The following is a 52,428-nucleotide window of genomic DNA, read 5'->3' on the forward strand; positions in this document are numbered from 1 at the left end:
GAATATCTGCAAATCAAACAAAAAATGACAAGTGATGAAGGTTGCGAAGGCTGTCCATTCATTGATGAATGCTGTAAAAACAAGAAACATCAGAAAATCCTGACAAGAGATGCAGTGCTGGATGAATTCTATGCAGTTGTAGATGAAAATCTATCAACGAAACTTGGAAAAGAATTAAAGAAACAGAGAAGCGTACAGGTTGAAGGAGCATTTGGAGTCATCAAGCAGGACATGAAATTTACAAGATTCACAAGAAGAGGACTAAAAAATGCGAAAATGGAATTTCTCATTGTATGTCTAGGCTATAATTTAAGGAAATATCATAAATATCGCCTGAGAAGTGAGAAAGAAAAAAGGAAAAAATTGCTTCTCAATTAAAAAGATATGCACATGAAAAAAACGAATTTTGAGCGATATAGGGATATTGCGCCCAAAAATAGGAAAAATAGAAGAAAAATTAACAAAAATAATACATCTTGAAATCAGAAGAAGAGAAAAGATGTTTTTTTATTGCCTAAAAACAGAAAAAGAAAAGAGTTGAAACAAAATCAACTCTTTAAAAAGTTATTTCGTTACAGCCCCGACTGTGCATCATTATATTCTCTTCTAAAAGCAATCATAAATGTTGGCACTGTAAAATGAACTGTAAGCAGACAGGCTCCACCTTTAGTGCCTTCAACCGTATCAATCTGGACAACAGGCATGTCAGGATTTTCTTCTATAAAATTCTTGAAGTCCTCGTACCTTCTTCCATCCATGCATTTTGAATCAATTTTGTATCTTGAAGGTTTCTTTCTTTTTTTATAGGTTACCTGTCGAGGAAGATCGATGTTTCTCACTTTCAATATGCCAGCATCAATAATCTTATAGAGAGTCTTTTCGCTAAACATGATCTCGTTCTTATGATGAATGTAGACATGATGAATGGATTGACCCTGCTGGGCAATCAGTGGATAGAGCAGCTCATTAAGATGATTGATTTCATCCTGAGTAATAATGATGCCTCTGCGTGATTCAGAAAGCCTTTCTTCATATTTTTTGTTGGCCTCAAGTGCATAATAGATATGCTTTGTCAAAGTACATTTTTTCATGTCAGGACATCCGTTGCAGACATATGGAGGCTTAGAAAGCCTAGGGCATATTTCTTCCACATAGCTGCCGCATTCGTAGATGCAGCGCGTACAGGATCTGCAGAGCTGAGATTTCATAACTGGACAGTTGTCACAGGCAGAATTACGTTCCTTGCATGTATATCTGTAAAGACAGTTATTGAAGGAACGACCAAATGCACCAGTTTTACGAACAGAAAGATTCTTTTTGACCTCTTTAGAAATGGTAGTACAATCCTTATCGAGTTTCTTGGCAATGGCCTTGAAAGAATCGTTATTTTTTAGACCATTTTCAATTGTGATTCTATCAAGAGCAGTTAAATGTTTCTGATTAGCCATGATGAGCACCTCCAGTAGAAGGAATACCCACTATTATTATAAAAGTTTGCAGAATTAAATTCTATCATTGGATTTGTAAAATTAAATTCCATATAAATTGATTTAGGGATGGAATTTAGTTTTTCAATTTACGTTATTTTCTTGAGAATTATGTGCTTTATACTTTTATTTTGTCGATGAATAAGCTATAATAGATTCATACAAGTTTATAGAAAACAGATACATAAATCAAAAAGTATTGATATAATCAATGCTTTTTGATTTTGTTTGTGGAGAATTAAAAAAATCTTGAGTGATGGTGTATATTCCTTTTATTCAAAAGATGAATATGATAAACTAACAATTACAATAACAAGGAGGAAGGGTTTTTATGAAAATTATTAAACGTAATGGATCTGAAGTCTTATTTGATCAAACGAAAATTACTGCAGCGATTGAAAAAGCCAATAATGAAGTTGTAGAAACAGATAGATTATCAGACGAAGATATTGATAATATTACAAATAATGTGAAGTATCAATGTGAAAAAATGAAAAGAGCGCTAAATGTTGAGGAAATTCAAAATCTTGTTGAAAATGAAATTATGAAATTGAATGCTTTTGCAGTAGCGAGAAAATATATTACATATCGTTATATGAGAGCATTAGTGCGTAAATCAAATACAACAGATGAACAGATTTTAAGCTTGATTGAATGTGCTAATGAAGAAGTTAAACAAGAAAATTCTAATAAGAATCCAACTGTTAATAGTGTTCAAAGAGATTACATGGCAGGAGAAGTCAGCAAAGATATTACAAAACGTCTATTATTACCAGGACATATTGTGAAAGCTCATGAAGAAGGAATCATTCACTTTCATGATTCAGACTATTTTGCTCAACATATGCATAACTGCTGTTTAGTTAATCTTGAAGATATGTTACAAAATGGAACTGTCATCAGTGAAACAATGATTGAAAGACCTAAGAGCTTTTCTACAGCCTGCAATATTGCAACACAGATTATTGCACAGGTTGCAAGTTCACAATACGGGGGACAAAGTATCAGTTTATCTCACTTAGCTCCTTTTGTTGATGTCAGTCGTCAAAAATTCAGAAAAGAAGTAAGAGAAGAATTTGAACAGGAAAATATTCCTGTCAGTGAAGAACAAATTAATGAATTGGCTGAATATCGTGTGCGTAAAGAAATTAATCGTGGTGTTCAAATGATTCAATATCAGGTTATTACGTTAATGACAACAAATGGTCAAGCACCATTTGTAACTGTCTTTATGTATTTAAATGAAGTCCCTGATGGACAAATCAAAGATGATTTAGCTTTAATTATTGAAGAAACATTAAACCAAAGAATTTTAGGTGTTAAAAATGAAAAAGGTGTTTATGTAACACCAGCCTTTCCTAAATTAATCTATGTTTTAGAAGAAAATAATATTAGTGAAGACAGCAAATATTGGTATTTAACTGAATTGGCAGCAAAATGTACAGCGAAACGTATGGTTCCAGATTATATTTCTGAAAAGAAAATGTTGGAATTAAAAGTTGATAAAAATGATGAAGGACATTGTTATACATGTATGGGATGTCGTAGTTTCTTAACACCATATGTTGATCCTGAAACAAATAAACCTAAATATTATGGACGTTTCAATCAAGGTGTTGTGACAATCAATCTTGTGGATGTTGCCTGCTCTTCTAAAGGTGATATGAAAGAGTTCTGGCGTATTATGGATGAAAGATTGGATTTATGTAAAGAAGCGTTAATGTGTCGTCATAATCGTTTAAAAGGAACTGTCAGTGATGTGGCACCTATTTTATGGCAATATGGTGCTCTAGCAAGACTTAAAAAAGGTGAAACAATTGATAAATTATTATATGGTGGATATTCAACAATATCATTAGGTTATGCGGGTCTTTGTGAATGTGTCAAATATATGACAGGAAAATCACATACCGATCCAGATGCAACACCATTTGCATTAGAAGTAATGCAACATTTAAATGACGCCTGTGCAAAATGGAAAGAAGAAGAAAATATTGATTTTAGTTTATATGGAACACCTATTGAATCAACAACATATAAGTTTGCAAAATGTTTACAAAAACGTTTTGGAAAAATTCCAGGTGTGACTGATAAAAACTATATTACAAATAGTTATCATGTTAATGTTACTGAAGAAATTGATGCTTTTACAAAATTAACATTTGAATCACAATTCCAGAAATTATCACCAGGAGGAGCTATCAGCTATGTTGAAGTTCCAAATATGCAAGATAATATTGAAGCCGTTTTAGCTGTGATGAAACATATTTATGAACATATTATGTATGCAGAATTAAATACAAAGAGCGATTACTGCATGGAATGTGGTTATGATGGAGAGATTCAAATCAAAGAAGATAAAGATGGAAAATTGATTTGGGTATGTCCAAACTGTGGTAATACAAATCAAGATAAAATGAGTGTTGCTAGACGTACATGTGGATATATTGGAACACAATTCTGGAATCAAGGGCGAACACAAGAAATTAAAGAACGTGTTCTTCACTTATAAACATGAAGTATGCAACAATTAAAACAGTAGATATAGCCAATGGAACAGGAGTGAGAGTTTCACTCTTTGTTTCTGGCTGTACTCATCGTTGCCCTGAATGTTTCAATGAGATCGCATGGGATTTTAATTATGGACAGGAGTTTAACCAAGAAACAATTGATTTGATTTTAAAAGCATTAGAACCAAGTCATATTGCGGGATTAACGCTTTTAGGCGGAGAACCTATGGAACTTGTTAATCAGGAGGGATTGTTACCTTTATTACAACAAGTTCGAAAAATGTATCCTGATAAAGATATTTGGTGTTATACAGGCTATCTTTATGAAGATCTGTTACCAGGTGGCAAGGTGCATGGACCTTACAGTGATGAAATATTAAGTTATCTTGATATATTGGTTGATGGACCATTTATATTAGCTCAAAAAAATATTCGTTTAAAGTTTAGAGGATCTGAAAATCAAAGAATTATTGATGTTAAGCGTACAAATCAATCTCGCCAAATTGTTTTGTGGGATGAAAAGTGATTTTAAAAAAATCGCTTTTTTTGTGTGAAAAATAAAAAATGCGAAGATAAAAAATAAAAAAATCCTAAAATAAGTGGATATTTTTATGAAAATTATATATAATGTAAAGGCGATGGAAGGAGGATTCTTAGTGAAAGAAGGCATTAGAAGAGAGTATAAAAAACAATATGATGCTTCAACAAAAAGAATAGATGTTGTAGATGTGCCAGAGTTTAATTTTCTGATGGTTGATGGAATCGGAAATCCAAATGTGGAAGAATTTAAGTTAAAAGCAGAGGCTTTACATATATTATCGAAAGCAATTAAAGATTATTTTAAAGAAGAAATGGATTTATTATATCTCATTTCTCCATTAGAAGGATTATGGGATACATATGATAACAGTCAGTTTGATGTGACACGAAAAAAGATGATTAAATTTACATTAATGATTGCTCAACCTAAAGTTCTTGATGAGCAGACTTTTGAAACAATTAAGGAAAATATAACATTAAAAAAAGATAATCCTTATCTTGTTGATGTTTATTTAAAAAGGTTTAAAGAAGGACGTTGTGTGCAGATGATGCATAAAGGAGCTTATAATACAGAAATTAATACAACCAAACAAATTATGGAATATATTACAATTCAGGGAATGAAATTAAGTGGTTTTCATCATGAAATTTATTTAAATGATCCTGAAAGAAATCCAGTGGATAAACTCAAAACAATTGTAAGATATGCTATTGAAGAAGAGGGGGTATAACCCCTTTTTTATATCAAAGGAGGATATTATGTTATTTGTATCATGGAATGTGAATGGCTTAAGAGCATGCTTGAATAAAGGATTTCAAGATTTTTTCTTATCAGTTGATGCTGATATTTTTGCGATTCAGGAAACAAAACTTCAAAAGCATCAGCTTGATTTACAGTTTGATGGTTATGTCTCTTATTATAATGATGCCCTGAAGAAAGGATACAGTGGGACGGCTATTTATACAAAGAGAGAACCTCTTTCAGTCAGTTATGGTTTAGGTAAGGAAGAACATGATCAGGAAGGTCGTGTGATTACTTTAGAATATGAGAATTTTTATTTTGTTACTGTGTATACGCCTAATTCTAAAAGAGGCTTAGAACGTCTAGATTACCGCCAAGTGTGGGAAGATGCATTTAGAGAATATGTGAATACATTAAAACAGAAAAAATCTGTTGTGATTTGTGGCGATTTGAACGTGGCTCATCAGGAAATTGATTTAAAAAATGATAAAACAAATCATAAAAATGCTGGATTTACAGATGAAGAAAGACAAAAATTTACAGAATTACTAGAGAGTGGATTTATTGATACTTTCAGATATAAATATCCAACTTTAGAAAAATATTCTTGGTGGTCTTATATGTTTAAAGCAAGAGAAAAAAATGCTGGCTGGCGTATTGATTATTTTGTTGTATCAGATAATCTAAAAGAACAGATTCAAGATGCTTATATCTATAATGATGTATTTGGATCAGATCATTGTCCAGTCGGTGTTGAATTGGAGGGATTGCAATGAAATTCATGATTGTTTCAGATATTCATGGCTCATATACAGATTTAAAGAGAGTTATGGAGATTTATGAAGAAGAAAAAATGGATAAATTGGTTTTATTAGGTGATTTATTATATCATGGTCCTAGAAATCCTTTACCAGAAGGCTATCAGCCTCAAGAAGTCATGAAACTCTTGAATGCTTATAAAGAGAATATTATAGCAGTACGAGGAAACTGTGATGCTGAAGTGGATCAGATGGTATTGGAGTTTCCTATGAGAGGGGATTATAGTGAACTTTATTTAGATGGGCATCGTTTCTTTTTTACACATGGACATTTATATGATGAAGAACACTTACCTATGTTAAAGGCGGGAGATGTCTTTATGTATGGTCATATTCATAAACCAGTGTTAAAAAAAGAAAATGATATCACGATATTTAATCCATCCTCTATATCTTTGCCAAAGGCTGGACAGAAAAGCTTTGGTATCTATGAAAACGGTGAATTGAAAATTGTATCTTTTGATAAAAAGGTGCTTCAAAGTATAAAAATATAAAAAAATAGAAAAAAACCGTGAAATTAAATCAAAAGTATGGTATTTTTATATTGATAGGGGTGAGTATATGGCTAAGTACAGAGATATTGCTGATGATATTCGTCAAAAAATAAAAAATCAAGAATATACATTTGGTCAAAAACTTCCCTATGAGTATGTTTTATGTATGAGCTATCATTGTAATAAAGAAACAATGAAAAAGGCCTTAGATATATTGGTCAAAGAAGGACTCATTATCCGTCGTCGTGGTGCGGGGACGTTTGTGAAGGATTATGATCCTGCCATGGATAATCCTGTTAGTAAATTTGGACGTGGTTTGACGGCACAATATGAAGGAATTAAAGAAGTCACAAGTGAAGTTCTGGAATTTGAAGTTGTTCCAGCGGATGAACATTTATCAGAGAAATTACAGATAGATGTTGGTGATTTTGTCTATCATATTATAAGGCTCAGATTTTTAGATAAAATTCCTCATTTAATTGATATTACATATATTCCCATTAGTGTTGTTCCTAATTTAAAGTTACAGCATTTAAAAGGATCTGTATATGGATATATCGAAAAAGTTTTAAAGTTAAAAATCCAAAGCTGTCATTTAACGATTAATGCAGCTTTATCTACATCTTTAGAACAACAATATTTGGGATTAAAAGAAAATGAGCCATATATTCAAGAAGAACAGATTTCTTTTTTAAGCAATGGTTCTATTTTCGAATATACACTCTCAAGACAGCATTTTTCTCATTTTGAATTTCAGACTGTTATAGTACAACAATAGCTATCCTAAGGGATAGTTTTTTACTAGAAAGAGTAGTCGGTATGATTAATGATTAAAAGACAAATATTTATAAAAAATGGCATAGTTATTCATATTTTGAGCAAAAAATACAAAAAAACAACTAAAAAACAGGTAAAATAAAATAAAAAATAAGTAAAAAAACACTGTTAAAACCGTCTTTTATTGGAAAAGTACCATACTTTTGATATAAAAGCATTGACTTTTAATAAAAAAAATTTTATACTTATATTGTCAAAAATATTTTAAGGGAGGAAAAATTTTATGGATGCTTTTGCTGATAAGCTAGGGCGCATTGGAGCATGGGCTGGACAAAACAAATATCTTGGTGCCATCAAAAATGCGTTCCAAAACTTCATGCCAGCAACTATTGCTGGTGCCATTGGTGTTCTTTGGACAAACGTATTAATTACCGATGCTGTTGTCAATGGTGCACCTCAAGGGCTAGGTGGGTTAATTCCTGCTGTTATGGTTTTAGAACCAATTAATGCTGTATTCAACGCAATACAGTTCTGTTCAATTTCATGTATCGCTATTGGAATTGTTATGTTAGTTGCTCAAGAAATTGGGGAAGCTAACGGTGAAACTGGAGCTTTTCCAGCTATTTTAGGATTTATGTGCTGGGCTATGGTTACTCCAACTGCACATGCAGTAACTGGATTAACTGCTTACACTGATGCAGCTGGTACTGCTGTTACAATCGGAACAGTTTTAGAACAAGCTGGTGTTGATTTAGCTGGTGTAGGGACTTTCACTGGTTTTGCTGGAAGCTATATGGGAGCTACTGGTTTATTTACTTCATTGATTATTGGTATTTTAGGGCTTGAAATTTATAACTTCTTCCGTAAAAGAGAAGGATTAAAAATCAAAATGCCTGATCAAGTACCTCCAGGTGTTGCTCGTGCATTCGAAGTTTTAATTCCAACATTCTTAACTTTATTAGTTGTTGGTGTTATCGGATGGGCTGTACAAATGGCTACTGGTGGATTATATTTCAATGATGTTATTTCTACTTATTTACAACAACCATTACAAGATATCATTGGTGCTAATATCGTAGCAGTTATGTTAATGTATGTATTAATCTCATTATTCTGGTTAGTAGGTATTCATGGTAATAACATGTTATCTGCTGTTAAAGAACCAATCTTCCGTCCAATGTTATATGCAAATACAGCTGCATTTACTGCTGGAAAACATGGAGCAGAAATCCCTAATGTATTGAACTTAACAATGTTACAAATGTTCGCTGAATGGGGAGGTTCTGGGGTTACTTTAGGTTTAGTTATTGCAATCTTTATCTTTGGTAAACGTGAAGATAACCGTGCAATTGCTACATTATCTATCGTTCCAGGTCTTTTCAATATCAATGAAACAGTTACATTTGGTATTCCATTGGTATTAAACCCAATCTTAGGTATTCCATTTATTCTTGCTCCAGTAGCATGTATCTTCATCGGATGGTTATTAGTTACTATTGGATTCTGTCCAAAAATCGTTATCGAAGTTCCATGGACAATGCCACCATTATTATTAGGATTCTTAGCAACTGGTGGAAATTTCATGGGTGCTGTTTCACAAGTTATCGTTATTGTAGTATCTACATTAATTTATATTCCATTCGTAATTGTTTACGAAAGATTCCAAAACAAACAAGCTGCTGAAGCTGAATAAGATATTAAACGATTTTGAAAACTTAAAGAGCGGAATTTCCGCTCTTATTTTTTTAAAGTTTAAATTGTTATTTATATGCATATCGTGTATAATATTCAAAGGGAAGTGAGGAGTTTTATGGAAGAAGAAGTTAAAGAGTTTAAAGTGCGAATGAATACTGCAACAATTATTTTTCTTACTGCATTAGCATTCTATACTGTGTTTACAGTTTTCACGCAGGATAAACAGACTGCTTTGGTTATTGTCGTTTTTGCAATTGTTTGTTTTGCATTTTTCTTAGGATGTAGACCAAACAAATATACTATACATAATAGAGAATTAACAATTCATTATTATTTGTGGAAAAATAGTCATGTAGATTTAATGAACTGTGATACAATTTGTGATCCTGTTCCACGTATGGCTGACTTAGTGACAAGACCACATGCAATTGAACTTTATACAAATACAAAGAAAAGATATTGCTTTTTTCCAAAGAAAAGAGTTGAATTTGTACATGCAGTTGTAAAGGCTAATAAAAGAATTCATTGTACAGTTAAAGAATATACAGATGTTTATAGAATCTTAGAAAAGAAAGATCGTAAAGAAAGAAGAAAAGCAGAGAAAAAAGCTGCAAAAGAAGCTGCACAATCAAAGAGTTAATAAAGCGAGTATATAATCATAGAATTGATTATGTACTTTTTTTTCTCCTGAAATATGTCATTTTTTATGTATAATGAATAGAAGGAGGATATAATTATGCAATTAACATTAGAACATTTATCTTTTTATTTGAATCAATGTGAAAATAAACGTTTAAGCTGGCATACCTTAAAGGCTTATCGCATTGATTTAAAACAGTTTTATTCATTTATGATGAATAAGGATATGAATAAGCGTGAAATATCTTACTATATTCATTATCTGAATCATCATTTTAAGCCTAAGACAGTCAAACGCAAATTAGCGAGTTTACATGCTTTTTTTGAAGATATGGTCTTTTATGAAATAATTCAAGAGAATCCAATGGACAAAATAAGGTATAAAATTCAAGAAGAAAAGACTTTACCACGCATTATTCAATACCATCAATTACAGGATTTATTTCATCGTTTAGATCAAGATCAGCACTTTTTTATAAAAAGAGATAAAGCCGTGATTGAATTGCTTATTTCTACAGGAATTAGAGTTTCTGAATTATGTGCTATTAAAAATGAAGATATTTATTTAGAAGAAAAGTATCTCATTATTTATGGCAAGAATGCAAAAGAAAGAGTTATATTTTTAGGTGAGGAAGTTTATCTGGCATTAAAAGAATATGAACAGGCTTTTCATGACAGGATTAGTGAGCAGGAATATTTTTTTATCAATAATCAATATCATCGTTTAACAGATCAGTCTGTTCGTCATATTATCAATAGATATACAGATGATTTTCATATCACACCACATATGTTTCGCCATACCTTTGCCACAATGCTTTTAGAGCAGGATGTTGATATATCATATATCCAAAAGATATTAGGTCATAGCTCTATTACAACAACCAGCATTTATGCCTATGCTTCTATTCAAAGACAAAAAGAGATTATGATGAATAAAAATCCAAGGCAACTTATTAAATAATATTTCTTTTTTATATATTTTCATATATGATAATGATGAGGTGATAACAATATGCAAAGATATGAAGTCTGGCGACAATTATATACATATGCAGATGAGTGGGTACAGCTAAAACCATGGGAAGTCTTATGGAGTAATGATTTTGTTGCTTTAGAGATTAATGAGAAAACATATTATTGTACAATTATGGGGAAATTAGGTGATTGTATTGGGGTATCTATATATGAAGGAGAAGAGGGATATGCAGATTTATGTAGTATAGCTCATGAATATCCAGATCAGGCTATTGCGCAATATATGATGTTTGAACAAAATTGTTTAACATTTTATATGGGAGATCGCGAAGAGGTTCCAAAAGGTCAAAAAGAAATCATTAAAAAATTAGGATTAAAATATAGAGGAAAAGGACATTGGCCATATTTTCTTTCATTTGTGCCAAGATTTTATCCTTATGAAATTAATGATCAACAGGCAAGTGTGATTGTACAAGTTTTTAAGCATCTCATTCCACTTATGAAAGCTTATATGAATCACGAAGTTGCTGTGGATTTTGATAATGGTGAGATACTTTTTGCTCATGATCATCATGGTTGGAAATATGAAGCTATACAAAGACCTGAAGAACAAGAAAAATTCTATGTTGTAGATTTGGAAGATCAGCAATATCTCAATTATTTAAAAGAGTTACCACAAACGCAAAATCAGTATATCATTGATTTGGCATATTTATCTGGTGGTTTTATAGATGAAAGATATGATCGTCCAGTCAGTTCACTTGTTTTATTAGTTATGGATTTGCTTTCACAAGAAATTATTAATATATATATGTTAAAACCTGAAGATGATGAAGATTCTATATGTATTCAACAATTGAGTAAAGTTATAGAAAAATTTGGGAAACCACAGGAAATTTTTGTTAGAAATCCAAGAGTTTATAGCTCATTAGTTTCTATTTGTGACACATGTCAAATTGATGTACATATTACATCATTACCAATGATGGATGACGTTTTGGGTCAAATGGAAAGCTTTATGCAAATGTAATATGATTCTTTATACTCTTTCATTGCAAAAATATATCTTTCATGTATAATAGAATGGACTTGTCAAAAAGGAGAATTAATAAAATGATAGCAACTCAAAATGTGTCTTTGCGATATGGTGATCGTGCTTTATTTGAAAATGTATCTATTCAATTTACTGAAGGAAACTGTTATGGAATTATTGGTGCCAATGGGGCTGGTAAATCTACTTTTTTAAAGATTTTATCAGGAGAAATTGAACCGAATAAAGGTGAAGTTGTGATAACACAGGGACAGAGATTATCTGTATTAAAACAGGATCATTTTGCTTATGATGATCAGGAAGTTTTAAAAACAGTTTTAATGGGAAATAAACGTCTTTATGAAATTATGTTAAGAAAAGAAGAGCTTTACAGCAAAGCTGACTTTAATGATGAAGACGGTATTGAACTTGCTGAACTTGAAGGTGAGTTTATGGAAATGGATGGCTGGAATGCTGAAACAGATGCTGAAATTCTTTTAAATGGATTAGGTGTAACAGGTGCATATCATCACTTGCTTATGAAAGAATTAGGTGACCAACAAAAAGTCAAAGTTTTATTGGCACAGGCCTTATTTGGTAATCCTGATATTTTATTGTTGGATGAGCCGACTAACCATTTGGATTTAAAAAGTGTCACATGGTTAGAAAATTTCTTATTGAATTTCCCTAATACAGTCATTGTTGTTTCTCATGATAGACATTTCTTGAATAAAGTTTGTACGCATATTGCGGATATTGATTATAGTAAAATTCAGTTATATATAGGAAATTATGATTTCTGGTATGAATATTCTCAGATGATGTTAAAACAGGCAAAAGAAATCAATAAAAAAGCTGAAGCAAAGAAAAAAGAATTGGAAGAATTTATTGCGCGTTTTAGTGCCAATGCTTCTAAAGCAAAACAGGCAACATCACGTAAAAAATTATTAGATAACTTAGAGATGGTAGATATTAAACCATCATTAAGAAGATATCCATTTATTGGTTTTACACCAGATAGAGAAGTTGGAAATATTGTTTTAACTGTTGAAGATTTAGGATACAGTCAAAATGGTGAACAAATCTTTGATCATGTCTCATTTTCTATTTCACCAAAAGATAAAGTTGCTTTTGTTTCAGATCATGAACTGGCAGTGACAACTTTCTTTAAGATTATCATGGGTGAAATTACAGATTATACAGGAACTTTCCAATGGGGAGTGACAACATCTCAATCATATTTCCCAAAAGATAACAATGAATTTTTTGATGATTGTGATTTAACGCTTGTTGACTGGTTAAGACAATATGCTGGAGATGATGCTTATGAACAAGATTTAAGAGGCTGGTTAGGAAGAGTCTTATTTTCTGGAGAAGAAGCTTTAAAGAAAGCAAATGTCTTATCAGGTGGAGAAAAAGTCAGATGTATGCTGGCAAAAATGATGATGGCAAATGCAAACGTTCTTGTTTTGGATGAACCGACCAATCATTTGGATTTGGAATCTATACAGGCTCTTAATGAAGGATTAATTCGTTTTAAAGAAAATGTTTTATTTGCTTCTCATGACCATCAATTTGTACAAACAATTGCGAATAGAATTATTGAATTAACACCACAGGGATGTATTGATCGTTTATCAACATATGATGAATATTTAGAATATAAAGAAACTTTAGAAAATTAAACAATAATCAAGCTTTTTTAATTCTTATCTGGTATGATTTCAAAAGAGAGATAATAATCATAAATTAAAGATTGATAAAGGAGACGATGTTCATGATTTCATTTCAAAATATTGCGATAACTCAAGATATGCATGATTGTTTGATTCCAGAAGATCTCAAGGCAGATGTTATTTATTATTTAAAAAAAGCTCATATTCCCTATAAATCTATACCATGCAAAGAAGTCGAAGATGGTCCTGCTAAAGAGAAAGCAATCAATCAATATAGACAGGCAGGATGTCGATCTCATTTGCATTGATGGGTATTTTACAAGTTCCGATACAATCAGATGTTATGTTTCAGCAGATCTGTCAATTCTTTGGTCCACAGATAGACTTTGATTTTGCGATTCAAAAACAAAATATTGAAAAGAAATCTGACGAAATGTACGAAAAGTGTTATAAAGACTGGTTACAGGAAGGAGAAATTCCTGTCAAAAAATAAGACTTATAAAATATGAAAGATTTAGGAATTATCTTTGCATATGATGATGCTTTTCGAGCAATCCGATTAGCAATGAATATGGAAACATATTTAAATTATGCTTGAGAACGTTTAACTGAAAAAGCAAAAGAAAAAGGTGGCAATGCTGTTTTAGGCATATGTTTTGATTTAAGAGATACATGAAAGCCCATGTTAATGGGAACAGTCGTTATATGAGAAGATGAGTAAAGTGATGTGTATGCATCACTTTTTTTGAATAGATTTTCAAAATATCGGAAACAATAGATAGTGATGTTTTATTTATGAAAAAACAAGCATATATAATAAAAAGGCTTATGTTCTTTGAACATAAACACCTTTTATTTTAGCAATATAAACACGGTGATAATCCTGATCAGGATACCATTTTGTATCTAGAGATGTATCTTTAAAGTTTTCAGGTTTAATGTCATCTTCATAGATTTTTTCAACAATGAAGACCAAACGCGCTTCTTCAAATGTAGGTACGCCATCAATATATGTGGTATGGAAATGAACATGATTGATTTTATCTTGATCACGTCCAGAAACTGTACCTAAAATAGAAAGTTCTTTCTTATATCCATTAAAAAATGATAGAGAGAAGCATTCTTGCTGGTCAACAAACTGTTTTGTATAGCGTTGTGGACGGATAAATGCATAAACAACGTTTTGTCCCCATAAAACACCCATACCGCCCCAAGAAGCTGTCATCGTATTGACTTTTTGATGATCACCAGCCGTTATAAGCATCCAGTCTTTGCCAATGGCCTGAAAAGTATTCATATCTAGAGTATTTATATCTATTTTTTCAAATGCCATCATTCTTCCTCCTTTTTCCTGATTATAACATAGTATATGCAAAAAATATGAAATATAAAGAGGTGAAACCATAAAAATGAAAAAAATCATCAAAATCATTTCAATCATTATCTTGATTTTGACAATATTTATCATGGGTATCACTTTATATATTGGAAATTATTTATATGACTATACCCTCAATCCCCATTCTAATCATACCTTATTTGATAGTGAACTTTATCAAAAAGATACCCAAGATGCTCAAAAATGGTTAGAAGATAAGAGTGTTCATCTTTCTATTTCAAGTTATGATGATCTTTTTTTACATGCTTATTATATTGAACAAAATAATCCCATTTATGCCATTATGGTGCATGGGTATCGAGGAGATAGTTCTAGCATTATTTCACCTGTCAAACATTTTTATGAGCAGGGATATAATCTTTTGATTCCTGATTTACGTGGTCATGGGCAAAGTGAAGGAGATTATATTGGAATGGGTTGGGATGATCGTTATGATATTATGGGATGGATTGACTATCTTGTATCTCAAAATCCACAGGCTCAAATTATTTTATATGGTGTTTCTATGGGTGGAGCTACGGTCATGGATGTAGCTGGAGAAAATTTACCATCACAAGTGAAGGCTGTTATTGAAGATTGTGGTTATACGAGTGTCTGGGATGTTTTTCAATACCATATTCCTATGAAAAAGTGGCAAAGTGAAGTGGCTTTGCATATGGCAAGTCTTGTGACTCAAATAAGAGCAGGCTATGCTTTGGAAGATGTTCAACCTATTCAACAGGTTCAAAAAAGTCAGATTCCTATTTTATTTATTCATGGTCAGGACGATGATTTTGTCCCCGTGGATATGATAGATGAACTATATTTAAAAGCCAATTGCCCTAAAGAAAAACTTATTATTAAAGGAGCTGGTCATGCTCAAAGCTGTTCTACTGATGCGAAAACATATTATCAGACTATTTTTCAATTTATTCATCGTTATACAAAAAAATAGATGTTATCAAACATCTATTTTAGGCTGTATGTGTGCGCATTTCATTTTTTAATTCATATAATGCATGACGGGCTTCTTCAATGTCATCAATCACATCATAAATTTCTTTACGTTGTTCTTCATTGATAGAATCATATTTAGAAATATCAAGAAGCTTTTCTAAAGCTTGATAAATATAATGATTTGCCTGATTTAATTGTTCCATCATTAACCTCCTTTAAATAAATAGATGTATACCAATCATAATCAATATCATTGATACATAATGATAACTCCAAATCTTATAGAATACAAGTAAAAAAATAAAAACAAGACTCCATAAGATCAATTGTAGAGCGATTAGTTCAAAAGATAAAGGTAAAGAAAAGAAAATAAAAAAGAAAATGTGAATCAATGTATAAAAGCTTATATATTTGAACCATTGTTTCAAAAAAATCTCATGTTTCTTTCGTTTAGAAAGACGTAAGCTTATCAATGTATCAAGATAGAGATACTGATAAACGATTTGATAGAAAATATAACTCCAGAATATTTGGGTGATAACAAAAATAAGATATCGAAAATCGAAGAAGGGATAGTGAAGAAGAATATAAGGTGTTATATCCTGATAAAGATATTTCAAAAAATAAACAAGCAAGCCATAAATAACAGTTATTTTAATCCATTTCATCTAAGAATAATTGTCCCTCTTCTAAACGATAGATATGTGTATAATGGATATCTGGTAAGTAATCATGAGCAGCAATCACAATGGTATGTCCTTTGTCATGTAATTGATTGATGAGCTGACAGAATGTATGAATAGATGTCTGATCTAAACCACGTGTGGGTTCATCTAATAAAATAAGTTCCTGATTTTCCATAATGGCTTGAATGATACCTGCTTTTTGACGCATACCAACAGAAAAGTTTTTTAACTTCATGGAGCTATGTAAATCTAATTGAAATTGTTGACACAATGATTCAATATAGCTGCTATCATATTGATTTTTTAAAGAAGCCAGGAATTGAAGATTATAAGCGAGAGTTTCGTTTTCTAGAAAACCTGGATTTTCAATTAAAGCTCCAATCTGTAAATCATTCTTTTTGGTGATTGTCCCTGAAGTAGGTTTGATAATATCGCAGATCAGCTTAAAAAGTGTTGATTTTCCTGAACCATTGATACCATGAATATAGATACATTCATGACCATCAAGATGAAATGAAAGATGTTGTAATACGGGTTGTTTATGAAAACTTATACTTAAATCTTGAATATCTAACATAAATCCTCCTTAAAATAGTTTTGTATAAACAATATGAAATAAAAAGTTCATAAAGATAGGTAAAGCTAAATAAATAAAATTCTTTTTTTGACCAATTTGTAGATATATGAATGTTGTTTCAATAAAAGTGACAATAAGATTAAGAATCATAAATAAAATCGTCACAAACATATCTTCTGGTAAGATGCCACCAAAAAAGAAAGCATAGCTTATATAAATAATCATTGTATAAATAAAACTGACCATCATTAAGAAATAATAAACGGAAGTATATGTTTTCTGTTCACCAATTCTTGTGATAATAGGAGATAGCAAGCGATTGCATTGTGCTGTAAACTGATAGTTCATTAATAAAAAGACATTATTCATATAAACACAAAGATAATTCGAATAAATGAGACAAATTGTATAAGTGTTTTTTCCACAAAGGATGGGTGATGCAAACAACATCATAATCAATATGATCATGACTTTCACATCGAGAAGTTTGAACCATTTTTTAATCATTTGTTTCTCTCCTTTTCAATAAGATCTGAAAACAAAGAGAAGAAACTATGGCATATATGAAAAAACAAATCGCATACAATGCAAGATGTGAAAGACCAAATGGATTTTCACGAACATGTTCTAATCCTAATGCAACTAAATTGTTGATTTGGATAAGAAAAGCTGCTTCTGGAATAGGTAAATACCCTTGAATCAAGGCGGGAATTAATACCAGCAAAATACCAATGATCACACCACAACAACGATAGACATATTTGTTGGTGATAAAAGTCTGTAATGCCAAAATAACACTGGACATTAAAGCATAGCCTAAAGAAGTGAGGGTTATAAAAAGAATCAGATTGATCACTTCAATAGGGCATAGAAGCTGAGTCGTGATATAGTATCCGTCAGGATAAGTCATGCTTTGAAAATGTATAGGAATTAAAAAGACATGACAGAAAATAAGTAGGCCTACCTGAATCAGGGTGATCACTCCAAAGGTCGAAAGTATATTTTTGATGCTGACTTCCAGATAATAATGTCTTCTTGTTAGTCGTGTTTCAATCATGTAAGCACTGCGAGTTTGATGCATATTTAAAAAATCATATGCCATGATATTTGGCAGCAACAGCATCAGTAAAATAAATAAAAATGGGTTTGTACCAATACGATATAAACTGTAAAAAAATTCAAGTCCAGCATTAGGATAAGCTTCCTGATAACCAGGACTGGAAAAAATAGATTGTTGAAAACTATAAATAGTGCTTATGATAATGAATATAAAAATGACAGTCACTAGAAATAGTTTTTCTTTTGAAAGAAACGCTTTCCATAAGGAACGATGTCTTTCCATAAAATTATTGTCCTCCTTTCTTATATGTTTCCTTTATACCTTAACAGACTTATGCAAAAATAAGTCGAAAGTGTGCTAAAAATGCACAAACAGGAGTGAAAGTGGCATTTTTTATTTAAAAATGAATAGGTAAAATAAAAAAAGGGATAAGGAGTGAAGGACATGAAAGTATTTATTTGTATGGATGATGAAGATTGTATAGAAAAATTAAGTGAATTATTATATCAGACACATATGGAAGAAGATATATCTATTGATAGCTATGATCAATTTGTCAATATAGCATTTTTACGTCAAAGAGAAAGCTATGATGTGGCTTTTATTGGAGATCGTATTCATGGTGACAATGGTTTTTTAATGGGTGAGTATTTACATGATGCGAATCCTGAATGTTTGATTATCTATATTGGTGATGATTATGCGCATATGCATGAAAGTTTTCGGGCATATGGATATCAGATGTTTTTAAAACAGGAATTACCAGAACTGTTTAATGGTGAATTTCAAAGAATATGGAGTCATTACCAAAAATTACATCACGAGGAAATCTTTTATCTTGATAATGGAGGAACACGACGTTTTTTACCAGGGGAAATCGTTTATATTGAAAATGGACGTTTTCAAACACAGGTGGTGACTGCACATCAGCGTTTTTATGGACATTTTGGTGATTTAACCAAAACAAAAACGAAGTTATTGAAGTATTCTTTTTTTCAGATGCATCCCCGTTATTTTGTAAATATGCATTATATTTTAATGATTCGAAATGGTGAATTAGAAATGAAAAATGGGGATTGTATTCCAACTTCTATTATGAATAAAGAATTAATTAATGATGCGATTCAATCTTTTCTTTCTAGTCAGTAAAAAATATGAATAAATATTGAAAAAAAAGGTAAGAAATGATATTATTCAATTAGTTATACAACTGACGGAAGTGGAATAGACCACATGGAGTATAATGGGAAAGAGTCGACCGTCTGGGCAACAGTCTGGACGTTTAGACTCTTTTTTTGGTTTTTCATAAATTGATAACGATATCAATAGTCAAAACCATGAATTTGTGATATAAAGAAAGTGTCAAGAGGTCCTAAAAATAAAAAAAGAAAGGGTGTTTAATGATGTTAACAGATGTAGAGATTGCACAAAGTGCAAAAATGAAACCCATCAAGGAGATTGCTGAAAAAGTTGGACTTGATGAAGATGATTTGGAGCTTTATGGTAAGTATAAAGCTAAGATTTCATTAGAAGCGATTTCTCAACTTAAGGAAAAAGAAAATGGAAAGTTAATCTTAGTGACTGCCATTAATCCCACACCTGCAGGTGAAGGAAAGACAACAACAATGATTGGATTATCTCAAGCTTTGAATAAATTAGGGAAAAAATCTGTTGTGGCTATGCGTGAACCAAGCTTAGGTCCATGTTTTGGCGTGAAAGGTGGTGCAGCTGGTGGCGGTTATGCTCAAGTTGTTCCAATGGAAGATATCAATCTGCATTTTACTGGTGATATTCATGCTATTACGACTGCCAATAATTTAATTGCAGCGATGTTAGACAATTCTATTCAACAGGGAAACCCATTGGATATTGATACAAGACAGATTGTCTGGAAAAGATGTGTGGATCTTAATGATCGTGCATTAAGACATATTGTTGTGGGACTTGGTGGTAAAGTCAATGGTGTTCCTAGAGAAGATGGATTTGATATTTCAGTAGCGAGTGAAGTCATGGCTATTTTGTGTTTAGCAACATCATTGGAAGATTTAAAACAACGTGCGGGACGTATGATTGTGGCTTATAATCATGCTGGTGAACCTGTGACGGTGGATGATATTCAGGCCACAGGAGCTGTCACATTATTATTGAAAGATGCTATTAAGCCCAATTTAGTCCAAACACTTGATCATACGCCAGTCTTTGTTCATGGGGGTCCATTTGCGAATATTGCACATGGATGTAACTCTGTTATGGCAACAAATTTAGCTATGAAATTAGGTGATTATGCCATTACTGAAGCTGGTTTTGGAGCTGATTTAGGTGCTGAAAAATTCTTAGATATTAAATGTCGTCAGGCTGGATTAAAACCAGATGCAGTTGTTATTGTCGCAACTGTCCGTGCGCTTAAAATGCATGGTGGCGTAAAGAAAACAGATTTAGCAGTAGAAAACTTAGATGCCCTTAGAAAAGGAATTGAAAACTTAGAAAAACATATTGAAAATATTCATAAATACCATTTGCCTAGTGTTGTTGCTATTAATGCTTTTCCAACCGATACAAAGGCTGAACTTGAATTATTAAAGGAAATCTGTAAACAAAAAGGTGTCGATGTTGCCATTAGTGAAGTGTGGGCAAAAGGAGCAGATGGTGGCATTGAATTGGCTGAAAAATTATTAGAAGTCTTAGATACAAAAGAAGCTCATTTTGAGCCATTATATGATTTGAATTTACCAATTGCTGACAAAATCAAAGTCATTGCAAAAGAAATCTATGGTGGGGATGATGTGACTTTCACTAAGAAGGTCATGAATAAAATGAAAAAATATGAAGCACAGGGATTAGGTCAATTACCAATCTGTGTCGCAAAAACACAATATTCATTATCTGATGATCCAACATTGCTTGGTCGTCCTCATGGATTTGTGGTTGAAATCAATGATTTGATTCCAAATACAGGTGCAGGATTTTTAGTCGCTATTAGTGGCGATATTATGCGTATGCCTGGATTACCAAAACAACCAGCTGCCGTGAATATGGATATTGATGAAGATGGCAAGATTGTTGGATTATTTTAAATAGAAGGAGATGGAGAAATGAAAGTAGCAGTGATTATGGGTTCAACAAGTGATTTACCTAAAGTTGAACCAGCTATTCAAATTTTAAAAGATTATGGTGTTGAAGTTCAGGTGAGATGTTTATCAGCTCATCGTGCTCATCTAGGACTTAGTGAGTTTATGAAGGAAATCAATCAAAATGGGACAGAGGTTGTAATTACAGCAGCAGGTATGGCCGCTGCCTTACCAGGTGTTGTCGCATCGCAAACAGTATTACCTGTTATTGGTGTTCCACTAAGTGGCGCAACATTAGATGGTATGGACGCTTTGTTGTCAATTGTCCAAATGCCTTCTGGTATCCCAGTTGCAACAGTCGCTATCAATGGAAGTAAAAATGCAGCTTATTTAGCATTACAGATGATGGCTGTACATCATGAAGAATTAAAAACAAAACTCATCGCCTTCCGTCAGGATAATGAAAAACAGGCAATGAAAGCAAATCAGGAAGTTATGGAAAAATATCAATAAAAAAGGAGAACAAAACAATGGCAAAATTATTATATGAAGGAAAAGCAAAACAAGTTTATGAAACAGAAAATCCAAATGAATACATCATTCATTATAAAGATGATGCAACAGCTGGTAATGGTGTGAAACATGATCAGTTTGAAGGAAAAGGTGTCTTAAATAATACGATTTCTTGTATTATCTTTGATATGTTAGAAGAAGCAGGAATCAAGACACATATGATTGAAAAAATCAATGAAAGAGATATTCGTGTTAAAAAAGTAGAAATCTTCCCATTAGAAGTCATTATTAGAAACATTACAACAGGATCATTCTGTAAAAGATTAGGAGCAAAAGAAGGTATTGTCTTAGATGAACCAATATTCGAATTAAGTTATAAAAATGATGACTATGGTGATCCATTAATCAATGATGATCATGCTGTAGCATTGGGACTGGCAACGCGTGATGAATTAAAATATATCCGTGAAACAACATTAAAGATTAATGAATTATTAAAAGCATTCTTCTTAAAATTAAATTTAAAATTAGTAGATTTTAAAATTGAATTTGGTAAAACTGAAGATGGTCAAATCTTATTGGCAGATGAAATTTCACCTGATTCTTGTCGTTTATGGGATGTTGATACAAATCAAAAATATGATAAAGATGTCTTTAGACAAGATATTGGTGATTTAATTGAAACTTATAAAGCCGTTTTAGCAAGAATGGAAAATAAATAAGGAGAAAAAGTATGGATTATAAAAAAGCTGGTGTAGATATTGAAGCTGGATACAAATCAGTAGAATTAATGAAAGAACATGTCAAAGCAACGATGCGTCCTGAAGTGATTGGTGGACTTGGTGGTTTTGCTGGAGCATTTGATTTAAGTGCCATTAAAAATATGGAAGAACCTGTTTTATTATCAGGAACTGATGGTTGTGGAACAAAGGTGAAATTAGCTTTTGTGATGGATAAACATGATACAATAGGTATTGATGCTGTTGCGATGTGTGTCAATGATATTGCATGTAGTGGTGGAGAGCCATTGTTTTTCTTGGATTATATTGCCTGTGGAAAGAACTATCCTGAAAAAATTGCAACCATTGTTAAAGGGGTGGCTCAAGGTTGTCTTCAATCTGAATGTGCATTAGTTGGTGGTGAAACAGCAGAACATCCAGGATTAATGCCTGAAGATGATTATGATTTGGCTGGTTTTGCAGTAGGTGTTGTTGATAAAAAAGATATTATTGATGGTTCAAATATCAAAGCTGGTGATGTTTTGGTTGGTATCGCATCTAGTGGTGTGCATAGTAATGGTTTTTCACTTGTGAGAAAAGTTTTTGATATCACAAAAGAATCATTAGAAACATATTATGATGAATTAAATGGAACATTGGGTGAAACATTATTAACACCAACAAGAATTTATGTCAAAGCTTTAAAAAATATCAAAAAAGCTGGCGTTCAAGTCAAAGGATGCTCACATATTACAGGTGGAGGATTTTATGAAAATGTTCCAAGAATGTTACCAGATCATGCATTAGCCCTCATTCGTAAAGATAGTTATCCTATCCCACCTATTTTCAATCTGATTCAAAAGAATGGACAAATCGAAGAACAGATGATGTATAATACGTTTAATATGGGGCTAGGAATGGTGATTGCTTTAGATCCTGCAGATGTTGACACAGCTATGAAAGCTATTGAAGCAGCAGGTGATCATTGTTATGTTGTTGGACATATTGAAGAAGGTCAAAAAGGAGTTCAGTTATGTTAAAGATTGCTGTGATGATATCTGGTGGTGGCACAGATTTGCAATCAATTATTGATGCCTGTCAGGCTGGAAAAATCAATGGAACGATTGAACTTGTGATTTCTAATCGTCAAAAAGCTTATGGTTTACAGCGTGCTCAAAAAGCAGGGATTGAAACAGCAGTTGTCAAAAAGAATGATACATTGATTGTATCAATGTTAAAGGAAAGAAACATTGATTTGGTTGTTTTAGCTGGTTATTTAGCCATTTTAACAGATGAACTGATTGATGCCTATCCAAATCAGATTATCAATATTCATCCTTCATTGATTCCTTCATTTTGTGGGGCAGGTATGTACGGAATGCATGTCCACGAAGCTGTTTTGAATAGAGGCGTGAAAGTCAGTGGGGCGACTGTTCATTTTGTCAGCAGTGAAATAGATGGTGGTCCTATCATTAAGCAGGTTGCCTGTGATATTTCGGATTTAGATAAACCAGAAGATATACAGGCTAGAGTTTTGGAGATTGAACATCGCATCTTACCTGAAGTTGTCGGGTTATATTGTGATGGAAGAATAAAAGTAGAAAATGGAAGGGCAAAGGTGATTTAAGTGAAAAGAGCTTTGATTTCTGTAACAAATAAAGATGGTGTTGTTGATTTTGCATCAGGTTTAGTGAAACTCGGATTTGAAATTGTTTCTACTGGTGGAACAATGAAAGTTTTAGAAGACAATGGTGTTCACTGTATTGCGATTGATGATGTCACTGGTTTTCCTGAAATGTTGGATGGGAGAGTGAAAACTTTACATCCTAAAGTTCATGGTGGACTTTTATTTAAAAGAGATAATCCAGAACACGTGAAAACAGTTCAAGAACATCATATTCAACCTATTGATTTGGTTTGTGTGAATTTATATGAATTTGAAAAAGCTTTAAGAGCTGGAAAACCAATGGAAGATATGATTGAAAATATTGATATTGGTGGACCTTCTATGATTAGAAGTGCTGCTAAAAACTTCAAAGATGTTTTGATTGTCACTGATCCAAGTGATTATGCAAAAGTCTTAGAAGCTATTGAAAACAATCAGACTGATTATGATTTCAGATTACGTCTTGCTTATAAAGCTTTTAGTACAACAGGGGCTTATGACGCCATGATTTCACGTTATTTTGCAGATGTATGTCATGATGAATTCCCTGATACTTTAAACATTTCATTAAAGAAAGTGGAACATTTACGTTATGGAGAAAACTCTCAACAGGCAGCTAATAAATATGAAGACAGCTATGTTCAAAAATCATTATTAGATTATGAACAATTACATGGAAAAGAAATTTCTTTCAATAATGTCAACGATTTATATGGAGCTGTGGCTTTAGTGAGAGAATTTGGTGATCAGATTGTTACAGCGGCTATTAAACATTCAACACCTTGTGGGGTTGCGATTGGTGAAACTGGTTATGATTCTTATATGAAAGCTTATGAAGCAGATCCACAATCTATCTTTGGTGGAATTGTAGCCGTGAACTATAAAATTGATAAACAGACAGCTGAACAGATGCATAAGATTTTCTTGGAAATCGTTGCAGCACCTGATTTTGACGAGGATGCTTTGGAAATCTTAAAGAAAAAGAAAAACTTACGTATCTTAAAATTAAAGAATTTAGATGCTAGAGATGCCAAATATGATATTAAATATCTTGAAGGTAAAGTGCTTGTCCAAGAGTTAAATACAAAGATGATTGATGAAATGAAAGTTGTCACTGAAGCAAAGCCTACACCAGAACAGCTAACAGATATGGAATTTGGTATGAAAGTTGTCAAATATGTTAAATCAAATGCAATCTGTATTGTGAAAAATGGTGTGACTTTGGCTATTGGTGGAGGACAGACTTCACGTGTTTGGGCTTTGGAAAATGCTATTAGAAACAATCCTGATAAGAATTTCGAAGGTTCAGTTTTAGCTAGTGATGCTTTCTTCCCATTTAATGACTGTGTTGAAGTTGCTGCCAAGGCAGGAGTTGGTGCTATTATTCAACCAGGTGGAAGTATCAGAGATCAGGATTCTATTGATTTGTGTAATGAAAAGAATATTCCAATGGTCTTTAGTGGATATAGACATTTTAGACATTAAGATATAAATGATGAATGCCAAACAGATGTGGGAAAAGTTTTTGGACAAAGAAGCTGGAGATAGTTACGATGCATGGCAGTATGGTAGTCATGCCAATGGGCTTGCTTTACTGACATTACTGAAAATCAAAACAGCAACATCTTCAGCTTATCCCATATATGTCCAATACGATGAACCTCTACCACAGGTTGGAAGTTACAGCATTATCTTAGATAAACAAGATCATGCTGTATGTATCATTCAAACGACAGAAGTTACCATCATTCCCTTTGATCAAGTGAATGATGAGCATGCTTATTTAGAGGGAGAGGGAGATCGTACGCTTGATTATTGGCGAAAAATACATGCAGATTTTTTTACACAGGAAATGGAAAATATGGGTCAGCAGTTTCATAAGGACATGTTAGTTGTGTGTGAAAAATTTAAAGTTGTATATCCAAAATCATAAGAGGAGGAAACCATGAAAGTATTAGTTATTGGTAGTGGTGGTCGTGAACATGCGATTGCTTATGCTTTAAATAAAAGCCAGAAAGTTGATGAAATTCATGCTATACCAGGAAATCCAGGTATGGCTGAAATTGGAACTTGTCATCCTGGTCATGTAGAAGATTTAGATAGTATTTTAAAATTTGTTGAAGAACATGCGATTGATTTTACAGTGATTGGACCTGAAGTGCCTTTATGCATGGGATTAGCTGATTTATTGGAAAGTCATGGACATAAAGTTTTTGGCCCAACGAAACAGGCTGCAACTTTGGAAGGAAGTAAAGCTTTTTCTAAGGATTTTATGAAAAGACATCATATTCCTACTGCCGCCTATCAGGAAGTTCACTCTTATGAAGAGGCTATTGAAGCTTTAACTTCATTTGATTATCCTGTTGTTGTCAAAGCAGATGGATTGGCAGCTGGTAAGGGTGTTGTGATTTGTGAAAATGAATCACAAGCCAAGCTGGCTTTACAGGAAATGATGGTAGAAGGAGCTTTAGACGGAGCTGGAAAAACAGTTGTTTTAGAAGAATTCTTAACTGGATTTGAATGTTCACTTCTTTGTTTTACTGATGGTGAAACAATCGTTCCCATGGTGAGTGCTAAGGATCATAAACAAATCTATGATGAAAATAAAGGACCAAATACAGGTGGTATGGGAACTGTTTCTCCAAATCCTTTCTTACCAGAGGGAATGGAAGAGATTTTGAAAAAAGATGTTCTAGAACCATTTATGGCTGGTTTAAAAGCTGATCATATGGATTATAGAGGTGTTGTTTTTATTGGTTTGATGATCGAAAATAATCAACCAAAAGTTCTTGAATTCAATGTTCGCTTTGGAGATCCTGAAACACAATCTATTCTTTTAAGATTAGATACAGATTTATTTGATATTATGTATGCTGTAAGTACAAAAACATTAAAAGATATTGATATTCAATGGAAAGACGAACATGTGGCCTGTCTTGTTTTAGCAAGTCAAGGTTATCCAGGAAGTTATGAAAAAGGCAAGGTTATTACGGGTATTGATCAGGTTGATGAAGATATCGTGATTTTCCATGCTGGAACTGCTATCAATCAAAATGGTGAGCTTGTAACAAATGGAGGACGTGTCTTAAATATTTGCGCCTATGGTCAAACATTAGAGGAAACACGTGATAAAGTTTATCAGGCTGCCAAGACTATTGAGTTTGATGGTAAATATTATCGTAAAGATATTGGATTAAATTGAGGTGAAAAGATGAGTAAAGTCTATCGTGTATATGTTGAAAAGAAAAGTGCATATGCTATTGAAGCGAATGAGTTATTAAATAATATTCAGACACAATTAAAAATAGAAACAGTGACAGATGTTCATGTTGTGAATCGTTATGATCTTCAAGGTGTCAGTGAAGATGTTCTTAAACAAGGGATTCCAACAATTTTAAGTGAACCTATGGTTGATGAAATTTATCAGGAAGATTATCCTTTAAATGAACATCAAAAAGCTTTTGCGATTGAATTTTTACCTGGACAATATGACCAGAGAGCTGATGCCTGTGAGCAATGTTTTCAGGTTTTAACAGGTGAAAAAAATGTTAAGGTCAAATGTGCCAAATTAATTGTTTTAGAAGGACAGGTATCTGATGATGATGTCAAAGATATTCAAAATTATTTGATTAATCCAGTAGATCAGCGTTTGGCTTCATTAGATAAACCAGAACATTTGAATGATGAAGATGTACATATTAACCCTGTTCCAATTATTGATGGATTTATGGATATGAGTGACGATGAATTAAAACGCTTTATACAAGATAATGGTATGGCCATGAATGAAGATGATTTAAAAGTCACTCAAGATTACTTTAAAAATGAAGAAAAACGTAATCCAACAGAAACTGAATTAAAGGTATTAGATACATATTGGTCTGATCATTGTCGTCATACAACATTTGCGACAATCATTACAGATTTAGACATTGAAAATGGTGCATTTAAAGAAATTTTAGAAAAAGATGTTGAAAATTATAAAACATCACGTCATTTGGTTTATGGTGTGAATACAGATCGTCCATTAACTTTAATGGATTTAGCAACGATTTCTATGAAAGAATTAAGAAAAACAGGCTATTTAGATGATTTAGAAGTTTCTAAAGAAATTAATGCCTGTTCTGTAGAATTGACTGTTCATACCAATGAAGGTGATGAAGAATGGCTATTGATGTTTAAAAATGAAACACATAACCATCCAACAGAAATTGAACCATTTGGTGGGGCAGCAACATGTTTAGGTGGTGCCATTCGTGATCCTCTTTCAGGACGTGCTTATGTTTACCAGTCTATGCGTATTACAGGAGCTGGAGATCCAAGACAGCCATTAGACGAAACAATGAAAGGAAAACTTCCTCAACGTAAAATCTGTCAGGAAGCAGCTCATGGCTTTTCAAGTTATGGAAACCAGATTGGTTTAACAACTGGTTTTGTCCATGAAATTTATGATGATGGATTCCTTGCAAAACGTATGGAACTTGGTGCCGTTGTGGCAGCTGCACCAAAAGATCAGGTAAAACGTTTAGAACCATTAAAAGGACATATTGTTTTATTGATTGGTGGACGTACTGGTCGTGATGGTATTGGTGGAGCGACAGGTTCATCAAAATCACATGAATTAAAAACCACAACAACAGCTGGAGCTGAAGTTCAAAAAGGAAATCCAGTAGAAGAAAGAAAAATTCAAAGATTATTTAGAAATCCTGAAGTGTCAAAACGTATTGTACGTTGTAATGACTTTGGGGCAGGTGGAGTCTGTGTAGCCGTAGGTGAATTGGCAGATGGACTGGAAATCAATTTAGATGCTGTCTTAAAGAAATATGAAGGTTTAACAGGAACAGAATTAGCGATTTCTGAATCTCAGGAACGTATGGCTATTGTGATTGATCCTCGTGATGAAGCTTTCATTAAAGATGCCTGTGATCAGGAAAATCTTGAAGTTGTCAAAGTCGCAACAGTCACTGACAAAAACCGTTTAACAATGTCTTATATGGGACAGACTGTTGTTGATATTGATCGTGGTTTCTTAGATAAGAATGGAGCTTCACGTTATCAGAATATTCATGTTGAATTACCTGATTTTGATCAGACACCTTTTGATGAAGTGAAACAGACATCATTTGTCAAAACTTCAAAAGATGTTTTAAGTCGTTTATCTGTTTGTAGCCAAAAAGGATTGGTGGAAAGATTTGACTCATCTATCGGTAATGGAACTGTTTTATCACCATTTGGTGGAAAGACTTTAAGAACTGAAACTGAAGGTATGGTCGCTTTAATTCCGGTATTACAAAAAGAAACAACAACATGTTCAATCATGAGTTATGGTTATAATCCTGTTATTTCAAAATGGTCACCTTATCATGGTTCTATTTATGCGATTGTTGAATCTATTGCGAAAATTGTCGCAATGGGTGGAGATTATCATACAATTCGTTTCTCTTTCCAGGAATATTTTGAAAAATTACTTGATATTCCAGAAAAATGGGGAAAGCCATTTGCAGCATTACTTGGTGCATATCGTGTTCAATCTGAGATGAAACTTCCATCTATTGGAGGAAAAGATTCTATGTCAGGTTCATTTGAAGATATACATGTACCACCAACACTTGTCTCTTTTGCGATTACTGGTGGAGATGTGCAAGATGTGATGACACCAGAATTAAAAGCAGCTCATCATACTTTGGTAGAAGTGATGTTACCAAAAGATGAATTCCATATTTTTGACTTTGATGCTTTAAAAGCACAATATGATGGTATTATGGAATTGATGAAAAATAAACAGGTTTATAGTGCTTATACTGTCAAAGATGGTGGTGTGATTGAAGCTGTTTATAAAATGGCATTTGGAAATGCAATTGGTGTACAATTGAATGATGAATTGGCATTAGAAAGCTTCGTTCAAAAAGATTATGGACATATCATCTTAGAAGTTGAAAATGATTCAGTTGTGACATTGCCACATACAAGAATTATTGGACATACAGTTGATTCATCTGTTATGATATATCGTGATGAAACTTTATCATTAGATGAAGCTTATCAAGTTTATGAATCTGTTTTAAATGATGTTTATCCAACAACAGAAAAAGCTCCAACAAGTGATATGATTGTGAAAGACTGTCATCAAAGAAGTGAATTAAAAGCAAAACAGACATATGATGAAGTCAAAGTTGTTATTCCAGTATTCCCAGGAACAAACTGTGAATATGATTCAAAACGTGCTTTTGAACGTGCTGGCGCAACAGTTCAACTTGTCTTGATGCGAAATAAAACAGCTCAAGAAATGAAAGATTCTGTTGAAGAATTAGAAAAGGCTATTCGTCAATCACAAATTATGATGTTACCTGGTGGATTTAGTGCTGGTGATGAACCAGAAGGATCTGGTAAATTTATTGCGACAGTTTTAAGAAGTCCAAAACTAAAAGCTGCCATTGATGATTTATTAGAAAATCGTGATGGATTGATGATTGGAATTTGTAATGGATTCCAGGCATTAGTGAAATTAGGATTACTTCCTTATGGACATATTAAAGATATGGATGAAAATGATCCAACATTAACATTCAATACAATTGGTCGTCACTTATCTCAGATGGTGAATACAAGAATTGCTTCTGTAAAATCACCTTGGTTAACAGGTGTGAATGTAGGCGATATTCATACTGTTCCTATTTCTCATGGAGAAGGACGTTTTGTTGCTCCAAAAGAAGTCATTGAACAATTATTTGAAAATGGGCAGGTTTTTAGTCAATATGTAGATGAAAACAATCAGCCAACTATGGTTTCACCATATAATCCTAATGGATCAATGATGGCTATTGAAGGTATTGTTTCAAGTAATGGACGTGTATTAGGAAAAATGGCTCATAGTGAACGTCAAGGTGAAAATAGAAATAAGAATATTTATGGTGAAATGGATCAGAAATTATTTGAAGCAGGTGTAAATTATTTTAAAGGTGGTAAATAAATGGAAAGACAAATTTTTGAAAGTATGACACTTTGTCCTTTAGATGGACGTTATAGTAATGTCAAAGATGCTTTTGCCCAATATTTTAGTGAATATGCTTTAGTTAAATATCGTGTATATGTAGAAATTCAGTGGTTAAAGTTCTTGATTGAAAATATTGAAAGTGATATCTTAAAGAATTTTGATCAAGCCAATATGAAACAAATTGAAGATATAGCTAATCATTTTGATGAAGAAGCTTTTGCCAAAATTAAAGAGATTGAATCTTCAACACGTCATGATGTTAAAGCTGTAGAATATTATATTGGTAATACTTTAAAAGAAATGGGTTACGATGATTTAATCAGCTTTGTTCATATCGGTTGTACTTCAGAAGATATCAATAATACGTCTTATGCTTGTATGATTAAACATGGTTTACAAGATGTCTGGTTAAAAAAAGCAAATGAAGTTGTAGATGCAATGAATAAATGGGCAATTGAACATAGTGATGATGCCATGTTGGCACATACACATGGTCAACCAGCGACACCAACAACAATTGGTAAAGAATTTAAAGTCTATGCTTATCGTTTTGCTTCTAGTATTGAAAATATTAAAAATATTCAGATTAAAGCAAAATTCAATGGTGCAACAGGAAATTATAGTGCCATTTTAACAGCTTTTCCAAATGTTGACTGGCCTGCACAAGCTAAGAAATTTGTTGAAGAATACTTAGGTTTAACTTTCAATCCATTAACAACACAAATTGAAAGTCATGATTATACTTGTCATATTTTAGACGGTATTCGTCATTTCAATAATATTTTAATGGATTTAGATGTTGATATGTGGCTTTATATTTCTATGGAATACTTTAAACAGATTCCAGTTCAAGGAGAAGTAGGAAGTAGTACAATGCCTCATAAAGTCAATCCAATTCGTTTTGAAAACAGTGAAGCCAATGCAGATATGTCAAATCATATTTGTGTAGCTTTATCTAATAAGTTACCAAAATCTCGTATGCAAAGAGATTTATCTGATTCTTCTAGTCAAAGAAATTTAGGATTAGCTTTTGGATATTCTTTACAGGCTATGAATGAAACATTAAATGGACTTGCTAAATGTGTAGTGAATAAAGAAAAATTAGCATATGATCTTAATGAAAAATGGGAAGTTTTAGCTGAACCAATTCAAACAATGTTAAGAAAATATGGTGTGCCTGATGCTTATGATACTTTAAAAGCTCTAACAAGAGGAAAAAGTATTTCTAAAGAAGATATTTTGAAATTTGCTGAAAGTTTAGATATTCTTTCTGATGAAGACCGTGAAACTTTAGTGAATATGACACCAGCTTCTTATATTGGTAAAGCAAGTGAACTTGCAAAAATGAAATAAATAGAGAAGGTAATGGGCATCTATGATGAACATTACCTTTTTACATAAACAAAAACTATATAATTTATGCTTTACAATGAATTGATCAATCAATCTGATATTTTAACTATGAAAAGTTTGGATATGTTATAATTGTTATAAAAGGGGATGGGATAATGAAATATCGTGTTATTTATAATAAAGGACTACCTAAGTCCATGTTAGAAAAGATAAAAAATAGGGAATATACATTAGATGAGATTCATTCTATGTATCAAGTTATAAAAAGAAACCATGATGCTAAACAAAAGGGATGGATACGTGCTATGATCATTTTGATAATATGTATTGTTGGCGTAGGTGGTTTAGGAATAACAAAAGTTCAACAACAGGCCTTAATAGTTTATCTTTTTTCCATTGGTTTTGTAGCTGGATTATGTATCTTGATATTGATATATGCAAAAATCAATGCAGTCAATAAAGAAATGAACCAACTTCAAAAAGCGTTAGAAATAGGGTATCCAGAATTGGCTGAAAGATTTTTTGTGAAATCGTGATATTTTTCTCAAAAACTTAGCAGCGAAAGACATTTATGAGATAAAAGAACCTATATAATATATAGCTTTATGATTTAGAAAATATATGAAAAATGTCGATAGAAATGTTAAGATTATGTTAAAAATATTTACATTATGTTAGGAATATGTTAAGTTTTACTTGTGTATAAATAGGAGGGACATGATGGAACTGACAAACATATTCTCTTTGCTTGGAGGGTTGGCTTTATTCCTTTATGGGATGACAATGATGTCAAATGGTTTAGAGCTGGCTGCCGGGAATAAGATGAAGTCAATTTTGGAAAAATTGACAACAAATCGTTTTTTAGGGGTTGCAGTTGGAGCACTGATAACAGCGATTATTCAATCTTCATCAGCAACAACAGTTATGATTGTAGGCTTTGTTAATGCAGGACTTATGCAATTGAAAAATGCTGTATGGGTCATCATGGGTGCCAATATTGGGACAACAATCACAGGACAGTTGATTGCCTTGGATATTACAGCTTTAGCACCTATTATTGCTTTTATTGGGGTTGTGTTGATTGCCTTTTTCAAAAGCAAGAAACTTGATGCAATTGGTGAAATTATTGCTGGTTTAGGTATTTTATTTATGGGGATGGAAATGATGTCAACAGCAATGGCGCCATTAAGAGAGTCTGCAGAATTTGCGAATATTGTCGCAAACTTTGAAAATCCATTGATTGGTATTTTAGTAGGTGCAGTCTTTACTGCCATCATTCAGTCATCATCAGCGTCAGTAGGTATTTTACAGGCGTTAGCGATGAGTGGAGTTGTAACTTTACCATCAGCTATTTATGTTTTATTTGGACAAAATATTGGAACATGTATTACGGCTGTATTGGCTTCCATTGGTGCTAATCGTAATGCCAAACGTACAACAATTATTCACTTATCATTCAATATTATAGGAACAATTATCTTTGTTATTATTAGTATGACAACACCATTTGCTGCGTTTATGGCATCATTAACACCAACAAATGTTGCTGCACAAATTGCCAATGTACATACAGTATTTAATGTTGTGACAACAATCATCTTGTTGCCAATTGGAACAAAACTGGTCGATTTATCATTCATTATTTTACCAGAAAAACCAGAATTGGAAGGAAAGATGCAGTTAAAATACTTAGACTTTGGTATTTTTACAAACGACTATCATATTGGAACAAGTGCTATTGCGAATACGCAGTTGTTCAATGAAACACAGAACATGCTAGATGTTGCAATAGACAATGTCCGTAAATCATTTGAACTTTTGATAGAGTTCAAGGAAGACAAATATGAAAAGCTACAAAAGAATGAAGAATATATCAACTATCTCAATAAAAATATTGTGGACTTTACAACAAATGCGATTTCAACAGAATTTCCAGTAGAAGGATCACAGGCTATTGGTTTATTCATGAAGATATCATCAGACATTGAAAGAATTGGAGATCATGCGGTGAATATAGCCCAAAGGGCCGAGCTTCTTCAAAGTGAAGACAGACGATTCTCACATGAAGCCATGGATGAGATAGGAATCATGAGCAGTCTTTGTGTCAATATACTAGATGAGCTGAGAATCATGAACTATGATGAGTTCAGTAGCATTGTAGGCAAAGTTGATGTAATAGAAGAGAACATAGACAAGACACATCATCAGTTTACAGTGAATCAGCTTAAGAGATTGAAAGATAAAAAATGTACAACAGAGAACAGTGTTGTCTATACGAAGATTCTTACAGATTTTGAAAGAATTGGAGATCATGGATTGAACATAGCCAAAGGTTTCTATAAAGCAAGAGAAGCAATGAAAGCTATGAAAATGGTGAAACCAGAAATGATCGAAGAAACAGAAAAAGCAACAGCGTAAAACTTTATGTGAAAACATAAAGTTTTTCTGTTTTTAAAGTTAAAAATAATATTTTATATAAACAGTAGTTTCTATGATGAAAATTTGTTATAATATTGAACAACATAGGAGGTAATAATAATGAAAAAAGTTATATCAACGGATAAAGCACCAGGAGCTATTGGACCATATAGTCAGGGTATTGATTTAGGAGATATTATTTTCTTCTCTGGTCAAATTCCTTTGAATCCTCAAACTGGTGAAATGCCAGAAGGAATCGAAGCACAAACAAAACAGGCTTTAGATAATGTCAAAGGATTACTTGAAAGTCAAAATTTAGATTTTTCTCATGTTGTAAAGACAACAGTATTTTTAGACGATATGAAAGATTTTAATACTGTTAATAGCATTTATGCTCAATATTTTGTAGAGCCTTATCCTGCTAGAAGTGCTATTGAAGTAGGAAGCTTACCAAAAGGCGCACTTATAGAAGTGGAAATTATTGCCGTCAAATAACACTATTATTTTAGCTGAAAGATTTCATCATTATATTAAAATTTATTATAGTGATGGACATACGGAAATTATTTTTGAAGATATAAAAAGTTATCTTCAACAAAAAAGAGCAAAAAAAGGATATAAAAATGCTATTTTACTACATGAAAATTGGCTATATCCAACTATGAATCAAAAAGATTATTCATGTCATTGGGTTAACTTGTATTATTTACGTGAAAAAAATCCTTATTGTAAGCAATTATTAAAGGATAAAAATATATATCAAAAAGCAAAAATTATGTATATAAAACAAATTCAAAAAGAAATGAATACCTATGGTCATACAGTAAAAGAACTAAGGTAATACTTTGGTTCTTTTTTTGTTTATAAGAGAAGATTAAAAATCTAATTTATTTTATAAGAAAAGTAATCTTTTGGAGTAAAATGGAAGGTTTTCTAAATAAAAAAAATCAGGTATAATAAAATTGAAATTGTTTTGATATGAAAATAGGAGAAAAGTATGAAAAATAAAATCTTGATTGTGGATGATTCACAGGTAAATAGACAAAGTTTAGCGGATATTTTAAGAGAAGATTATGAAATTGTTTTTGCAAATAATAGTACTGAAGCTATTTCATTAGTGAAGAATAATCTTTCATCGCTATCTTTGATAATATTGAATTGGATGATGGCTGAAATGAATGGGATTGAAGTTTTATCTTCTATGAATAAATATCACTGGATTGATAAAATACCTGTCATCATTATTGTCACACAAAATTTACAATATCCTATAGAACATGCTTATGAATTAGGGATTAGTGATGTTATAAGTTTGCCATTTCATGAAGATATTGTAAGAAAAAGAATATCTAACATCGTCTCACTATATTCTCAAAAAACTTATTTAAAAAATATGAAAACAGAGCAATTATCTGATCAATTAGATATTGAAAAAATAAAAAACAATTTCTTTTTTGAAAAGCAGAATCAACTGGCATTTATATATGATAATCAGTTAGATATCATGTTTTTATCACAAGATGCTTCTCAACGCTTGGAATTACCAGAAATTGTTGCCCATCCTATGGCTAGAGATTCTCATAATCGTCTTAAAGTCAGATTAACAAAGATGATACAGTTAGCTCAACAGACAAATCAAACAAATCCATCTTTTGAATATGAAGATATATTTATCATTGATGGAAAAGACCTATTGTGTCATTTTCAATGTCGTGCCATCTGGCTAGGTGAAGAAAATGCACGTTTTATAGGCTTGATGGGATTTATAGATAAAGAAGAACTCTTTGATGATGAAAAATTTCAAAATATTTCAAAGTTTGATCTTTTACATTTTCAACATTTTTTAATAGAATTTCAAAAAATATTTGATCAGATTTCCTTGATTGATGTTCAGACACAGTGCTATATATCTTTAACGAATGAAGATATTGAAAATATGTATTTTATGGAACATCAAGATTTATGGCAAGATATATCAATGTTTGATTCGAAAAGGTACAAAAAAGCATATGAACACCAATCAAAAGTCATCCACTTTGATTTTCAGTCACGATATATTTATTATGTCATTGATCAATATATAGAAGTGAATGATGATCCATATGTGATAGAATATAAATTAAAGATGCATGAACATATTTTAAAAAGTGATAAACAATATCGAAAAATGGTCAAAACATTAAATTATATGCAAGAGAATATATATCTGGATGGGTTAACCGAAGTTTATAATAGACGTTATTTAGAAGATGACTTGATAAAAAAAGAAGATATAACAGCGATTGCTATGATTGATTTAGATCATTTTAAAGATATTAACGATTGTTTTGGACATTTGGCAGGAGATCGAGCACTACAGGAAACAGCAAAGACCATCAAGAAAAGTGTACGTGAAAAAGATGCTGTGATTCGTTATGGTGGTGATGAATTTATTATTTTATTCTATCAGATACCTAAACATATTTTAGATGAAAGGTTGAATTCTATTCGCCAAGAAATTACAGAAATAAAAATTAAAACATACCCTGATTTAAAATTAACATGCAGCATTGGTTGTGCATATGGAAAATATGATTATCAGTTATTGAAATTAGCTGATAAAAGAATGTACCAGGCAAAAGAAAAACGAAATTGTGTTGTTATTGACGATAAAGAAGAGTTAGTGAAAGTATGATTGTAAAAATTGCTGTTTGTTTAAACATGAACTCATTCTTAAAAGATAATATATAATGAATGATATAATATTTTACAATTGTGTTTAATTTGTTAAAATAATATTTTAATAGGTGTATGATTCTTTTGAGGTGAAGAAAGATGTACGCGGTTGGAATCATGTCAGGAACATCAATGGATGGTATTGACACAGTGCTGGTTGATATTCATGGTTATGGAAAGGAAACAAAATTGAAAGTCATTGGCTACCATGAGTATCCTATGCCTTTAGATATGAAAGCAAAAATTATGAGAGCCTGTGATGAAAAAGATTCTCATGTTGATGAAATTTGTAGCTTAAATTTTGAACTAGGATATCTGTTTGTTGAAGCTGTCAAAGTTTTACTTCATAAATATCATATATTATCAAAAGATATTGATTTTATTGCAACACATGGACAAACAATTTATCATATTCCTTTTCAAAAAGGTCAACTGTTGCCATCTACTTTACAAATTGGGGAACCTGCTGTTTTGGCTTATGAATTGAATACAACAGTGATTTCTAATTTTAGAGTGATGGATATGGCAGCTGGCGGACAGGGAGCACCGTTGGTGCCATATAGTGAATTTATATTATATAGTGAAGAACATAAAAATATCGCATTACAAAATATTGGTGGCATTGGAAATGTGACTTTGCTTGTTGGACAGGATCTTGATCAAGTTCAGGCATTTGATACTGGACCAGGAAATATGATGATTAATGAAGCATGTCGTATCCTTTATCATTTAGAGTATGACGATTGTGGACATATTAGTGCTAAAGGAACGGTTATCAATGCTTTGTTAGATGAATTGATGCATCATTCATATATGAAAAAACAACCACCTAAATCAACAGGAAGAGAAGATTTTGGAGAAAAATATGTTCATTATCTTGTTGATAAATATAAAAAAGAAAAGCCACAAGATATTATAACAACTTTAACCTATTTTACTGCAAAAAGTATAGCTTATCATTATCAGACATATATATTGCCATATTATCCATTGCATAAAGTCATTGTTGGCGGTGGTGGCAGTCATAATCAGACACTTTTACATATGCTTCAAAAAGAATTATATGATATCCCTGTTTATACACAGGATGATATTGGTTATTCAAGTGATGCAAAAGAAGCCATTGCTTTTGTCATTATGGGGAATGAAACATTACACCATCACTTTTCTAATGTTAAAAGTGCGACTGGTGCATCTGATTATGTTATATTAGGAAATATGACATTACCACCACGATAATTCCTAGTATTTTTATAGAAGCATTGATATAATGATAATAGGTGGTGAATTTATGAATTGTCTAGTACAGATTAAAGAAGCACAAAAAAGTTATACATCAACAGAAAAAATCATTGCTCAATATATTTTAGAACATACTCATGAGATATTAAATGATTCAGCCCAGCAACTAGGTGAAAAAAGTCAAACGTCAGCTGCTGCCGTTATTCGTTTTTCTAAAAAATTGGGGTATAAAGGATTTAGTGATTTAAAAATCAGTTTAGCCAGATCTTCAAAAAATGAAGAGGAGGATATTGATACTGTTTTAGAGGAGGCAGATGATTTAACAACGCTTATTCATAAAGCTTGTCAATTGAATGTATCTACAGTTCAAAAAACATATCAAATGATTAATGAAGGACAATTACAAAAAGCAATTGAATATATGATTAACGCAAAAACAATTTATTTATTCGGAGTAGGAAGTTCTGCCATTGTGGCTTATGATTTTTCTCAAAAGTTATTGAGAATTGGTAAAAAAGCTATCTATAATACTGATATTCATGTGCAGATGACCTTTGCAGAAAGCATGACAAAAGACGATGTAGCTATTTTCATCAGTTACTCTGGAATGACTGCTGGTTTAACTGGTATGGCAAAAAAATTGAAGAAAGATGGTATACCAAGTCTGTCTATTACACAAAATTCTAGAAATACTGTCGCAAAAAATACTACGATTCAATTGTTTGTTCCTTTGGAAGAAAAAGAAATGAGAATAGGAGCTATCTCTTCAAGAACAGCATCTTTGGTTGTCACAGATCTTTTATATTATGGTGTTTATAAATACGACTTAGAAAATAACAGAGCTAAACTTTATGAAACAAAGAATCTGGTTTCTAAATTATTAAAATAATAAATGTATTTAAAATGGTTCACTTTTTTATAATAAGTGATCCATTTTTATATATTGTAAATGGTAAAAAATATTGAGTATAAGGAAATATTTTAAAAAATATGATTGACTTTTATTGACAAAATAATTCAAAAATTAGATAATAAAAATGAAATAATATTTTAATAAGGAGATATGCATATGAATGTAAAGATTGAACAATTTCTTAAAGAATCAGTCAATCGAAATATCTTTCCAGGTTGTTGTGTAGCGATTATTCATGATCAAACAACTGAATATTATTGTGTAGGCTATAAAGCTACCTATCCTTATCAGGAAGCTAACAAAATAGATACACTCTATGACTTGGCGAGTTTGACAAAAGTTGTAGGAACAACACCTGCAATATTGAGGTTCATTCAAAGTGGCGGAATTCATTATCATACACCGGTTTATACAATCATACCTGAATTTAAAAATAGAGATATAACACTTTTTCATTTGTTGACACATACATCGGGATTACCAGCAGACTTTGACTGGGAAATGACAGAAAATAAAGAAGTGATTATTCAGCGTATCTGTGAATTTTCTAATCAAGTTGTTCCAGAAAAAGAAGTGATTTATTCGGATTTAGGATATATTATCTTAGGGTATATTCTTGAAAAAATATCAAATCAATCACTTGATCAAGTGATTGAATCACAAGTTTTAAAACCACTTGAAATGTATGATACAAAATATTCTCCTACACAGATAAATAAATGTGCACCGACTGAATATAGTTCATATGTTCATCATATATTACAAGGAGAAGTTCATGATCACAAAGCTATCATGATGAATGGGATTGCTGGTCATGCGGGGTTGTTTTCTCATATTTTTGATTTAGAACATTATGCACAAATGATTTTGGATAATGGAAAATATAAAAATCAAACATTTTTAGAAGAACAATATATTCATGATATGTTTACAAATTTTTCTTTGAAAAATCAGGTTCCTAGAGGAATAGGTTTTTTGACCTATACTCCTGATAGTCTTTTCTCATCGTTGAATTCTACAAAAACAATAGCTCATACTGGCTTTACAGGTACGTCAATATTGATTGATCAGGAGAACCAAATTGCAATAATTGTTTTATCTAATAGAGTTCATCCTACACGAGAAAATACAGAGATATTGAATTGGCGTAGAGAGTTTCATGATTTTGTGATGAAGCATATCAATGATGATATTGAGAATTGAATAAAAAGAAGATTGCTGATTAACAATCTTCAAAATGTTTTATAAAGTTGTGTAGATAGCTTTATTTTGTTGCTTATGTAGACTTTTTGCCAGATGATTGATAATCAAATCTATTGTGATAAAAACAAGAGCTTGAGAATCAATGAAAAAATGTAAGTCTTCATTATTGAAAGTTGGTAAAATAATTTCTTTATCAATTTTTTGATGAAAATTATGATGATTATTTTGAGTTACTAAAATCATTTTTGATTGCGATTCATAAGCATATTGAATAGCATCTTTAATAACAGTTGTTTCAGCTGACAATGATAGAAAGATATTTAAATCTTCTTTGTATGACATAAGTGCTTTTTCAGTCATAATGCTTGAATTGACTATGGCTTCAGAGTCAATACCAATTGTACAAAGACGATAAGAAAAATATTGAGCTGATAATCCTGTTTCATGAATACCAAATATCTTAATTTTATATGCATTTTTAATAAGTTGAATAATATGATCTAGAGATTTTAAGTTAATAGATTGTTGAAGTTGTTGAATTCTATTGGCGTAAAGAGATAAATAAATAGAAGAACTATCGTCATCGTTTTCATCCATCTCTACCATGGAATGGACATAGCGGGATACTTCATAACGAAATTCGCTATATCCTCTAAATCCACATTTTTGGCAAAACCTTAGTAATGCTGATTTAGAAACTTTGCATTTTTTAGCAACTTCTTGAATAGGATATGAAGAAATAGTATCAAAATTTTTCAAGACATAATCTTCAATGATTTTTTCTGACTTTGTAAATTCTGCTTCGTGAAGCCTGATATGTTCTTTAGGATTCATGCGATCACCTCATATTTATATTATAACATGATTTAAAAAAACGTGTAAATAAGCAAAAAATGGATCTTTTGAGAAAAGTTCCATTTTTTTTGGGAAAAGTATTGTAAATGAGAAAAAGGCGTGCTATACTTAAGTTAGTTCCAATGTAAGGGGTTTCTAGAAATAATAAATCGCGATTATGAAAAGAAAAAAGAGAGGGACTAGAAGGAGAGAAAACTATGAGTGATATTCAGAAGAAAGGGAATCTCATGGAGCGAATTAGTGATTTTGTTGAAAATCGTTTAGCTCCACCGTTAATTCGCATTTCAAATATTCGTTATTTGCAAACTCTACAAAAGACATTTATCGTTTTCATGCCGTATATGATACTTGGGGCAACAGCAACACTTGTATTAAACTTAGGAGGACTGTTTGCTGAAGGAACAGGTCTAGGAATGCCAGAAGTTGCTGAAGCTATCAATGGTGTGATTGACGTTATAAGACCTGGTTTGACACAACTTGTATTCATTAGTATTAACTTAATGGCTTTATTGACAGCTATTTTAAATGCTTATTATCTTGGTGAATATTATCATGAAAAATATGATAAAAAAGTTAATGGTATTGTTTGTGGTATTGCAGGACTTATAGGATTCTTATGTTTTGTTGATTTCACAACTTTATCACAAAACTTTGACTATCCTGCATATATTTTAGGTGCACCAAGCTTATTTACTGCTATTTTAATTAGTATTGTAACTGTAGAAATTTATAGATATCTCGTGCATAAAAATATTACAATTAAAATGCCAAATGGTGTACCACAAATGGTTGCAGATGCATTTACAAGTTTAATTCCTATTACAGTTATTATGATTATCTGTGCATTTGTAGGAAGAAATATCTCTGGATTTAATTTAATGACATTATTTAATGATTTGAGTTCTCATCTTGTCGTTGCAGGAAGTGGACCAGTTGCTCAATTCTTCGCATTTTTCTTAGATCGTATTTTCTGGTTTGTTGGATTACATGGTTCAAATATTGTTGGATCTATCATGACTCCAATTTGGGAAAGTATGGCTGCTTCTAACTTAGCTGCTTTTGCGGCTGGTCAAGATATTCCTTACTTATTCTCATCAATTTGGGTTAATGCTTATGTCAGATTAAGTGTATTCCCAGTTGCATTACTTTGTGTGATTTCATCAGTTAAGAGATTTAAAGTCTTAGGTAAATTATCAATTGTTGGAACAGTATTCAATATTGCTGAACCAGTTATGTATGGATTGCCAATCGTCTTAAATCCACTTATGTTTGTACCTTGGGTTATTGGATTCTGTGTATTATTTGTATTCAATGCTATTTTAATTACTATTGGAATTGAACCGCCTATTGTGGCTAATGTTGTGTGGACAATGCCTGTTCCATTAATGGCATTTATCGGTTCAGGATTTAAAATTTCAGCTATGATTATTAGTTTGATTAACTTTGTTATTATATTCTTTATTTTCTTACCATTCTTTAAAGTTATGGAAAGACAAGAATTAAAAGCAGAATTGGCTGCTCAACAAGAAATGGAGTTACAAGGTAATGAAGCATCATCCCCCGAAATAGAAAATAGTCAGATGGAGTAATGTATATGGAAAATATAAGATTAGAAAGTTTTCAACAAGAAAGATTTCAGCAAGTCTTAACTTGCTGGAATCAAAGCTTAATTTATGATGGTATTGATGAAGAAAGATTCAAACAGCTTATTCTATTAGATGAAAATTTTAATCCAGATTTATTTTTACTTGCATTGAATCAGGAAAAAGTAGTAGGATTTTGTTATGGAGTAAGAAGAAAAATACCATATTTAGAAAGAGGATTAGAAGAAAATCGTGGTTGGATTGTTATTATGGGAGTGCTTCCTGAATATCAAAATCAGGGAATAGGAACCATGTTATGTGATGAAGTTGAAAAAAGATTGAAAGATATGGGGACAAAAGAAATAACTTTATGTGCATATAGTCCAAATTATTTCTTCCCTGGAATTGATAAAAGATATCAACAAGCGATTTCTTTCTTCGAAAATAGAAATTATGTAAATCGTGCAGAATCTGTCAGTATGCAAAGAAGTCTATGGGATTATCATATGGCAGATCAATATAAAGAAAAGCTTGCTTCATTAGAAAAAGATGGTATTCATATTATTCGCTATAATGATGAATACATGCTTCCTTTATTAAACTATTTATTAGAAAATTTTGGAGCAGGATGGAAACGTAATGCTTTAATAGCAATGCAAAAGAAAGAAGCAGAAGATACTATTTTGTTAGTTGTTGATGAACAAAAAAATATTCTTGGTTTCTGCATGAGAAAAATTGATGGAAATGATGCTCGTTTTGGACCTTTTGGTGTAAGTGAACATTTAAGATCAAAAGGTATTGGTGGTGTTTTGTTTGAATATATGATGCAGGAAATGAAACAAAAAGGTATTTATTATCTTTATTTCCTATGGACAGATGGTGCTGCCCAACGTTTCTATGAAAGACATGATGTAAAAGTCTATAGAACATATCAATTGTATAGAAAAGAGGTATAGTCATGAAATATAAAAGACTTGTGTGTATTGGTGGACATCATTTAGATGCTGAACTTATGGGTGGTCCATTACTTATTAAATATGCTATGCAAGGTGCACATTGTACAATGATTAATGTGACTGAAGGAAGATTGGATCGTAAAGGGGCTACTGAACAAGAAAAGCAAGAGTATCTAGATAATATTCGTCAAGAAAATGTGGCTTGTGATGAAGCAATGCAATGTGAATGTTATAATATGAAATACACTTCTGCTACGCTTCCAAGTCAGGAAGAATTCATTGAGATGTTAATGGATTATTTTAAAAAAGAAAAAGTAGATTTGGTTGTCACTCATTGGAGAGGTACAATGCATCCTCGTCACTATTACACATATGAAACAGTTACAGCTGCTGTTCAAAGATTACGAAGAGAAGGCATAAATATTCAATTATTATATGGTGAAAACTGCGAAGATTTAATTGGATTTACACCTACTTGTTATGTAACAATTACGGATGAACAAGTACAAATGTGGTTTGATGCATTGAAAAAATATACAATTTTTAATGGTAAAGTCAATGATGTTCCTTATCAAAAATATTATCAGGCACAATTGAAGGTCAGAGCTATTGAAGGTGGTATTCCTTCACCTGTTAAGGCTTATATGCATGCACCGTTATCAAATAATGAATAGAGGAAAATTATGTTAGGTATATCAGTATATTTTCAGGATTTAGATTTACATTATTTGCAAGAAGCTAAAAAATGTGGAGTGAAGTATGTATTTACTTCACTTCAAATTCCTGAGGAAGATTATACTTCATTGGATGAAAAATTACCCTTATTTTTAAATCAATGTCAATTATTAGAATTGCAGGTTGTACCTGATATTTCACCAGTTACTTTTGATAAATTAAAAATTCCAAATCAGGATTATCAACAGTTAAAAAACATGGGATTTAAAGCATTAAGATTAGATTATGGTTTTGACGATTATGATATTATTAAAGACTTACAAAAAGATTTCTATTTAATGTTAAATGCCAGTGTTATTGATGAAAATTATTTAAAAGATGCACTTGACCATGGGGTTGACTTATCAAAGATTGCTGTTACACATAATTATTATCCACATAGTGATACAGGCTTAGCATTGAAGGATTTTCAAGAAAAAAATAAAATCTTCCAAAAATATGGATTAACAATTCAGGCTTTTGTATGTGGGGATGTTCTGAAAAGATTTCCATTATATGAAGGTTTACCAACAGTGGAAAAACATCGTACAGTGAATCCGTATATCGCATCCATAGAATTATTACAAAATTGTTGTGTTGACGATGTTTTTATCGGTGATAGTCAGGCAGAAATGAGTACGCTTCAATATATAAATGATTATATGAAAGAAAACATCATCACAATACCATGCTATTTGGAAAAGGGATATGAATATCTTTATGATCAAAATATTCAAGTTAGAAAAGATCAATCAGAAAGTTTGATTCGTTTATCATTACCAAGAAAACCATATATTCCTATTCAAAAAAGTACATTACGTAAACGTGGATATATTGTTATGGAAAATCAATTAGCGGGCAGATATAGTGGTGAAGTGTCTTTGATGAAACAGGATTTATCATTTATTTCACGAACAAATACAATTGGATTTATCCATCCCGAATATACAGATGTTTTAGATTTTATTAATGCAAACACAAAAATTAGATTTGTAAGACTATAAGGAGGTATTTTATGGGTCATATTCATATTTCTCATTTAGTGACTGAAAGTAGAAATCCTAAAACAATGAATTTAGACGATATGAGTATCCATGAATTTTTAACAGTTATGAATGAAGAAGATGCTCTTGTTCCACAACGTATTCATGATGTTTTGCCTCAAATCGAAAAGGCTGTAGAAAAAATTGTTGAGGCTTTAAATCAAGGTGGAAGACTCTTTTATGTAGGCAGTGGAACAAGTGGACGTTTAGGAATATTAGATGCTGTGGAATGTCCTCCAACATTTAGTACAACAAATGAAGTGAATGGTATTATTGCAGGTGGTCCGTCAGCTTTCGTTAAAGCTAAAGAAGGAGCTGAAGATCATGAAGATGATGGTCAAAGAGAAATCATGGAGGCTGGAATCTGTGATAAAGATGTTGTAGTAGGTATTGCTGCCAGTGGAAGAACGCCACATACTATAGGTGCTTTGAAACAGGCCAATAAAATAGGTGCATATACAATCAGCATTGCTTGTAATCCAGATAGTGAGATTGGAAAAGTTGCAAAGTTAGCTATTGATATGAATTTAGGTCCAGAAGTCATTACTGGTTCCACACGTCTTAAAGCAGGAACAGCACAAAAGCTTGTTTTAAACATGTTATCAACAGCTTCCATGGTAGGAATAGGAAAAACATATCAGAATTTAATGGTTGATTTAAAACCTTCTAATGAAAAACTGGTTGAAAGAAGTAAAAGAATTATAATGGAAGCAACAGGATGTAGCTATGAAGTCGCTCAAGAAACATTTGAAGAATGTCATCGACATGTCAAAGTTGCGATTATTAAAATATTATTAAATTGTACTGTTGAAGAAGCCAAGTCAAGATTAGAAAGCAGTCAAGGCTTTGTAAAGAAAGCAATTCAAAATCAATAACAGACTGATTTCAGTCTGTTATTTTTCTAGGAGAATAAAAATGAGTGAACAAATCAATGATTATATTAATAAAATAATAAACTTAGATTTTATTCAGGCACTTAAAATGACATTTGTACATATGACATTATGTTTTGTTGTTTTAGGAATCATTGTCTTTTTTCAATGGTTTTCTATCTTTTATCCATATATAGAATGTATATATTTTTTGATGATACAAATGATGTATGCATTTCAATATATCCAAAGAAAAAAACTGAATCCTGTTTTGATGTTGTTCTCTGTGCTTTTGAGTATGCTTTTTATTTATTATGGAAAACAATACTCTATTTTGACTTTGACTCTGCCAGTTTTATTTGTGCATATGATATATTTGGCCATGATTCATCGTATGTCTCTCTATTTAGAAAAGAAAATCCATTTTTTTATTGAACCGATTGAAGCCTATTTCAAACAGCTTGTACCAGTTTTTATCGCAGCTTTATTGATTATGGGATTGATTTATTGTCAAAATATCTATATAGGTCTTTTCATTAGCTGTGTTCAATTATGTCTATCTTTTTTAACGTCTATAATAGGAATTTTACTTATAGTTGTATTGACATGTGGATTCTGGTTAAGTGGGATTCATGGTGTGGCTATGGTAGGAATCTTGGCTAGACCTTTTTGGACACAAATGCTGATGGTAAATTTAATATGTTATATCAATCATCAGGCTATTCCTTATATTGGAGTTGAAGGTTTTTATCAATGGTTTGTATGGATTGGAGGTTCAGGTGCTACATTAGGATTAGTTCTCTTATGTCGATTTTTTGCGAAAAGTCACCATCTTAGACAAATGGGTCATCAGACTCTTCAATCAGGACTTATCAATATTAATGAACCTGTGATTTTTGGTGCACCCATTGTTCAAAATCGCTATTTAAGAATTCCTTTTCTTGTCGCTCCAATCGTTATGAGTCTTTGTACTTATATAATGATGGCTTATCATTATATCAATATACCTGTTATGCTTGCACCATGGGTATTACCATCTGTTTTTGGAGGCTTCTGGGCAACGGGTGGTCAAATCTTTTCAATTCTTTATATTATAGGAATGATTATTGTCTCACTGATCATTTATTTACCATTTTTCATTTGTTATGATCGTCAATTAGTTAAGGAGGAAAACGCATGAGAAGATTAGGTATCTCTATTTATCCAGAAAAATCATCATCAGAAGAAATCAAAGCATATATTGATCAGATATCAAAATTAGGTTTTTCACGTATTTTTTCTTGTCTTTTATCCGTTAATAAAAGTAAAGAGGAAATTATTCAAGATTTTAAAGATATCAATCTTTATGCTCAATCAAAAGGATTTGAAATCATTGTAGACGTATCACCAAGAGTTTTTCAGGACTTAGATATTAGTTATCAGGATTTGCACTTTTTTAAGGAGATAGGAGCAGATGGTTTACGTTTAGACGCTGGTTTTTCAGGAAGTGAGGAAGCCTTGATGACTTATAATCCTTATGGATTGAAGATTGAAATCAATATGAGTAATGATGTTCATACACTTGATACAATTATGGATTATCAACCTAATAAGTATTGTTTATTGGGATGCCATAATTTCTATCCCCATAATTATAGTGGATTATCATTAGATTATTTTATGAAGTGTACAGAGCGTTTTATCAGCTATGGCATTCCTACAGCTGCTTTTGTCACAAGTCAAAATGAAAATACATTTGGGTCTTGGCCAGTTACAAATGGTCTGCCAACCTTAGAAATGCATAGACATCTTTCATTAATCACGCAAATCAAACATATGCTGGCTCTCAATGTCATTGATGATATTATCATTTCTAACTGTTATCCTTCTTTAGAAGAATTAAAATCATTGGAAAATTTAGACTTAAATCTCGTTACTTTTGATGTTGATCCTATAGAGAATTTACCAGCAATGGAAAGAAAAATTTTATTTGAAGAACTTCATTTTCAACGTGGAGATGTAAATAGCTACATGATTCGCTCTACACAAAGTCGTGTTAAATATAAAGCACATCATTTTGAATTGATCAATACTCCACAAATGATTCATCGTGGTGATGTTATTATTGAAAGCAGTCAATATGGACATTATGCTGGAGAACTTCAGATAGCTTTAAAAGATATGCCAAACAGTGGAATGTCCAATGTAGTTGGTCATATTAAAGAAGAGGAAATATTTATTCTTGATGATATCAAACCATGGCAAAAATTTAGATTGAAAGAAGTGAAATAAATATGAATTATATTTGTATAGATGGTGGTGGAACAAAAACAAAATTTGTGCTTTATGATGAAAATGGACAAGTTATAAAAGAAAAGTCTGCTGGATCCATTCATATTTTGACACAGTCAAAACAAGAAAGTGTATGCATTCTTAAAGAGAATGTTACGTTATTGGATCCTTCTAAACAATCTTTGATTGTTGCAGGATTGGCTGGATATGGAAATCAGGAAGATTTAAGAAAACAAATAGAAGATATTTGCCAGGAAGCTTTCGAGGGCTATACGTATCTTTTATATAATGATGTTCAAATAGCTTTGGCAGGAGCATTAGCTAATCAGGATGGTATTGTTGTGATCGCAGGAACAGGCAGCATCGCTTATTCATGCTTGAATGGACAAACAAAAAGATGTGGTGGCTGGGGTTATCAGTTAGGTGATGAAGGTAGTGCTTATTGGATGGGAAAAGAGCTTATGAAAATATATTGTCAACAAGTTGACGGAAGATTAGAAAAGACAAAATTGTATGATAAAGTTAAAGAAAGTTTATTATTAGAAAATGACTATGATATCATTTCATATCGTCATCATCTTCAAAACGAAAGAAAAGACATTGCACTTTTAGCAAAAATCAATTATGAGTTGGCTTTAGAAAATGATCTGTATGCTTTGCAGATTTATAAAAATGCCGCAAGTTATCTTGGTCAACTGATAAAAGTTCTAGCTCGAGATTTTCATCAACCTATACCAGTATCTTATATAGGAGGCGTTTTTCAGGCAGGTGAATATATTTTAAAGCCATTAAAAGAAACATTACAGACGACATCATGTTATTTACAGTCACCGCTTTATCCACCAGAATATGGAGCATATTTATTAGGGTGTATGTATACTCAAAAGATACTCAAAAAATAAAGAGTATCTTTTCTTTTGAATTATGTTACAATAATAAAGAAATGAGTGTGATAAAATGATAACTCCTAAACATTTGGTAAAAACGATTAAAGGTCAATATAGAATCATAGTCATTAGTGATATTCATGGTCATTTAGATAGATTTCAGGCACTTTTAAAAAAAGTGAAATACACACCTGAAGATTATCTGATTATTTTAGGTGATTTTGTAGAAAAAGGTGACCAGGTTATTGAAACCATTCATTATGTTCAAGAACTATCTAAACGTGATCGTGTTTTTGTACTCATGGGAAATTGTGAATGGGCATTAGACGCATTGCTGACAATACCTGAACTGGCAAATCAGATACAGGGTTATTTAAAGCGTGTTTCCAGCAATGGCTGCATACGTGAAGTTTATCATCGTTTACATTTGGATCAGGGGCATGAAACAATGCTAGGTATTCAAAAACAGATTGCTGATTATTTACATGATGAAATTGCGTTTATATCTCACTTACCTGTTACATTAAAGTTGAATCAATTTCTATTTGTTCATGCAGGTATTGAAAAAAGAAAAGATTATAAAAACAGTTCTTTATCTTCATTGTTGGAAATGAAATATTTTTACCATCAGGGACATCTTTTAGATGATATGGTTATTGTAGGACATTTACCTACATCCAATTATTATCCAAATCAAATATGTAATGATATTATCATTGATGAAAAGAAAAAAATCATTTGTATTGATGGGGGAACGGGTGTCAAATCTATTTCACAATTAAATGCATTAATTATTGAATCTAAAGATGGTGTTATTCATTACTCACAAGAATATGTTCAACCTTTGCCGTATCATCATGTTATATCTGATGTAGAAATATCTCAAAATGAGAAGCATAAAATTGCATATCCACACTTTGAAGTGGAAGTCATCAAAAAAGGTGAGGAATTCAGTGAGTGTTATCAAAAGGAAACGCAACAATATTTAAAAATAAAAAACGAGTTTTTATATAAGCGTCATCATCAGACATATTGTTTAGATGATTATACTGATTATTTTATTTCAGCCAAAAAAGGTGATCTTGTGAAAGTTATAGGAATCTATAGTCATTATGCATATGTGATTCATCAAGGAGAAGTGGGCTGGATTGATGTCAAATGTATAAATTTATAAAATGAGTTTATACTTATATAGGTGATAATATAATGCATAATGAAATATATATTGAAGAATTGTTAAATGGTTTAAACATGGGCTTGCTGGCTATTGATCATTTGATTGACAAAATTGAAAATGATCAATTACGTGATATCGTTTTACATCAAAGAAAAGCCTATGGAGATTTGAAAAACAAAATAACACGTGATGACTCTCATACTGAAGATTATTTGAAAAATAAAATGATGTTAGAGTCAATGATTGAAATCAAAACATTATTAACAGACGATGCTAAAATTACAAAGATGTTAATAGAAGGAAGTAATCAGTCAGTTATGACAATGGCACATTTATTGAATAAAGATCATCATGTCGATTTAAAGGTGAAACAATATAGTGATGAATTTGAGGAAATTTCTCAAAAATACATAGATGAATTGAAAGCCTTTCTTTAAAAAGTTTATGAGTGATGATGAATTTATTTGATTGAGTCACTATAAGATGTTTTGTATTTAAAAAAGGTGTAGAATAAAAGAAAGGGAGGAAAAAGATATGAATGCAAAACAATTAGATGAAGTGGTACATAAAACACAGGAGTTAATCAAGACACCGACTTGTTGTCAGGAAATAAAAGAAATGGCGGAAAAATGGTTAAAATCAGTAGGAAGTGAAAATGAAGCTTTGATGACACAACAATATATGGCAGAATTAAAAGAAGATATCATGCCTATTGACAATTTAATTGCCTTTGCAAGTTCAAAGGATGGACAGATATATTTTAGTGAAAGTAAAGCCAAAGAAATTGTACGTCATAGTCAGGAAATACAAGCACAGGGAGCTCAATATTGTGATTGTCCAGCTTGTACTATTGTAGAAGACATTTTAAAGACATTAGAAGGATAATAAAAAATAAGCAAGTCCAAATGGCTTGCTTATTTTGTGTGTGCCACGCATGGCATAAAACTTGGTGGTGAAAGTCCACTGTGAAGGTTTCGTACTACCAACCACTAGCCAAAGACAAGGTATCCAACGTAAGGTGTGAACGGGAGGAAGTCGGAGGCAAAATCCTGACCCAAGGAACACGAACTATCTGAGGCATATGCTTATCGGATGAGATTGCACAACAAATCAAAGTCCAATAGTACGACGGAATAAGCAATGTAAAGATAGTGGGTACATGGGATGAAAGTGTTATGTCTTACCGTGGGAGGTCCTAGGGACATGGTGAAAATGTAATCAT

The 52,428-nt window shown here is 32.0% G+C and carries 52 protein-coding genes and 1 riboswitch; of the genes, 45 read left to right on the forward strand and 7 right to left on the reverse strand.

Features of this window, described 5'->3' with window-relative positions; translation table 11 throughout:
* The coding region (locus B5E87_RS07980; RefSeq protein ID WP_143746890.1) for a transposase at nucleotides 1-378 on the forward strand (378 nt) is incomplete at its 5' end.
* 194 nt (nucleotides 379-572) lie between these two features.
* Here B5E87_RS07980 and B5E87_RS07985 read toward each other — a convergent pair.
* Nucleotides 573-1,448: a helix-turn-helix domain-containing protein gene (locus B5E87_RS07985; protein ID WP_087244402.1), complete on the reverse strand. Its 876-nt coding sequence runs from the start codon at nucleotides 1,446-1,448 to the stop codon at nucleotides 573-575.
* A gap of 370 nt (nucleotides 1,449-1,818) precedes the next feature.
* On the opposite strand from B5E87_RS07985, the gene nrdD reads away from it, so the two are divergent.
* From nrdD to B5E87_RS08050, 13 genes are all read left to right on the forward strand, one after another.
* Entirely contained in the window at nucleotides 1,819-3,999 is a 2,181-nt protein-coding gene (nrdD, locus tag B5E87_RS07990) for an anaerobic ribonucleoside-triphosphate reductase (protein ID WP_087244403.1), read from the forward strand.
* A 2-nt stretch (nucleotides 4,000-4,001) separates the two neighbouring features.
* On the forward strand, nucleotides 4,002-4,523 hold the full coding sequence (nrdG, locus tag B5E87_RS07995) for an anaerobic ribonucleoside-triphosphate reductase activating protein (RefSeq protein WP_087244404.1): 522 nt from the start codon (nucleotides 4,002-4,004) through the stop codon (nucleotides 4,521-4,523).
* Between the two features lie 85 nt (nucleotides 4,524-4,608).
* On the forward strand, nucleotides 4,609-5,268 hold the full coding sequence (locus tag B5E87_RS08000) for a GyrI-like domain-containing protein (RefSeq protein WP_224759478.1): 660 nt from the start codon (nucleotides 4,609-4,611) through the stop codon (nucleotides 5,266-5,268).
* A 28-nt stretch (nucleotides 5,269-5,296) separates the two neighbouring features.
* The gene (xth, locus tag B5E87_RS08005) at nucleotides 5,297-6,055 is read left to right on the forward strand and encodes an exodeoxyribonuclease III (RefSeq protein WP_087244405.1); all 759 of its coding nucleotides are present in this window, start codon (nucleotides 5,297-5,299) and stop codon (nucleotides 6,053-6,055) included.
* Nucleotides 6,052-6,591 (forward strand): phosphodiesterase, encoded by a 540-nt coding sequence (gene yfcE, locus B5E87_RS08010; RefSeq protein WP_087244406.1) that lies wholly within the window; start codon nucleotides 6,052-6,054, stop codon nucleotides 6,589-6,591. The genes xth and yfcE overlap by 4 nt, the downstream gene beginning before the upstream one ends.
* Nucleotides 6,592-6,658: 67 nt before the next feature.
* On the forward strand, nucleotides 6,659-7,369 hold the full coding sequence (locus B5E87_RS08015; protein WP_087244407.1) for a GntR family transcriptional regulator: 711 nt from the start codon (nucleotides 6,659-6,661) through the stop codon (nucleotides 7,367-7,369).
* A 282-nt stretch (nucleotides 7,370-7,651) separates the two neighbouring features.
* Nucleotides 7,652-9,061 carry a PTS sugar transporter subunit IIC gene (locus B5E87_RS08020; RefSeq protein WP_087244408.1) on the forward strand — a complete coding sequence of 470 codons (1,410 nt, stop codon included), beginning with the start codon at nucleotides 7,652-7,654 and terminating at the stop codon, nucleotides 9,059-9,061.
* A 117-nt stretch (nucleotides 9,062-9,178) separates the two neighbouring features.
* On the forward strand, nucleotides 9,179-9,703 hold the full coding sequence (locus B5E87_RS08025) for a hypothetical protein (RefSeq protein ID WP_087244409.1): 525 nt from the start codon (nucleotides 9,179-9,181) through the stop codon (nucleotides 9,701-9,703).
* Nucleotides 9,704-9,799: 96 nt separating this feature from the next.
* Complete coding sequence (locus tag B5E87_RS08030; protein WP_241147150.1) at nucleotides 9,800-10,666, forward strand: tyrosine-type recombinase/integrase; 867 nt, start codon at nucleotides 9,800-9,802, stop codon at nucleotides 10,664-10,666.
* A 51-nt stretch (nucleotides 10,667-10,717) separates the two neighbouring features.
* Nucleotides 10,718-11,710, forward strand: a complete 993-nt coding sequence (locus B5E87_RS08035) for a DUF7309 domain-containing protein (RefSeq protein WP_087244411.1) — start codon at nucleotides 10,718-10,720, stop codon at nucleotides 11,708-11,710.
* Nucleotides 11,711-11,793: 83 nt separating this feature from the next.
* Nucleotides 11,794-13,395, forward strand: coding sequence for an ABC-F family ATP-binding cassette domain-containing protein (locus B5E87_RS08040; protein WP_087244412.1), 1,602 nt, complete (start codon nucleotides 11,794-11,796; stop codon nucleotides 13,393-13,395).
* Nucleotides 13,396-13,487: 92 nt separating this feature from the next.
* Complete coding sequence (locus tag B5E87_RS08045) at nucleotides 13,488-13,694, forward strand: hypothetical protein (protein WP_087244413.1); 207 nt, start codon at nucleotides 13,488-13,490, stop codon at nucleotides 13,692-13,694.
* Entirely contained in the window at nucleotides 13,673-13,879 is a 207-nt protein-coding gene (locus tag B5E87_RS08050; RefSeq protein ID WP_143746891.1) for a hypothetical protein, read from the forward strand. Before B5E87_RS08045 ends, B5E87_RS08050 begins: the two co-directional genes overlap by 22 nt.
* Before the next feature lie 333 nt (nucleotides 13,880-14,212).
* Here the strand turns inward: B5E87_RS08050 and B5E87_RS08055 are convergent, their stop codons facing one another.
* Nucleotides 14,213-14,719, reverse strand: coding sequence for a flavin reductase (locus B5E87_RS08055; RefSeq protein ID WP_087244415.1), 507 nt, complete (start codon nucleotides 14,717-14,719; stop codon nucleotides 14,213-14,215).
* Between the two features lie 76 nt (nucleotides 14,720-14,795).
* Between B5E87_RS08055 and B5E87_RS08060 the strand changes: the two genes are divergently transcribed.
* Nucleotides 14,796-15,719: an alpha/beta hydrolase gene (locus tag B5E87_RS08060; RefSeq protein WP_087244416.1), complete on the forward strand. Its 924-nt coding sequence runs from the start codon at nucleotides 14,796-14,798 to the stop codon at nucleotides 15,717-15,719.
* A gap of 19 nt (nucleotides 15,720-15,738) precedes the next feature.
* Here the strand turns inward: B5E87_RS08060 and B5E87_RS08065 are convergent, their stop codons facing one another.
* From B5E87_RS08065 to B5E87_RS08080, 4 genes are all read right to left on the reverse strand, one after another.
* A complete protein-coding gene (locus B5E87_RS08065) occupies nucleotides 15,739-15,924 on the reverse strand; it encodes a hypothetical protein (protein ID WP_087244417.1) in 186 nt (61 codons plus the stop codon).
* Between the two features lie 451 nt (nucleotides 15,925-16,375).
* Complete coding sequence (locus B5E87_RS08070) at nucleotides 16,376-16,984, reverse strand: ATP-binding cassette domain-containing protein (RefSeq protein WP_087244418.1); 609 nt, start codon at nucleotides 16,982-16,984, stop codon at nucleotides 16,376-16,378.
* Between the two features lie 9 nt (nucleotides 16,985-16,993).
* Nucleotides 16,994-17,491, reverse strand: a complete 498-nt coding sequence (locus B5E87_RS08075; RefSeq protein WP_087244419.1) for a hypothetical protein — start codon at nucleotides 17,489-17,491, stop codon at nucleotides 16,994-16,996.
* Nucleotides 17,484-18,326 carry a hypothetical protein gene (locus tag B5E87_RS08080; protein ID WP_087244420.1) on the reverse strand — a complete coding sequence of 281 codons (843 nt, stop codon included), beginning with the start codon at nucleotides 18,324-18,326 and terminating at the stop codon, nucleotides 17,484-17,486. Before B5E87_RS08080 ends, B5E87_RS08075 begins: the two co-directional genes overlap by 8 nt.
* Before the next feature lie 162 nt (nucleotides 18,327-18,488).
* On the opposite strand from B5E87_RS08080, the gene B5E87_RS08085 reads away from it, so the two are divergent.
* The 19 genes from B5E87_RS08085 (at nucleotide 18,489) to B5E87_RS08175 (ending at nucleotide 40,848) form a co-directional block, all read left to right on the forward strand.
* Nucleotides 18,489-19,193 (forward strand): LytTR family transcriptional regulator DNA-binding domain-containing protein, encoded by a 705-nt coding sequence (locus B5E87_RS08085; protein WP_087244421.1) that lies wholly within the window; start codon nucleotides 18,489-18,491, stop codon nucleotides 19,191-19,193.
* 47 nt (nucleotides 19,194-19,240) lie between these two features.
* Nucleotides 19,241-19,319, forward strand: a riboswitch (ZMP/ZTP riboswitch).
* A gap of 128 nt (nucleotides 19,320-19,447) precedes the next feature.
* Nucleotides 19,448-21,118, forward strand: coding sequence for a formate--tetrahydrofolate ligase (locus B5E87_RS08090; protein ID WP_087244422.1), 1,671 nt, complete (start codon nucleotides 19,448-19,450; stop codon nucleotides 21,116-21,118).
* An 18-nt stretch (nucleotides 21,119-21,136) separates the two neighbouring features.
* The gene (purE, locus tag B5E87_RS08095) at nucleotides 21,137-21,625 is read left to right on the forward strand and encodes a 5-(carboxyamino)imidazole ribonucleotide mutase (protein WP_087244423.1); all 489 of its coding nucleotides are present in this window, start codon (nucleotides 21,137-21,139) and stop codon (nucleotides 21,623-21,625) included.
* On the forward strand, nucleotides 21,622-22,347 hold the full coding sequence (purC, locus tag B5E87_RS08100) for a phosphoribosylaminoimidazolesuccinocarboxamide synthase (RefSeq protein ID WP_224759479.1): 726 nt from the start codon (nucleotides 21,622-21,624) through the stop codon (nucleotides 22,345-22,347). The genes purE and purC overlap by 4 nt, the downstream gene beginning before the upstream one ends.
* Before the next feature lie 11 nt (nucleotides 22,348-22,358).
* Nucleotides 22,359-23,384 (forward strand): phosphoribosylformylglycinamidine cyclo-ligase, encoded by a 1,026-nt coding sequence (purM, locus tag B5E87_RS08105; RefSeq protein WP_087244425.1) that lies wholly within the window; start codon nucleotides 22,359-22,361, stop codon nucleotides 23,382-23,384.
* On the forward strand, nucleotides 23,378-23,971 hold the full coding sequence (purN, locus tag B5E87_RS08110) for a phosphoribosylglycinamide formyltransferase (RefSeq protein ID WP_087244426.1): 594 nt from the start codon (nucleotides 23,378-23,380) through the stop codon (nucleotides 23,969-23,971). The genes purM and purN overlap by 7 nt, the downstream gene beginning before the upstream one ends.
* Nucleotides 23,972-25,495 carry a bifunctional phosphoribosylaminoimidazolecarboxamide formyltransferase/IMP cyclohydrolase gene (gene purH, locus B5E87_RS08115; protein WP_087244427.1) on the forward strand — a complete coding sequence of 508 codons (1,524 nt, stop codon included), beginning with the start codon at nucleotides 23,972-23,974 and terminating at the stop codon, nucleotides 25,493-25,495.
* A gap of 7 nt (nucleotides 25,496-25,502) precedes the next feature.
* The gene (locus B5E87_RS08120) at nucleotides 25,503-25,943 is read left to right on the forward strand and encodes an ASCH domain-containing protein (protein WP_241147151.1); all 441 of its coding nucleotides are present in this window, start codon (nucleotides 25,503-25,505) and stop codon (nucleotides 25,941-25,943) included.
* Between the two features lie 12 nt (nucleotides 25,944-25,955).
* Nucleotides 25,956-27,212: a phosphoribosylamine--glycine ligase gene (gene purD / locus B5E87_RS08125; protein WP_087244429.1), complete on the forward strand. Its 1,257-nt coding sequence runs from the start codon at nucleotides 25,956-25,958 to the stop codon at nucleotides 27,210-27,212.
* A gap of 9 nt (nucleotides 27,213-27,221) precedes the next feature.
* Nucleotides 27,222-30,980, forward strand: a complete 3,759-nt coding sequence (locus B5E87_RS08130) for a phosphoribosylformylglycinamidine synthase (protein WP_087244430.1) — start codon at nucleotides 27,222-27,224, stop codon at nucleotides 30,978-30,980.
* The gene (purB, locus tag B5E87_RS08135; protein ID WP_087244431.1) at nucleotides 30,981-32,357 is read left to right on the forward strand and encodes an adenylosuccinate lyase; all 1,377 of its coding nucleotides are present in this window, start codon (nucleotides 30,981-30,983) and stop codon (nucleotides 32,355-32,357) included.
* A 155-nt stretch (nucleotides 32,358-32,512) separates the two neighbouring features.
* Nucleotides 32,513-32,893 carry a hypothetical protein gene (locus B5E87_RS08140; RefSeq protein ID WP_087244432.1) on the forward strand — a complete coding sequence of 127 codons (381 nt, stop codon included), beginning with the start codon at nucleotides 32,513-32,515 and terminating at the stop codon, nucleotides 32,891-32,893.
* A gap of 184 nt (nucleotides 32,894-33,077) precedes the next feature.
* The gene (locus tag B5E87_RS08145; protein ID WP_087244433.1) at nucleotides 33,078-34,775 is read left to right on the forward strand and encodes a Na/Pi cotransporter family protein; all 1,698 of its coding nucleotides are present in this window, start codon (nucleotides 33,078-33,080) and stop codon (nucleotides 34,773-34,775) included.
* 120 nt (nucleotides 34,776-34,895) lie between these two features.
* Nucleotides 34,896-35,270: a RidA family protein gene (locus B5E87_RS08150; RefSeq protein WP_087244434.1), complete on the forward strand. Its 375-nt coding sequence runs from the start codon at nucleotides 34,896-34,898 to the stop codon at nucleotides 35,268-35,270.
* Nucleotides 35,257-35,616, forward strand: a complete 360-nt coding sequence (locus tag B5E87_RS08155) for a hypothetical protein (RefSeq protein ID WP_087244435.1) — start codon at nucleotides 35,257-35,259, stop codon at nucleotides 35,614-35,616. Before B5E87_RS08150 ends, B5E87_RS08155 begins: the two co-directional genes overlap by 14 nt.
* Nucleotides 35,617-35,772: 156 nt before the next feature.
* Entirely contained in the window at nucleotides 35,773-37,449 is a 1,677-nt protein-coding gene (locus B5E87_RS08160; RefSeq protein ID WP_087244436.1) for a GGDEF domain-containing response regulator, read from the forward strand.
* 140 nt (nucleotides 37,450-37,589) lie between these two features.
* The gene (gene anmK / locus B5E87_RS08165) at nucleotides 37,590-38,729 is read left to right on the forward strand and encodes an anhydro-N-acetylmuramic acid kinase AnmK (RefSeq protein WP_087244437.1); all 1,140 of its coding nucleotides are present in this window, start codon (nucleotides 37,590-37,592) and stop codon (nucleotides 38,727-38,729) included.
* A 52-nt stretch (nucleotides 38,730-38,781) separates the two neighbouring features.
* Nucleotides 38,782-39,621, forward strand: coding sequence for a MurR/RpiR family transcriptional regulator (locus B5E87_RS08170; RefSeq protein ID WP_087244438.1), 840 nt, complete (start codon nucleotides 38,782-38,784; stop codon nucleotides 39,619-39,621).
* A 180-nt stretch (nucleotides 39,622-39,801) separates the two neighbouring features.
* A complete protein-coding gene (locus B5E87_RS08175; protein ID WP_158095582.1) occupies nucleotides 39,802-40,848 on the forward strand; it encodes a serine hydrolase domain-containing protein in 1,047 nt (348 codons plus the stop codon).
* A gap of 39 nt (nucleotides 40,849-40,887) precedes the next feature.
* Here B5E87_RS08175 and B5E87_RS08180 read toward each other — a convergent pair whose 3' ends face one another.
* Nucleotides 40,888-41,682 (reverse strand): MurR/RpiR family transcriptional regulator, encoded by a 795-nt coding sequence (locus B5E87_RS08180; RefSeq protein WP_087244440.1) that lies wholly within the window; start codon nucleotides 41,680-41,682, stop codon nucleotides 40,888-40,890.
* A gap of 218 nt (nucleotides 41,683-41,900) precedes the next feature.
* Here B5E87_RS08180 and B5E87_RS08185 point away from each other — a divergent pair, with 218 nt between their 5' ends.
* From B5E87_RS08185 to B5E87_RS08235, 11 genes are all read left to right on the forward strand, one after another.
* Entirely contained in the window at nucleotides 41,901-43,292 is a 1,392-nt protein-coding gene (locus B5E87_RS08185) for a PTS sugar transporter subunit IIC (RefSeq protein ID WP_087244441.1), read from the forward strand.
* A gap of 5 nt (nucleotides 43,293-43,297) precedes the next feature.
* Nucleotides 43,298-44,242 carry a GNAT family N-acetyltransferase gene (locus tag B5E87_RS08190; RefSeq protein WP_087244442.1) on the forward strand — a complete coding sequence of 315 codons (945 nt, stop codon included), beginning with the start codon at nucleotides 43,298-43,300 and terminating at the stop codon, nucleotides 44,240-44,242.
* Nucleotides 44,243-44,244: 2 nt separating this feature from the next.
* Nucleotides 44,245-44,916 carry a PIG-L deacetylase family protein gene (locus B5E87_RS08195; RefSeq protein ID WP_087244443.1) on the forward strand — a complete coding sequence of 224 codons (672 nt, stop codon included), beginning with the start codon at nucleotides 44,245-44,247 and terminating at the stop codon, nucleotides 44,914-44,916.
* A gap of 9 nt (nucleotides 44,917-44,925) precedes the next feature.
* Nucleotides 44,926-45,960, forward strand: coding sequence for a MupG family TIM beta-alpha barrel fold protein (locus B5E87_RS08200; RefSeq protein WP_087244444.1), 1,035 nt, complete (start codon nucleotides 44,926-44,928; stop codon nucleotides 45,958-45,960).
* An 11-nt stretch (nucleotides 45,961-45,971) separates the two neighbouring features.
* Nucleotides 45,972-46,874 carry an N-acetylmuramic acid 6-phosphate etherase gene (murQ, locus tag B5E87_RS08205; protein WP_087244445.1) on the forward strand — a complete coding sequence of 301 codons (903 nt, stop codon included), beginning with the start codon at nucleotides 45,972-45,974 and terminating at the stop codon, nucleotides 46,872-46,874.
* Between the two features lie 40 nt (nucleotides 46,875-46,914).
* Nucleotides 46,915-48,051, forward strand: coding sequence for a PTS transporter subunit EIIC (locus tag B5E87_RS08210; protein WP_087244446.1), 1,137 nt, complete (start codon nucleotides 46,915-46,917; stop codon nucleotides 48,049-48,051).
* Complete coding sequence (locus tag B5E87_RS08215) at nucleotides 48,048-49,142, forward strand: DUF871 domain-containing protein (RefSeq protein ID WP_087244447.1); 1,095 nt, start codon at nucleotides 48,048-48,050, stop codon at nucleotides 49,140-49,142. The genes B5E87_RS08210 and B5E87_RS08215 overlap by 4 nt, the downstream gene beginning before the upstream one ends.
* Before the next feature lie 2 nt (nucleotides 49,143-49,144).
* Nucleotides 49,145-50,044, forward strand: coding sequence for an N-acetylglucosamine kinase (locus B5E87_RS08220; RefSeq protein ID WP_087244448.1), 900 nt, complete (start codon nucleotides 49,145-49,147; stop codon nucleotides 50,042-50,044).
* Nucleotides 50,045-50,099: 55 nt separating this feature from the next.
* On the forward strand, nucleotides 50,100-51,203 hold the full coding sequence (locus tag B5E87_RS08225; protein ID WP_087244449.1) for a metallophosphoesterase: 1,104 nt from the start codon (nucleotides 50,100-50,102) through the stop codon (nucleotides 51,201-51,203).
* 32 nt (nucleotides 51,204-51,235) lie between these two features.
* Nucleotides 51,236-51,643, forward strand: a complete 408-nt coding sequence (locus B5E87_RS08230; protein ID WP_087244450.1) for a hypothetical protein — start codon at nucleotides 51,236-51,238, stop codon at nucleotides 51,641-51,643.
* A gap of 97 nt (nucleotides 51,644-51,740) precedes the next feature.
* The gene (locus B5E87_RS08235; protein ID WP_087244451.1) at nucleotides 51,741-52,091 is read left to right on the forward strand and encodes a molecular chaperone Hsp90; all 351 of its coding nucleotides are present in this window, start codon (nucleotides 51,741-51,743) and stop codon (nucleotides 52,089-52,091) included.
* The last annotated feature ends 337 nt before the right edge of the window (nucleotides 52,092-52,428 follow it).

The organism is Massilimicrobiota sp. An142, assembly GCF_002160725.1.
Classification (GTDB): domain Bacteria; phylum Bacillota_I; class Bacilli_A; order Erysipelotrichales; family Coprobacillaceae; genus Allocoprobacillus; species Allocoprobacillus merdigallinarum.

Coding starts and splice junctions, on each gene's coding strand:
- B5E87_RS08040 (WP_087244412.1), top strand. CDS start 11,794: ATGATAGCAACTCAAAATGTGTCTTTGCGATATGGTGATCGTGCTTTA.
- purD (WP_087244429.1), top strand. CDS start 25,956: ATGAAAGTATTAGTTATTGGTAGTGGTGGTCGTGAACATGCGATTGCT.
- B5E87_RS08060 (WP_087244416.1), top strand. CDS start 14,796: ATGAAAAAAATCATCAAAATCATTTCAATCATTATCTTGATTTTGACA.
- B5E87_RS08050 (WP_143746891.1), top strand. CDS start 13,673: ATGTCGATCTCATTTGCATTGATGGGTATTTTACAAGTTCCGATACAA.
- B5E87_RS08175 (WP_158095582.1), top strand. CDS start 39,802: ATGAATGTAAAGATTGAACAATTTCTTAAAGAATCAGTCAATCGAAAT.
- B5E87_RS08085 (WP_087244421.1), top strand. CDS start 18,489: ATGAAAGTATTTATTTGTATGGATGATGAAGATTGTATAGAAAAATTA.
- B5E87_RS08160 (WP_087244436.1), top strand. CDS start 35,773: ATGAAAAATAAAATCTTGATTGTGGATGATTCACAGGTAAATAGACAA.
- B5E87_RS08220 (WP_087244448.1), top strand. CDS start 49,145: ATGAATTATATTTGTATAGATGGTGGTGGAACAAAAACAAAATTTGTG.
- B5E87_RS08215 (WP_087244447.1), top strand. CDS start 48,048: ATGAGAAGATTAGGTATCTCTATTTATCCAGAAAAATCATCATCAGAA.
- purM (WP_087244425.1), top strand. CDS start 22,359: ATGGATTATAAAAAAGCTGGTGTAGATATTGAAGCTGGATACAAATCA.
- B5E87_RS08030 (WP_241147150.1), top strand. CDS start 9,800: ATGCAATTAACATTAGAACATTTATCTTTTTATTTGAATCAATGTGAA.
- nrdG (WP_087244404.1), top strand. CDS start 4,002: ATGAAGTATGCAACAATTAAAACAGTAGATATAGCCAATGGAACAGGA.
- xth (WP_087244405.1), top strand. CDS start 5,297: ATGTTATTTGTATCATGGAATGTGAATGGCTTAAGAGCATGCTTGAAT.
- B5E87_RS08145 (WP_087244433.1), top strand. CDS start 33,078: ATGGAACTGACAAACATATTCTCTTTGCTTGGAGGGTTGGCTTTATTC.
- B5E87_RS08210 (WP_087244446.1), top strand. CDS start 46,915: ATGAGTGAACAAATCAATGATTATATTAATAAAATAATAAACTTAGAT.
- B5E87_RS08180 (WP_087244440.1), bottom strand. CDS start 41,682: ATGAATCCTAAAGAACATATCAGGCTTCACGAAGCAGAATTTACAAAG.
- B5E87_RS08080 (WP_087244420.1), bottom strand. CDS start 18,326: ATGGAAAGACATCGTTCCTTATGGAAAGCGTTTCTTTCAAAAGAAAAA.
- B5E87_RS08150 (WP_087244434.1), top strand. CDS start 34,896: ATGAAAAAAGTTATATCAACGGATAAAGCACCAGGAGCTATTGGACCA.
- B5E87_RS08075 (WP_087244419.1), bottom strand. CDS start 17,491: ATGATTAAAAAATGGTTCAAACTTCTCGATGTGAAAGTCATGATCATA.
- B5E87_RS08190 (WP_087244442.1), top strand. CDS start 43,298: ATGGAAAATATAAGATTAGAAAGTTTTCAACAAGAAAGATTTCAGCAA.
- B5E87_RS08170 (WP_087244438.1), top strand. CDS start 38,782: ATGAATTGTCTAGTACAGATTAAAGAAGCACAAAAAAGTTATACATCA.
- B5E87_RS08025 (WP_087244409.1), top strand. CDS start 9,179: ATGGAAGAAGAAGTTAAAGAGTTTAAAGTGCGAATGAATACTGCAACA.
- anmK (WP_087244437.1), top strand. CDS start 37,590: ATGTACGCGGTTGGAATCATGTCAGGAACATCAATGGATGGTATTGAC.
- B5E87_RS08020 (WP_087244408.1), top strand. CDS start 7,652: ATGGATGCTTTTGCTGATAAGCTAGGGCGCATTGGAGCATGGGCTGGA.
- B5E87_RS08045 (WP_087244413.1), top strand. CDS start 13,488: ATGATTTCATTTCAAAATATTGCGATAACTCAAGATATGCATGATTGT.
- nrdD (WP_087244403.1), top strand. CDS start 1,819: ATGAAAATTATTAAACGTAATGGATCTGAAGTCTTATTTGATCAAACG.
- B5E87_RS08235 (WP_087244451.1), top strand. CDS start 51,741: ATGAATGCAAAACAATTAGATGAAGTGGTACATAAAACACAGGAGTTA.
- purN (WP_087244426.1), top strand. CDS start 23,378: ATGTTAAAGATTGCTGTGATGATATCTGGTGGTGGCACAGATTTGCAA.
- B5E87_RS08015 (WP_087244407.1), top strand. CDS start 6,659: ATGGCTAAGTACAGAGATATTGCTGATGATATTCGTCAAAAAATAAAA.
- B5E87_RS08185 (WP_087244441.1), top strand. CDS start 41,901: ATGAGTGATATTCAGAAGAAAGGGAATCTCATGGAGCGAATTAGTGAT.
- B5E87_RS08000 (WP_224759478.1), top strand. CDS start 4,609: ATGAAAATTATATATAATGTAAAGGCGATGGAAGGAGGATTCTTAGTG.
- B5E87_RS08055 (WP_087244415.1), bottom strand. CDS start 14,719: ATGGCATTTGAAAAAATAGATATAAATACTCTAGATATGAATACTTTT.
- B5E87_RS08195 (WP_087244443.1), top strand. CDS start 44,245: ATGAAATATAAAAGACTTGTGTGTATTGGTGGACATCATTTAGATGCT.
- yfcE (WP_087244406.1), top strand. CDS start 6,052: ATGAAATTCATGATTGTTTCAGATATTCATGGCTCATATACAGATTTA.
- purB (WP_087244431.1), top strand. CDS start 30,981: ATGGAAAGACAAATTTTTGAAAGTATGACACTTTGTCCTTTAGATGGA.
- B5E87_RS08200 (WP_087244444.1), top strand. CDS start 44,926: ATGTTAGGTATATCAGTATATTTTCAGGATTTAGATTTACATTATTTG.
- B5E87_RS08070 (WP_087244418.1), bottom strand. CDS start 16,984: ATGTTAGATATTCAAGATTTAAGTATAAGTTTTCATAAACAACCCGTA.
- B5E87_RS08225 (WP_087244449.1), top strand. CDS start 50,100: ATGATAACTCCTAAACATTTGGTAAAAACGATTAAAGGTCAATATAGA.
- B5E87_RS08140 (WP_087244432.1), top strand. CDS start 32,513: ATGAAATATCGTGTTATTTATAATAAAGGACTACCTAAGTCCATGTTA.
- B5E87_RS08120 (WP_241147151.1), top strand. CDS start 25,503: ATGATGAATGCCAAACAGATGTGGGAAAAGTTTTTGGACAAAGAAGCT.
- B5E87_RS08035 (WP_087244411.1), top strand. CDS start 10,718: ATGCAAAGATATGAAGTCTGGCGACAATTATATACATATGCAGATGAG.
- purE (WP_087244423.1), top strand. CDS start 21,137: ATGAAAGTAGCAGTGATTATGGGTTCAACAAGTGATTTACCTAAAGTT.
- B5E87_RS08130 (WP_087244430.1), top strand. CDS start 27,222: ATGAGTAAAGTCTATCGTGTATATGTTGAAAAGAAAAGTGCATATGCT.
- B5E87_RS08230 (WP_087244450.1), top strand. CDS start 51,236: ATGCATAATGAAATATATATTGAAGAATTGTTAAATGGTTTAAACATG.
- B5E87_RS07985 (WP_087244402.1), bottom strand. CDS start 1,448: ATGGCTAATCAGAAACATTTAACTGCTCTTGATAGAATCACAATTGAA.
- murQ (WP_087244445.1), top strand. CDS start 45,972: ATGGGTCATATTCATATTTCTCATTTAGTGACTGAAAGTAGAAATCCT.
- B5E87_RS08090 (WP_087244422.1), top strand. CDS start 19,448: ATGTTAACAGATGTAGAGATTGCACAAAGTGCAAAAATGAAACCCATC.
- B5E87_RS08065 (WP_087244417.1), bottom strand. CDS start 15,924: ATGGAACAATTAAATCAGGCAAATCATTATATTTATCAAGCTTTAGAA.